Source organism: Flavobacterium soli DSM 19725, assembly GCF_000422705.1.
Lineage (GTDB): Bacteria > Bacteroidota > Bacteroidia > Flavobacteriales > Flavobacteriaceae > Flavobacterium > Flavobacterium soli.
On sequence record NZ_AUGO01000007.1, the window covers coordinates 230,687 to 288,357 of the forward strand.

63 protein-coding genes (2 of these 63 running past the window's edge) are annotated in these 57,671 nt (G+C 34.8%); 38 read left to right on the top strand and 25 right to left on the bottom strand.

What is annotated here, in order from left to right; genetic code table 11:
- Positions 1-274: 274 nt before the first annotated feature.
- Positions 275-505: a hypothetical protein gene (locus G508_RS20110; RefSeq protein ID WP_157485957.1), complete on the bottom strand. Its 231-nt coding sequence runs from the start codon at positions 503-505 to the stop codon at positions 275-277.
- A 352-nt stretch (positions 506-857) separates the two neighbouring features.
- On the opposite strand from G508_RS20110, the gene G508_RS20300 reads away from it, so the two are divergent.
- From G508_RS20300 to G508_RS0110320, 21 genes are all read left to right on the top strand, one after another.
- Complete coding sequence (locus tag G508_RS20300; protein WP_211223387.1) at positions 858-1,772, top strand: tyrosine-type recombinase/integrase; 915 nt, start codon at positions 858-860, stop codon at positions 1,770-1,772.
- Between the two features lie 238 nt (positions 1,773-2,010).
- Positions 2,011-2,553, top strand: a complete 543-nt coding sequence (locus tag G508_RS0110220; protein WP_026705226.1) for a hypothetical protein — start codon at positions 2,011-2,013, stop codon at positions 2,551-2,553.
- Positions 2,554-2,718: 165 nt separating this feature from the next.
- Positions 2,719-3,501 (top strand): abortive infection family protein, encoded by a 783-nt coding sequence (locus tag G508_RS0110225; protein WP_026705227.1) that lies wholly within the window; start codon positions 2,719-2,721, stop codon positions 3,499-3,501.
- 184 nt (positions 3,502-3,685) lie between these two features.
- Positions 3,686-4,147, top strand: coding sequence for a GNAT family N-acetyltransferase (locus G508_RS0110230; protein ID WP_026705228.1), 462 nt, complete (start codon positions 3,686-3,688; stop codon positions 4,145-4,147).
- Between the two features lie 239 nt (positions 4,148-4,386).
- Positions 4,387-5,232, top strand: a complete 846-nt coding sequence (locus G508_RS0110235; RefSeq protein ID WP_026705229.1) for a hypothetical protein — start codon at positions 4,387-4,389, stop codon at positions 5,230-5,232.
- Positions 5,233-5,397: 165 nt separating this feature from the next.
- Positions 5,398-6,075 carry a hypothetical protein gene (locus G508_RS0110240; protein ID WP_026705230.1) on the top strand — a complete coding sequence of 226 codons (678 nt, stop codon included), beginning with the start codon at positions 5,398-5,400 and terminating at the stop codon, positions 6,073-6,075.
- 147 nt (positions 6,076-6,222) lie between these two features.
- Positions 6,223-6,663 (top strand): DUF4844 domain-containing protein, encoded by a 441-nt coding sequence (locus G508_RS0110245; protein ID WP_051197546.1) that lies wholly within the window; start codon positions 6,223-6,225, stop codon positions 6,661-6,663.
- A 3-nt stretch (positions 6,664-6,666) separates the two neighbouring features.
- Positions 6,667-7,131: a hypothetical protein gene (locus tag G508_RS0110250; RefSeq protein ID WP_026705232.1), complete on the top strand. Its 465-nt coding sequence runs from the start codon at positions 6,667-6,669 to the stop codon at positions 7,129-7,131.
- Positions 7,124-7,303 carry a hypothetical protein gene (locus G508_RS0110255; protein WP_026705233.1) on the top strand — a complete coding sequence of 60 codons (180 nt, stop codon included), beginning with the start codon at positions 7,124-7,126 and terminating at the stop codon, positions 7,301-7,303. The genes G508_RS0110250 and G508_RS0110255 overlap by 8 nt, the downstream gene beginning before the upstream one ends.
- A 15-nt stretch (positions 7,304-7,318) precedes the next feature.
- The gene (locus G508_RS0110260) at positions 7,319-8,701 is read left to right on the top strand and encodes a T9SS type A sorting domain-containing protein (RefSeq protein WP_026705234.1); all 1,383 of its coding nucleotides are present in this window, start codon (positions 7,319-7,321) and stop codon (positions 8,699-8,701) included.
- Positions 8,702-8,890: 189 nt separating this feature from the next.
- Positions 8,891-9,616, top strand: coding sequence for a helix-turn-helix transcriptional regulator (locus G508_RS0110265; RefSeq protein WP_026705235.1), 726 nt, complete (start codon positions 8,891-8,893; stop codon positions 9,614-9,616).
- Positions 9,617-9,667: 51 nt separating this feature from the next.
- Positions 9,668-10,126 carry a GyrI-like domain-containing protein gene (locus tag G508_RS0110270; RefSeq protein ID WP_026705236.1) on the top strand — a complete coding sequence of 153 codons (459 nt, stop codon included), beginning with the start codon at positions 9,668-9,670 and terminating at the stop codon, positions 10,124-10,126.
- A gap of 8 nt (positions 10,127-10,134) precedes the next feature.
- On the top strand, positions 10,135-10,503 hold the full coding sequence (locus tag G508_RS0110275) for a DUF1801 domain-containing protein (RefSeq protein WP_026705237.1): 369 nt from the start codon (positions 10,135-10,137) through the stop codon (positions 10,501-10,503).
- An 8-nt stretch (positions 10,504-10,511) separates the two neighbouring features.
- Positions 10,512-10,988 carry a GNAT family N-acetyltransferase gene (locus tag G508_RS0110280; protein WP_051197562.1) on the top strand — a complete coding sequence of 159 codons (477 nt, stop codon included), beginning with the start codon at positions 10,512-10,514 and terminating at the stop codon, positions 10,986-10,988.
- A 167-nt stretch (positions 10,989-11,155) separates the two neighbouring features.
- A complete protein-coding gene (locus G508_RS0110290; protein WP_026705239.1) occupies positions 11,156-11,695 on the top strand; it encodes a hypothetical protein in 540 nt (179 codons plus the stop codon).
- Positions 11,696-11,863: 168 nt separating this feature from the next.
- Complete coding sequence (locus G508_RS0110295; protein ID WP_026705240.1) at positions 11,864-12,520, top strand: hypothetical protein; 657 nt, start codon at positions 11,864-11,866, stop codon at positions 12,518-12,520.
- 171 nt (positions 12,521-12,691) lie between these two features.
- Positions 12,692-13,210, top strand: a complete 519-nt coding sequence (locus tag G508_RS0110300; RefSeq protein WP_084625960.1) for a toxin-antitoxin system YwqK family antitoxin — start codon at positions 12,692-12,694, stop codon at positions 13,208-13,210.
- 227 nt (positions 13,211-13,437) lie between these two features.
- On the top strand, positions 13,438-13,830 hold the full coding sequence (locus tag G508_RS18845; protein ID WP_051197547.1) for a hypothetical protein: 393 nt from the start codon (positions 13,438-13,440) through the stop codon (positions 13,828-13,830).
- Between the two features lie 167 nt (positions 13,831-13,997).
- Positions 13,998-14,606 carry a DUF4240 domain-containing protein gene (locus tag G508_RS0110310; protein WP_026705242.1) on the top strand — a complete coding sequence of 203 codons (609 nt, stop codon included), beginning with the start codon at positions 13,998-14,000 and terminating at the stop codon, positions 14,604-14,606.
- Between the two features lie 189 nt (positions 14,607-14,795).
- Complete coding sequence (locus G508_RS0110315) at positions 14,796-15,908, top strand: pyridoxal phosphate-dependent aminotransferase (RefSeq protein ID WP_026705243.1); 1,113 nt, start codon at positions 14,796-14,798, stop codon at positions 15,906-15,908.
- A 411-nt stretch (positions 15,909-16,319) separates the two neighbouring features.
- Complete coding sequence (locus G508_RS0110320) at positions 16,320-16,697, top strand: nuclear transport factor 2 family protein (protein ID WP_026705244.1); 378 nt, start codon at positions 16,320-16,322, stop codon at positions 16,695-16,697.
- 289 nt (positions 16,698-16,986) lie between these two features.
- Here the strand turns inward: G508_RS0110320 and G508_RS0110325 are convergent, their stop codons facing one another.
- The 3 genes from G508_RS0110325 to G508_RS0110335 all read right to left on the bottom strand — a co-directional run bounded on the left by G508_RS0110325 (position 16,987) and on the right by G508_RS0110335 (position 19,505).
- Positions 16,987-17,178, bottom strand: a complete 192-nt coding sequence (locus tag G508_RS0110325; RefSeq protein ID WP_026705245.1) for a hypothetical protein — start codon at positions 17,176-17,178, stop codon at positions 16,987-16,989.
- 255 nt (positions 17,179-17,433) lie between these two features.
- Positions 17,434-18,564, bottom strand: a complete 1,131-nt coding sequence (locus tag G508_RS0110330) for a DegT/DnrJ/EryC1/StrS family aminotransferase (protein WP_026705246.1) — start codon at positions 18,562-18,564, stop codon at positions 17,434-17,436.
- Positions 18,561-19,505: a GNAT family N-acetyltransferase gene (locus G508_RS0110335; RefSeq protein ID WP_026705247.1), complete on the bottom strand. Its 945-nt coding sequence runs from the start codon at positions 19,503-19,505 to the stop codon at positions 18,561-18,563. The genes G508_RS0110330 and G508_RS0110335 overlap by 4 nt, the downstream gene beginning before the upstream one ends.
- Before the next feature lie 149 nt (positions 19,506-19,654).
- On the opposite strand from G508_RS0110335, the gene G508_RS0110340 reads away from it, so the two are divergent.
- Entirely contained in the window at positions 19,655-21,466 is a 1,812-nt protein-coding gene (locus G508_RS0110340) for a gliding motility-associated C-terminal domain-containing protein (RefSeq protein WP_026705248.1), read from the top strand.
- A 1-nt stretch (position 21,467) separates the two neighbouring features.
- Here the strand turns inward: G508_RS0110340 and G508_RS0110345 are convergent, their stop codons facing one another.
- Positions 21,468-22,070: a trimeric intracellular cation channel family protein gene (locus G508_RS0110345; protein WP_026705249.1), complete on the bottom strand. Its 603-nt coding sequence runs from the start codon at positions 22,068-22,070 to the stop codon at positions 21,468-21,470.
- Between the two features lie 64 nt (positions 22,071-22,134).
- A complete protein-coding gene (locus G508_RS0110350) occupies positions 22,135-22,875 on the bottom strand; it encodes an RDD family protein (protein WP_026705250.1) in 741 nt (246 codons plus the stop codon).
- A gap of 20 nt (positions 22,876-22,895) precedes the next feature.
- On the opposite strand from G508_RS0110350, the gene G508_RS0110355 reads away from it, so the two are divergent.
- The 7 genes from G508_RS0110355 (at position 22,896) to G508_RS0110385 (ending at position 30,013) form a co-directional block, all read left to right on the top strand.
- Positions 22,896-23,882 carry a stage II sporulation protein M gene (locus tag G508_RS0110355; protein WP_026705251.1) on the top strand — a complete coding sequence of 329 codons (987 nt, stop codon included), beginning with the start codon at positions 22,896-22,898 and terminating at the stop codon, positions 23,880-23,882.
- Positions 23,875-24,630, top strand: coding sequence for a hypothetical protein (locus G508_RS0110360; protein WP_026705252.1), 756 nt, complete (start codon positions 23,875-23,877; stop codon positions 24,628-24,630). Before G508_RS0110355 ends, G508_RS0110360 begins: the two co-directional genes overlap by 8 nt.
- Entirely contained in the window at positions 24,630-25,829 is a 1,200-nt protein-coding gene (locus G508_RS0110365) for a DUF4350 domain-containing protein (protein WP_026705253.1), read from the top strand. Before G508_RS0110360 ends, G508_RS0110365 begins: the two co-directional genes overlap by 1 nt.
- Positions 25,829-26,839 carry an AAA family ATPase gene (locus G508_RS0110370; protein ID WP_026705254.1) on the top strand — a complete coding sequence of 337 codons (1,011 nt, stop codon included), beginning with the start codon at positions 25,829-25,831 and terminating at the stop codon, positions 26,837-26,839. The genes G508_RS0110365 and G508_RS0110370 overlap by 1 nt, the downstream gene beginning before the upstream one ends.
- A 12-nt stretch (positions 26,840-26,851) precedes the next feature.
- Entirely contained in the window at positions 26,852-28,183 is a 1,332-nt protein-coding gene (locus G508_RS0110375; RefSeq protein WP_035694515.1) for a DUF58 domain-containing protein, read from the top strand.
- A 26-nt stretch (positions 28,184-28,209) separates the two neighbouring features.
- Positions 28,210-29,145 carry a DUF2167 domain-containing protein gene (locus tag G508_RS18850; RefSeq protein WP_051197551.1) on the top strand — a complete coding sequence of 312 codons (936 nt, stop codon included), beginning with the start codon at positions 28,210-28,212 and terminating at the stop codon, positions 29,143-29,145.
- 79 nt (positions 29,146-29,224) lie between these two features.
- Positions 29,225-30,013, top strand: a complete 789-nt coding sequence (locus G508_RS0110385) for a TrmH family RNA methyltransferase (RefSeq protein ID WP_026705256.1) — start codon at positions 29,225-29,227, stop codon at positions 30,011-30,013.
- Here G508_RS0110385 and mazG read toward each other — a convergent pair whose 3' ends face one another.
- Positions 30,014-30,787: a nucleoside triphosphate pyrophosphohydrolase gene (mazG, locus tag G508_RS0110390; protein WP_026705257.1), complete on the bottom strand. Its 774-nt coding sequence runs from the start codon at positions 30,785-30,787 to the stop codon at positions 30,014-30,016.
- Between the two features lie 268 nt (positions 30,788-31,055).
- Between mazG and G508_RS0110395 the strand changes: the two genes are divergently transcribed.
- Positions 31,056-33,791 carry a fibronectin type III domain-containing protein gene (locus G508_RS0110395; RefSeq protein WP_026705258.1) on the top strand — a complete coding sequence of 912 codons (2,736 nt, stop codon included), beginning with the start codon at positions 31,056-31,058 and terminating at the stop codon, positions 33,789-33,791.
- Between the two features lie 68 nt (positions 33,792-33,859).
- On the opposite strand, the gene G508_RS0110400 is transcribed toward G508_RS0110395, so the two are convergent.
- Both G508_RS0110400 and def read right to left on the bottom strand, forming a co-directional pair.
- On the bottom strand, positions 33,860-34,300 hold the full coding sequence (locus tag G508_RS0110400) for a DUF5606 family protein (protein ID WP_026705259.1): 441 nt from the start codon (positions 34,298-34,300) through the stop codon (positions 33,860-33,862).
- Between the two features lie 95 nt (positions 34,301-34,395).
- Positions 34,396-34,986: a peptide deformylase gene (def, locus tag G508_RS0110405; protein WP_026705260.1), complete on the bottom strand. Its 591-nt coding sequence runs from the start codon at positions 34,984-34,986 to the stop codon at positions 34,396-34,398.
- Positions 34,987-35,166: 180 nt separating this feature from the next.
- Between def and G508_RS18855 the strand changes: the two genes are divergently transcribed.
- Positions 35,167-37,221 (top strand): FUSC family protein, encoded by a 2,055-nt coding sequence (locus G508_RS18855; RefSeq protein WP_342662960.1) that lies wholly within the window; start codon positions 35,167-35,169, stop codon positions 37,219-37,221.
- A gap of 157 nt (positions 37,222-37,378) precedes the next feature.
- Here G508_RS18855 and ruvX read toward each other — a convergent pair whose 3' ends face one another.
- On the bottom strand, positions 37,379-37,792 hold the full coding sequence (gene ruvX / locus G508_RS0110415) for a Holliday junction resolvase RuvX (RefSeq protein ID WP_026705261.1): 414 nt from the start codon (positions 37,790-37,792) through the stop codon (positions 37,379-37,381).
- A gap of 173 nt (positions 37,793-37,965) precedes the next feature.
- Here ruvX and G508_RS0110420 point away from each other — a divergent pair, with 173 nt between their 5' ends.
- Complete coding sequence (locus G508_RS0110420; RefSeq protein WP_026705262.1) at positions 37,966-38,175, top strand: hypothetical protein; 210 nt, start codon at positions 37,966-37,968, stop codon at positions 38,173-38,175.
- Positions 38,176-38,257: 82 nt separating this feature from the next.
- Here the strand turns inward: G508_RS0110420 and G508_RS0110425 are convergent, their stop codons facing one another.
- From G508_RS0110425 to G508_RS0110450, 6 genes are all read right to left on the bottom strand, one after another.
- Positions 38,258-38,665, bottom strand: coding sequence for a VOC family protein (locus tag G508_RS0110425; protein WP_026705263.1), 408 nt, complete (start codon positions 38,663-38,665; stop codon positions 38,258-38,260).
- A gap of 35 nt (positions 38,666-38,700) precedes the next feature.
- Positions 38,701-39,150: an SRPBCC family protein gene (locus G508_RS0110430; protein ID WP_026705264.1), complete on the bottom strand. Its 450-nt coding sequence runs from the start codon at positions 39,148-39,150 to the stop codon at positions 38,701-38,703.
- Positions 39,151-39,180: 30 nt separating this feature from the next.
- Positions 39,181-39,546, bottom strand: coding sequence for a VOC family protein (locus G508_RS0110435; RefSeq protein WP_026705265.1), 366 nt, complete (start codon positions 39,544-39,546; stop codon positions 39,181-39,183).
- 159 nt (positions 39,547-39,705) lie between these two features.
- Positions 39,706-40,095 (bottom strand): DUF1398 domain-containing protein, encoded by a 390-nt coding sequence (locus G508_RS0110440; RefSeq protein WP_026705266.1) that lies wholly within the window; start codon positions 40,093-40,095, stop codon positions 39,706-39,708.
- A 182-nt stretch (positions 40,096-40,277) separates the two neighbouring features.
- On the bottom strand, positions 40,278-41,042 hold the full coding sequence (locus G508_RS0110445; RefSeq protein WP_026705267.1) for a helix-turn-helix domain-containing protein: 765 nt from the start codon (positions 41,040-41,042) through the stop codon (positions 40,278-40,280).
- 42 nt (positions 41,043-41,084) lie between these two features.
- Positions 41,085-41,588 (bottom strand): hypothetical protein, encoded by a 504-nt coding sequence (locus G508_RS0110450; protein ID WP_157485959.1) that lies wholly within the window; start codon positions 41,586-41,588, stop codon positions 41,085-41,087.
- A gap of 908 nt (positions 41,589-42,496) precedes the next feature.
- On the opposite strand from G508_RS0110450, the gene G508_RS0110460 reads away from it, so the two are divergent.
- Both G508_RS0110460 and G508_RS0110465 read left to right on the top strand, forming a co-directional pair.
- The gene (locus G508_RS0110460; protein ID WP_026705270.1) at positions 42,497-43,906 is read left to right on the top strand and encodes a DUF1800 domain-containing protein; all 1,410 of its coding nucleotides are present in this window, start codon (positions 42,497-42,499) and stop codon (positions 43,904-43,906) included.
- Positions 43,907-43,919: 13 nt separating this feature from the next.
- Positions 43,920-45,089, top strand: coding sequence for a DUF1501 domain-containing protein (locus G508_RS0110465; RefSeq protein WP_026705271.1), 1,170 nt, complete (start codon positions 43,920-43,922; stop codon positions 45,087-45,089).
- 287 nt (positions 45,090-45,376) lie between these two features.
- Here G508_RS0110465 and G508_RS19555 read toward each other — a convergent pair whose 3' ends face one another.
- The 5 genes from G508_RS19555 to G508_RS0110490 all read right to left on the bottom strand — a co-directional run bounded on the left by G508_RS19555 (position 45,377) and on the right by G508_RS0110490 (position 49,116).
- A complete protein-coding gene (locus tag G508_RS19555) occupies positions 45,377-46,417 on the bottom strand; it encodes a methyltransferase domain-containing protein (RefSeq protein WP_051197553.1) in 1,041 nt (346 codons plus the stop codon).
- 253 nt (positions 46,418-46,670) lie between these two features.
- On the bottom strand, positions 46,671-47,096 hold the full coding sequence (locus tag G508_RS0110475) for a DUF1801 domain-containing protein (RefSeq protein WP_026705272.1): 426 nt from the start codon (positions 47,094-47,096) through the stop codon (positions 46,671-46,673).
- Between the two features lie 286 nt (positions 47,097-47,382).
- Complete coding sequence (locus G508_RS0110480) at positions 47,383-47,934, bottom strand: DNA-3-methyladenine glycosylase I (protein WP_026705273.1); 552 nt, start codon at positions 47,932-47,934, stop codon at positions 47,383-47,385.
- Positions 47,935-47,987: 53 nt separating this feature from the next.
- Positions 47,988-48,311 (bottom strand): nuclear transport factor 2 family protein, encoded by a 324-nt coding sequence (locus tag G508_RS0110485; RefSeq protein ID WP_026705274.1) that lies wholly within the window; start codon positions 48,309-48,311, stop codon positions 47,988-47,990.
- Between the two features lie 22 nt (positions 48,312-48,333).
- On the bottom strand, positions 48,334-49,116 hold the full coding sequence (locus G508_RS0110490) for an SDR family oxidoreductase (RefSeq protein WP_026705275.1): 783 nt from the start codon (positions 49,114-49,116) through the stop codon (positions 48,334-48,336).
- A 135-nt stretch (positions 49,117-49,251) separates the two neighbouring features.
- Between G508_RS0110490 and G508_RS0110495 the strand changes: the two genes are divergently transcribed.
- Positions 49,252-49,611, top strand: coding sequence for a winged helix-turn-helix transcriptional regulator (locus G508_RS0110495; protein WP_026705276.1), 360 nt, complete (start codon positions 49,252-49,254; stop codon positions 49,609-49,611).
- Between the two features lie 338 nt (positions 49,612-49,949).
- On the opposite strand, the gene G508_RS0110500 is transcribed toward G508_RS0110495, so the two are convergent.
- The 3 genes from G508_RS0110500 to G508_RS0110510 all read right to left on the bottom strand — a co-directional run bounded on the left by G508_RS0110500 (position 49,950) and on the right by G508_RS0110510 (position 52,677).
- Complete coding sequence (locus G508_RS0110500; protein WP_026705277.1) at positions 49,950-50,423, bottom strand: GIY-YIG nuclease family protein; 474 nt, start codon at positions 50,421-50,423, stop codon at positions 49,950-49,952.
- Positions 50,424-50,544: 121 nt separating this feature from the next.
- Positions 50,545-51,564, bottom strand: coding sequence for a hypothetical protein (locus G508_RS0110505; protein ID WP_026705278.1), 1,020 nt, complete (start codon positions 51,562-51,564; stop codon positions 50,545-50,547).
- Between the two features lie 171 nt (positions 51,565-51,735).
- Positions 51,736-52,677 (bottom strand): hypothetical protein, encoded by a 942-nt coding sequence (locus G508_RS0110510; protein ID WP_026705279.1) that lies wholly within the window; start codon positions 52,675-52,677, stop codon positions 51,736-51,738.
- A gap of 883 nt (positions 52,678-53,560) precedes the next feature.
- Between G508_RS0110510 and G508_RS0110515 the strand changes: the two genes are divergently transcribed.
- The gene (locus G508_RS0110515; RefSeq protein ID WP_035694524.1) at positions 53,561-55,270 is read left to right on the top strand and encodes a hypothetical protein; all 1,710 of its coding nucleotides are present in this window, start codon (positions 53,561-53,563) and stop codon (positions 55,268-55,270) included.
- 1,211 nt (positions 55,271-56,481) lie between these two features.
- On the opposite strand, the gene G508_RS0110525 is transcribed toward G508_RS0110515, so the two are convergent.
- Positions 56,482-56,892 (bottom strand): helix-turn-helix domain-containing protein, encoded by a 411-nt coding sequence (locus G508_RS0110525; protein WP_035694528.1) that lies wholly within the window; start codon positions 56,890-56,892, stop codon positions 56,482-56,484.
- 166 nt (positions 56,893-57,058) lie between these two features.
- On the opposite strand from G508_RS0110525, the gene G508_RS20115 reads away from it, so the two are divergent.
- On the top strand, positions 57,059-57,671 hold the 5' portion of the coding sequence (locus tag G508_RS20115; RefSeq protein ID WP_157485961.1) for a hypothetical protein. Its footprint extends 23 nt past the window's final position; only the first 613 of its 636 coding nucleotides appear in the window; the start codon lies at positions 57,059-57,061; its stop codon lies beyond the right edge, outside the window.
- Positions 57,652-57,671, top strand: the 5' end (the start) of a protein-coding gene (locus tag G508_RS0110535) for a hypothetical protein (protein ID WP_026705284.1). 253 nt of this gene lie beyond the right edge of the window; 20 of the gene's 273 nt are visible here — the first part of the coding sequence; it begins with the start codon at positions 57,652-57,654; its stop codon lies beyond the right edge, outside the window. The genes G508_RS20115 and G508_RS0110535 overlap by 43 nt, the downstream gene beginning before the upstream one ends.

A 57,671-nucleotide genomic window follows, 5' to 3' on the forward strand; every position in this document is an offset into this window, starting at 1 on the left:
TGACGTTTTAGTGGTTGCTTTTGAGATTTTCGGGATGGGTAAAGCGATATGCTGCATGTTGTTTTTGAAAATAGAATAAAACAAGGATCATTAAGGTTGATGGGGGCGAAAAAGCTAGTGCGATTTCGTCTAAATATATCGAGAGGATGCTGTGGTTGATGGTATTTTATTTTTGATTAATGAAGCCGTAAGCCTTATGAATAAAGCGATTTACTTATAGAAGCGGGTGGAAAATAGTGTGTATTGAATTGCTGGTTTTTACATCGAGATACCCCTATTTCAGTTTTTGGTACCCATTTTTAAAGTGCGAGTGTTTGTTAAAAGTATACGAGGTCATGGCATAATGATACGAGGTCATGGAATAATGATACGAGGTTATGGGATAATGATACGAGGTCATAGGATAATGATACGAGGTCATGGCATAATGATACGATATCATGGGATAATGATGCGAGGTCATGGCATAATGATGCGAGGTCATGAGATAATGATACGAGATCATGGGATAATGATGCGAGGTGATGGGTTAATGGTTCAAGGTGTTGGAATAATGATGCGATACTTTTGAAGAATGGCAGGGGTTACTATATTTTTTATGCGAGGTTGGCTTTATTGTTTTTGGTTTTAGAAGGTTGATAGTGATGCTTATAGTTGTAGGGGTTGATTTTCTTGGGGGTTGTAAAGAATGGGGCTTCTATTTGGTTGTTTCCTTACTCCTTTCTCCCTTAGTGGCTTTTTTGCAATTGCTAGTTTTGAATTATTTTTATGGAAAAGCCTATTATCGCAAAAACAATTATAAGTAGATTTATTATAATTTATATAAAATTAGAAAAATGAAATAGGAAGCAGAGCTGATGCGATATGGTAATGAAAATAGAGTTGCTGTGTTTTTTGAAAAGAGCGACGATCTGATTGCGCGAATAAAAAAAATTGATGGTGCGAGATGGAGCCAAACCTTAAAAGTATGGCACTTGCCTGATACCGAAGAACATCGGGTTCGGTTTAAGATTGCACCACAATTATCAAACCTTCCATCGACAGAAGGGATTGAAAATATTGAAAAATTCAAACAATGGATGCGTTCCAAACGCTATAGTGATCGCACTGTTACTACTTATAGCGAGGCTTTGAAATATTTTCTGGTTTTTTACCGAGAGAAACCTTTGACGGGAATTACCAACGAAGATGTAATCATGTACAACAACGAATATATTTTAAAAAACAAGCTTTCGGCTTCTTATCAAAACCAAATCGTAAATGCCATCAAGTTATTCTTTCAGACTATTAGAGACACAAAGATCTTAGTGGATAAAATTCATCGTCCTAAACGAGGAAAAGTTTTGCCTAACGTTTTGAGCAAAGAAGAGATAAAACTAATTCTAAATGCCCACAGTAACCTCAAACATAGCATGATGCTTTCCTTGATTTATAGTTGCGGATTGCGTTGTGGCGAGTTGCTGGCTCTGGAACCCGTGCATATCGATTCTAAAAGAAACATCGTACTTCTCAAAAACGCCAAAGGCAAAAAAGATAGAATTGCACCTTTGAGCCCAAAAATTTTGGAAATGTTGCGAAATTATTACGCCGTTTTTAAACCCGAAAAATATTTGTTTGAAGGACAAATCAAAGGACAGCCTTATGATGCCAGAAGCTTGCAACTCCTACTGAAACAAGCTTTACAAAAAGCAGGAATTGCAAAACCAGTTACGCTACATTGGCTTCGGCACAGCTATGCCACTCATCTATTAGAAAGCGTGACTGACTTGTGATACATACAAGAATTATTAGGACACAATAGCAGTAAAACCACCGAAATTTACACGCACGTCAGTACGAAAAGCATTCAACAAATAAAAAGTCCTTTTGATGATTTGTAATCTTTTTTAATTACTTTTGAGAAACAATAAAGCGAAACAAACCTTCGCCAATCCGCCCAAATTTGGGTGTATATGCGAAGGTTTGTTTCGTATATATACAAGTTATGTGTAATGCCTCGAAAAACTACAAATGAGAAACATAAAGCCAATTTTCACTATTATCTTAATTCTAACTTTTGCTAATATTTATGCAAATAAGGATAGAATTGAAAAGCCCGAATCTTTCAAATTCGTATTCGAAAATAACGAAGTTGTAAACTTGAATTCTGGCGATTCAAAATTAAAAACGGTGTGTGATGAAATAGTAAGCCAAAAAAGAAAGCTAATTGAAGCGCAGTTGACTTATAAAACTGGAGAAATAATGACGGCAAAATATGACGGTAAAAATTGGAGTTCAATAAAAATATCATACAACGGTGAAGAAATAAGTGTTCCAAAAAAGAAATTGAAAAAAATTACTGAAATTCATTTTTCAACTTTAAATCTAATCTGGTCGTCGGATAATGAAGTTGCTTTTAATTCATCTTATTTCTTTCTTGATTTTGAAATTGGAACCGTAAAGTATTATAATAAATTACCAAGCTTGAGTATAATTTTTGAAGAAAAGAAGTTTTCAAATTGCGTCATAGAAAAGCAAGTAGAAGAAAACGTTACCAAATCATATGATTTTTAAAATACTGAACGGCACTACACATAACAGCGGTTACCCGCAATAGCTCGTTTATCTTTCTTGGAAAATACTCTGAACTTCACAATTTCTTATTACATTTATTCTTAACTTGCCGCTACTGCGGGTAGCCGCGGAACGTTAGCAGAAACCCAATTGAAAATCTGAACTATGAACGAACTCATTTCGCCAAGATATCAAATGCAGCTTGTCCAACAAGTTCATGACAAAATCTGGGAACAATTTAAAAGTTATAAAGACGTACTTTTCTACATTAGAAAGTGGCACGAGTCCGACGACGCTTATAATTATAATAATCGATGGGAGAATTTTGCAATAAGCCTTGATGTAAATGGCAATATTGATTTGAAATCTACACTTCATAATATGAAAGGCTATACGATTCTGAAAATTGCTATAGATTTAGGAATCGACACGCCTGACTTCGTACCTTCTATTCCTACTTTTAAAAATGCAATAAAAGAACAGTACGAAAATGTTTATGACACTTTTATCAAAGCTGTTAAAAACATTGAATCAGATCCGAGTTTGTCTATCGGTTTGGCGAATTCAGCGTTTGAAAGTTTAATTAAAGAAATCCTTAAGGATGAAAGGTTTTCAAACAAATTAAAAGGTGGAGAAACTCTATATAAACTAATGCAAAGTATTATCAATGAGTTTAAATTAAACGAGCCACATTTTCCACCAGAGGCAAAAACCCTTTGTTCATCGCTACTTTCGATAAGTCAGTCTATTGAAAAATTACGGAGTGAAAAAACAATCTTTCACGGAAAAACAAAAGAAGATCTTCTTATAGATGACTCAATCTATGTTTATTTGACAATTAATGCTTTTACGACCGTGGGATTATTTTTAAACTCATATTACAATAGAAAATATCCCCAACCAAAAGTAGAAATTAATGACAACGAAGTCGATGATTTACCGTTCTAGCTGGGCTTCTGCTAACAGCCGTTAGTCGTCAGTGCGGGATTTTTCAGGGTTGAACTTTCGTCTTCACGAAGAATGTTCTATCTTGGCAGAGAGAACTCGGTCCGCTTTCATCCGCAACTGCGTGAAGCGGCCTCACGTTGGCAGACAGTTGACCTGAAAAACGTAAAAAATAAACTAATTTAAAATGAATACAACAATAAGAAAATATATCAAAACTGATAAAGATGTATGCATAGAATCTTTCAAAAGTAATGTGCCGAAATATTTTGCAGAAGAAGAAATAAAAGATTTTGAGAATTTTCTAATGAGAATTGAAAAAGATGATAATAAAACACATTTTTATGTTATAGTTTATGACGAAAAAATTATTGGTTGTGGTGGATTTGGAGATAAAGATAGCAATCAAATAATTTCATTGGCTTGGGGATTAATTCACAAAGATTATCATAAAAAAGGATTTGGTAAAAAACTATTATTACACAGAATTGAAGAAATTAAAAGGCTCAAACCTGGAGTTCCAATAATTATTGATACAACTCAATATTCTTGTGGATTTTTTGAAAAGTATGGATTTTTCACAACTAAAATAACTAACGATTACTATACAATTGGAATGCATCGATACGATATGACATATAGAATTTAAACAATAAATAGTTGAGTCAAGAAACGGAAAATATAAAACCTAATTCCGAAAAAAAAAGTTTTAATTAAAAAAACAACTGATCTGCCAACAGCCGTTTTGCGCTATTGCGAGAAAAGTGCAAAATTGACGTTTATCTTTCGCAAGAAATATTATCTTAGTAGAAAATACGCAGTTCAGAAGCTCGCAACAGACGCAAAGCGGCGAAACGTTAGCATTCATTATAAAAAACTACGGAGAATATGACAGATTCAGAATCAATTTATGAAATAACAGAATGTATCTGTTCTTGGTATGATTTATTGGGCTATGGAAAGCCATTAATGGATGCAAATTGGAATTTAAAAGATAAAAGATGCGAAAGCCAACTCAAGAGAATTAAGTCCCTTGACCTAACTCACGTAAATAAATTTTCGTCTATACACCGTACCACAAGTTTTACTTTGAATGATGGAATTGTTCTAAACTTTGATATCAATTCTAAAGTTAAATATTTTAAAAACCAATTAGTTATGGTTTTGGATGACTTATTAATGGAGTATGAGGGTTTAAATTATAACGACGTTGGAAATGGTTATCCAGGAGTAAGAGGAATAATTACTTATGGACATCGATATGATTATATGTATGCAGAATCTACTGTTTCTGTTGCCGATAGTTTTACATCTTCATTCCATCCTAGAGTATTTCAAATGAATACAGCATTCTCAAAAGCTTATTTAATGGAATCCTCTGGTTCAAGAGCTGGAATTTCAGGAAACTTTTTATATATAGATAAATATCTAATTGATAAAATTGAACACTTAATTCTAGAACAAAATGAAGAAGATTTAAAATTTAGAGTTGAAAAGAACTTAAACAACGCTGATGAAGATTATTATTTTACTATTTTCCGTAACAATGAAATATTTTTGACATTAGAATTTGACAAAAAAATTGTAGAATATAATCAAAGTGGAATCGATACAAAGTTATTTAAATATTTACGTAGAATATCATTACAAGACCAACTTGCAAACGAATCTGCTTTTCGAGAAGGACAAAGATATTTACAAATGGAGATTGATGAATTTAAAGAAAACGAATAAATAACGAGTGCTAACAGCCGTTACACGAGATTTGGGCATTAGGATGAATTTAAAGATAGTTTTATACTTGGAAAATTTGGCAAATCCGAAAGATTACGCATTCTTAATCCCAAACCTCATGTAGCGCCAAGACGTTGTGCAACATTTTCAACAGCATCAAAATCAATGGAACGATTTACTCCTTTGTCAGAAAAAATAGAATGGCAGCTCTTTCAAAGTAACAGTGCAATTGTTGAGTATGCAGTTATCGAAGAAGAATTAAAACAGCTTTATAATTTCTGTTTGATTTTTCAAAATGCAGTTTTTGATAAAATAAAAAATCTCAAAAGAGGAAAAGAATATTTAGAAAAAAATCCATTCGAAGTTTGCTGCAATTATGATGGTCTAGAATTTCAAAATATTGACTTTTTACAAGGCTTAGAAGAATTTGAAATTCCAAATTGGTTAGACACTTATAAATTTATTGTTCCTATGAATCAGGTATTACTGGTTTCAATCTTTTTGGAAAAATCTTTGAAATCATTATGTTCAGAGTATTCTGTCGAAAATAAATCAAAGGTTTACGGAGGTTATAAGATTAAATTGAAAACGGAAATCGGAAAAAGCAAAATCGAAACTTATATAAATTATTTAAAAGAGAACTGTGCGCTTAAAATAGATGCGTCTACAGAAGTTTCGTTTTTTAATAATAAAATAAGAAGAGTACGAAATTGTTTTGTTCACGGAGATTGGGATGAAATTGAAGAAATGTTTTTAGATTATAATTCAAATGATCTTTTCATTATTGTTTCAAAACTATTAGAAGAAATTGAAAAAGCTTATATCAATAAAAACGTTGCTTAACCCTCGTTTCAAGCGATTACGGGGTTTTTAGTTGCTGGAAATTGCGGTTTCACGAAGAAACATTATCTTCGGCAGAGAGAACTCAGTCCGCTTTTCCGGCAACGTCGCGAAGCGGCATAACGTTATAGGGTATTTTAAAAGACGACCGTGAAACAGACAATAAACATAATATTCGGACTGACTTTACTTCTTTTCACTGCTTGTGGACAAGTACAAATAAAAACACCTGAAAACGCAATGACTAAATTTGACGAATTTAAAAACAAAGAAAAATTTCTACAAGACGACAAACTATTTTATCCAGGAATTGGCGACCAGAGCCTAAAACCTGTTTTGACAAAAAAAATCAATCTTGCAGCAGACGACTTTAAAAAACTTGCTGACAAAGGAAATGCAACTGACAAAGAATATCAAAACACGATAAAAGTTGGACTTGACCGATTTTCCGACCTTTATTTACAGCTTGACACAGAAGACCGAGAAAGAGTTTGTAGTTACTTTGAAGAACTAATGGACATTGTTGGACTTGAAAGTTCAGGCGGACACTTGAACAACTTTATGTATGCTTTTGACCCAAATAAGAATTAAATTATGTTGACTATTGACAAAATAAAAAGGGATTTTTCATACGTAAAAAAGGCTTGGACTGGAAATTCAGAAGTATATCACGACTCACCGATTTTCCAAGGCTATGGTAATTTATGTGACTTGTATTTTAAATCAAAAGACAAACAAATAAAACAAGAACAAGTTGACAAATACAATGAATTTAAGGAGAACTTTAAAAGCTATCTACCTGACATTGAAAAGTATATTTTAAGCTCTTTGAAAAATTCAGAAATGAATTTAAAAGACATAAACAGACTAACAAAATTGACTTTGGACATAATCGAAATACCTTATGACAATTTTAAATACGACTTGGTTTTATTATGCGGTAAATCCTATAAGAAGTTCCTTTTTTTAACAAGAAATATAGACATAAGAGTTGAATTCAAAAACGGAACAATTAAAACAATCCAAAGAAAAAAAGATACAACTGAAGACAATGAATAACGAAAGAAAAACGCCCTATAACAGCACCTACCCAAAAGGCGGGGTTTCGTGTTCCAAAGAAAGTTTTGTGGTTAATGGAAGTTTAGTTTTTCAAATCAAGTTTAGCGCTAAAAATCCCGCCCTTCGGGTAGCCGTGGAACGTTGTGCGACAGCTTATAAAACTGAAGCGTAAAAAAAAAATGAAAAAATGAAAAAAATAAAAATCTTTTTTACACTATTATTTTTGATAAAGGTATTTTCAGCTTCTGCTCAGTTTACTAAAATTCATGATTTTGATGGTGGTGCTAATGGTGGTTATCCATTCAGTAATCTTTTTTATGACGGAACCTATCTATATGGAGTAACTGTTTATGGAGGTTTATTCAACAGTGGAATTATTTTTAAAGTAAAACCAGACGGCACGGAATATCTAAAAATTTTTGATTTTAACCCTACGGTTAGTGGCTATCATGCTTATGCAACTCTAATCTCTGACGGAATTTTTTTGTACGGTACAACTAAAGGGGATGATGGTGTAAACTCGCATGGAACGGTTTATAAAATAAAACCAGATGGAAGTGATTTTACAACACTTCTTACTTTTAATGGCGCAAACGGCAGTACTCCATGGAGTGGGCTTTTATTAATTGGTGATTCTCTTTATGGAATGACTAATTATGGTGGTACTGATGGTACAATATTTAAGATAAAAACTGACGGCTCAAATTTTGAAAATTTATTTAATTTTTCAGAAACAACCTCAGGACGTTTTCCATATGGAGAATTAATTTACGATGGAACATTTTTATATGGAACGACTGCGGGCGGAGGTATTCATTATAGTGGTACTGTATTCAAAATATTACCCGACGGTACAGGATATTCAAAACTAATTGATTTTAATAATGCTCCAAGTGGAAACTATCCTTATGGCTCCCTCATTTCAGACGGGACATTTTTGTACGGAACCACAGGAACCGGTGGTGTCAACGATTTTGGAAGTATATTTAAAGTCAAACCCGACGGCTCTGAATATCAACAATTACTTAGTTTTGATGGAAATAATGGTCAACAACCAATGGATAATCTTGTCATTTTAGGAGATTATATTTACGGAATGACAATGTTTGGAGGTGTTAATAGCATCGGTACTATTTTTAGAATAAAACCTGATGGCACTAGCTTTTCAAAACTCGTCGATTTTGATGGCACTTCTCACGGTAGCTATCCACGCAGGTCTTTGATTTCAGATGGAACATTTTTATACGGAATGACCTCAGGTGGTGGTATAAATGGAGATGGGGTTGTACTTAAATTTTTTCCAGAAAACCTAGAGAATTCAGAATTTGATATTCATTCAGATATTACAATTTATCCTAATCCTTCAAATGGTTTAATCAAAATAGAAACTCAATCACTAACCAAGTTACAAATTGAAGTATATAACATTCTTGGAGCACTAATCACGCAACAATCTTCATTAAATCAACAAACTGTAATAGATCTAACAAATTATTCTGCTGGGGTTTACATTGTAAAAGTACATTATAATGATAACAAAGTAATACACGAGAAAATAGTAATAAAATAGAAAGCCGATCGCACAACAGCGGTTTGCAATAATGGCTAGTTTGCTTTGTTACCTTGACGTTTTTTCTTCAAGAAAAATATTTATCTTTAACAGAAAATAATCAGTTCCCTGGCTTCGCTACTGCGTCAAGCTACGAAACTTTAGCGGTCAGGCTATGACGACCTTGTCCAAACCTGAACAGATAGAAAAATGGACGATAATAAAGATACTAAACGACTTTCACGACTAACTGCAATTTTGACAATTTTGCAAACGAAACGACTTTTGACAGCTTCAGCATTAGCGAATAAATTTTCAGTAAGTAACAGGACAATTTATAGAGATATAAAAGCACTAGAACAGGCAGGTGTTCCAATACTGACAGAAGACGGAAAAGGTTATTATTTAATGGAAGGTTATAGAATACCACCGGTAATGTTTACCGAAAGCGAAGCCAATGCGTTAATTACAGCCGAACAACTCATTTTAAAAAATAAAGACGCTTCATTTGTAAAAGAATATTCAGAAGCTATCAACAAAATAAAATCTGTTTTACGCAACAACACCAAAGACAAAGCAAACTTACTTTCCGACCGAATGGTATTTAGACAAAATGCAGACCACAACCGGACAAGCAATTATCTATCAACATTACAGCTAGCCTTGACAAATTTCAACCTTGTCAAAATAAAATACCATTCACCCGACACCAATCAAACAACGGAAAGAACAATTGAACCTTTTGCCATTTACAGCACACAAGAAAATTGGTTACTCATTGCTTTTTGCTTACTAAGGAAAGATTTCAGAGCATTTCGTTTGGACAGAATTCAAAACATAGCCACACTCAATAAACAGTTTGAACCACATAAAATAACCTTGCAGGAATATTTCGAAATTTGCAAGGAAAAATATTTTTCACAACCCTTGACATAGGGCTGTCGCAACACCATTTTAGTTTTGTGGCTTAACTAAAAATATTTCAAAATGAACAAAGTAAAAATTGAGCCTTTTAAAGTAATCGGCATTGCTGTAAGAACCACAAACGAAAACAATCAGGCTGCAAAAGATATTGCAGATTTATGGGGTAAGTTTATGAAAGACAGAATTTTGGAAGCAATTCCAAACAAAATTGACAACACAATATATTCCATATACACAGATTACGAAAGCGATCACACAAAACCATACACTACATTATTGGGTTGCAGAGTAGAAAATTTAAACGACATTCCCAACGGAATGATTGGCAAATCTTTTGACGGTGGAAACTATATAAAACTATCTGCCAAAGGGGATTTAATGAAAGGGCTGATAGTAAACAAATGGTTAGAAATTTGGGAAATGGATTTAGACAGAGTGTTTACAGCAGACTATGAAGTTTTTGGCGAAAAAGCGCAAAATCCGACAGACGCAGAAATTGACTTTTTAATTGCTGTAAAATAGATAAAATGATGGAGCAACTTCATAACTATTATCTAAATAAAGAAGAACCAAACAAGAGTTGCCTGCTTGCACTACGAAGTATTATTCTCGACCAAGACACAAATATTACTGAAACGCAGAAATGGGGAATGCCCTGCTTCTGCTATAAGAAAAAAATGTTTTGCTATTTATGGACAGATAAAAAAACGGAAGAACCGTATATTCTTATGGTAGAAGGGAAATACCTTGACTACCCCGAATTGGAAGAAGGCGAACGTTCCCGAATGAAGATTTTTAGAGTTAATCCAAACCAAGATTTGCCTATAAAGACAATTGAAAACATTTTGCAAAAAGCATTAGACTTATATAAAAACGGAACAATAAAAATAAAAGAATGACAGACAGGATGGACATACGTTTAACAACGACAAATCAAAATTTCAAAATAGAAAAATATACAGAGAATGACAGAGAACAAATTCTCAACGTTTGGGGAAAATCTGTATTAGCAACTCACGACTTTCTAAATCCGACCGACTTTAAAGAAATCAAACAACTAGTACAGACATTCAATTTTAATGATTTTGAAGTTTATTGTCTAAAACAAAATGACGAAGTAGCAGGATTTATTGGTCTCGCTGAACGAAAAATAGAAATGCTTTTCTTTTCGCCAGAATATATCGGAAAAGGTCTTGGAAGAAAGCTAGTTGACTTTGCTTTTTCAGAATTAAAAGCCGACAAAGTAGACGTAAACGAACAAAACACAAGTGCGGTTAAGTTTTACGAAAAACTCGGTTTCAAAACATACGAACGGACAGATAAAGATGACCAAGGAAAGGAATATCCTTTATTGAGAATGAAACTTGAAACAACGAAAAACTAACAACGAGAAAAAGCCCGAACCGCTAACAGCAGTTTGGCAAAATGGCGGGTTCAGTGTTAAATTCAAGTTCAGTTCTTCGATTAAGCTTTTGTGCAAAACTGAACATTTGTACTTCGATTTCCGCCACTTCGCCAAGCTGCAAAACGTTACCAGCAAGTTTATACAACATGAATACTAACTTTTCAATTTCTGAATTTCACAATGAACTGAAATCTTCACTTTCAGAGAGTACTATGGAAATTAGAAAAGAATGGATAGCTATAATTTTAGAAAACAATATTGAAATAAAATCTCTTTTTGATTTACTAAAATCTGAGCATAAAATTGCTATTCGGTTTCTTTGGCTTTTGAGTGAAATTGGGTTAACTAATCAAGAAAAACTACTTTCAGAGCTTCCTATTTTATTTAAAGAATATGAGAATCTAAATCCAAAATATAAAACTTCTTTCGCTTCATTTTGGTACTTAGTTGGAGTGCCCCAAGAAAATGAAGGAAAAGCTATAGATTTATTATTTCAATGGCTATTATCAAATCAAACAAATGTCACAACTAAGTCTAGATCCTTGAGTGTGCTGTTCAAACTAACACAAAAGTATCCTGAATTAAAAAATGAGTTGGTGCTTTCTCTAAAAGATCAAATGCACAAATGCACCAAAAGTTTTGAAAAAAAGGCAAATAAAATACTAATTGAAATATCCAAAAACTGAGGAATAATTAAACCTGTTGGTAACAGCAGTTTCTCGCAATTGCGAATTTTGTTGTAAGTTCACGTTTGCGTTTCGCAAGAATTTTTATCTTTAACAAAGAATAAAAAGTTAGCTGGCTTCGTTACTGCTTCAAGCCGCGGCACGTTATGCGGTAATACGAAAAAAACTATGACGAAACAATTTACGATTTTGAAACCTTTAATTCTTTTGATAATCTTTATCGGCTGTCAAAGAAATAACGATGTGAAAAATCCAAAAAGTACTAAAGAGAATATTTGGGAAATTAAAAGCAATGGTGAAAATATTACACAAATTAAATGGAAAGAATACGAAAACGATAGTCTAACATTAAAAGTTCCAATTGAATGGAATGAAACTCCGCAAAAAGATAGCTGGGTATATTTTCCACAGGACAAGAATAACACAAAATTATATTTCGGAATTATGAAATATAATACTTCTGTAATTAATATGAATCTTGAAGAATATCTTAAAGAAGGCTTTCATCAGGTTTCAAGTAAGATTAATGGATTTAGATATATACTTAAAAAATTAGACTTCAACAATTCAACACATTGTTATATTCTAACTATTTTTACTAAAGAAAAAGGTGAAAAATATATTACTTACTCTTTGGTTTATCAATCGAAAAATCAAATATATGATTTTGCTTATAAAACTTTTGATGACGAGAAAATCAGCGAAATCAATTATCGAAAATTTCTTCTCATAGTTTTCAGCTTCGAATTTAATAGAAAAAAAATATTTGAATCGCCTAATCTTTTTATAAATCGTGAGAAAGAACTTAAATTTGAAGATTTATAAAATTATTTCATGACATACTACCGCTAACAGCATATTTACGAAATCGCTGGCTTTGTCTTTCTAAGCCGGAAACTACTCAAAAGAAAAATTCTATATATTTACAATTAACTATAAAATGCTGTTACTTCGTGAAGTGGTGGAACATTATAGGCAATTTCAGAAAAAAACAGCATGAGAACACCAATTTACTTATTATCAATATTTTTTCTATTGAGTTGCAGTAGTTCAAAAACGAATTCTGAAGTAGTTAGAATAAACACCAAAGTTATTTATTATCCGAGTGGTAAAATAAAAAGTGTTGGCAATACTGACGATTTCACTAAAGAATTTAGAATTGGCTATTGGAATGAGTTTTATGAAAATGGTCAGTTGAAAGAATCTGGAAATTACAATTTAGAAACTTATGAAGAATGTTGTAGTGGTGGAATCTGTGATGGCTACTATAGTTATAAAATTGGCGAGTGGCTTTATTATTATGAAAATGGTAAACTGAAAGCAAAAGGGACTTATAGAATTGGTAAAAAAACAAAGAATACAAATTGTGGAACTAAAGCTGAAATCAATTTTGGTTATGTCACCGAATCTTGGCTTTTTTATGATAGAAACGGTAATGAAATCAAACCAAATTCTGACGATATAAACGAAATTGAAAAAAGTAGTTATATCAATCAATTCGATATGTTGAAATAAAAACTGCCTATAACAGTGTTTTCACACCATGGCTGGTTTTATCTTTCTAAGCCGAAAACTACTCAAAAGGAAAATTCTATATATTTACAACTAACTATAAAGTTGCTGTTACTGGGTAAAGTAGCGGAATGTTACCAGTAATTAAAAAAAAAAATGAACTTAATAAACAAACTATTTAATAAGCCTAAAGTGGATTGTCCTAGATGTTTAGGTAAAGGAAATGTAGATTGGGACGATATAAAAGACTTGGACAAGAATTAAAATGGCTTCCAGGCGAATGTGCATATTGCAATGCTACAGGAAAAGTTACTTCTGAAATGTTATCAAAAATTTCGATAGATAATATGTATTTAACCACAAATATTACTCAAGATGAAAGACAAAAACTAATTAATAATGACTCAGATGCTTTAAAAAGAGCCGCTTATTATGAGATGGAGGTTAATGACTTTATAAAACAAGTAGAATATCTTTACTTCACTGCCAATTTAAATGTGGACGCGATAGTAGAATTTTACTTAATTGCTAAAACCGAACCAGAAATATCCCCAAGCGAAAAAGAGAATTTTATTGATTACATAGAAAGAATTATTGAGCATAAAAAAGCAAATTACAATTAGAAAGACTGCTGATAACATCCGTTTCTTGCTATTGCGAAATTTGTACAAGCCGGACGTTTATCTTTCGCAGAAACCATATCTTAGTAGAAAAATAATTCGTTCCGAACTTCGCAACAGACCATAAGCGGCGGAACGTTAGCAGTAATTTTAAGAGCCTTTATCTAAACATGGAACAATCTATAATCAATTCTGATAAATTTTGGGAGACAATTGAAAAAGCTAATAAGCTATCACAAGGAAATCTTGACATGTTTACAAAGCTAATTGAGAAGGAATTATCATCTTGGTCATATTCTGAATTATATCACTTTCAAATTATATACGAAGAATACGAACTAGCAACTGTAAAATATGCTAACAATCTAATTTGGTCAGCCTTAATTTTAATCAACAAAGGATATTGTACAAATACTTATGGATTTGCTGGATGGTTAATCTCTCAAGGAAAAAACACTTATTTGGAAACGCTGAAAAACCCAGATTATTTAGCAAAAACTGATGCAAGTAAAGACAAATGCAATTATGAAGGTATTAGGTTCGTTGCTATTAACCTTGCCAAAGAAAAAATGAAAGGAAAAATAAAGCAAAAAACTGAGGAAATGAAACCGTTGTGGGAATCAGATATATTCAAGAGCGACCAAATAAAAATTAACTCCGAAATAGAATATGGCAATCTAAATAGAAATAGAGATTGGAAACTAAAAGAAATGGAACCTTTATTACCAGATTTATATAATAAACATGTCGCTAAAAAAAGATTTTGGGGATTATTCTAGAAAAAACTACTGCTAACAGCGGTCTCGCACAATTGCTGGTTTTTATTTTTACGCGTTAACAAAAAACATTAATCTTTAACAGAAAATAATCCGTTCGCTGACATCGCAATCCAACCGTTGTAGGTAAGTTTAAAAATCCGCGGTTGTAACAAACCATTTCCTTTAAAGACTAATTCACAAAAAGAAAATATGGAAACGAACAGAAGGCTTTGGCTGAAAAAAATTGGAATTGGAGTCGCTGGTATAGGATTTACAAACTTCAATTCATTTACTTCTCCTCTTGTAACTGAAAATTTAAATACTAGTTTTGAGAATGATGCTAGCTTAATTTTTTTACGCTCAAATGAAAACCCTTATGGTCCATCTCCATTAGCGAGAAAATCATTTATTGACAATGCAAATATTAGTAACCGATATAATTGGGATGTTGCGACACAACTGATTTCTGACCTTTCAAAAAAGAATAGTGTTAAAGACGAAAACATATTGTTGGGAGCTGGTTCAACTGAAATTTTAGATTTGGTTGCAAAATTTGTATCAATAGGCAAAGGAAATTATGTAATCGCTGACCCAAGCTATGATTATTGGACCTTTACATTAGATAATTTAGGCTTAACAAAAAATAAAGTACCTCTTACAACCGACAAGAAAATTAATTTGCAAGCTATGTTGGAAGCTGTAAACCAAGATACAAAGCTTGTTTATATATGTAATCCAAACAACCCAACAGGAACAATTTGTGAAAGAGAAGCATTGGTAGAATTTGTAGCCAAGATTCCACAAAATACAATTGTACTGATTGATGAAGCATATTTAGAATTTACCAAGCAGCAATCCCTTAGCAATATGGTAAATGATCAAAAAAATATTATTATTGCCAAAACATTTTCAAAAATATACGGTTTGGCTGGAGCCAGAGTTGGATATGCAATTGCGAACAAAGAAATAATTGATAATTTGTCAAATTTGCAATCCAATACAAATAATAGCGTTAGTGTAGTATCAAAACTTGCCGCTATAGCTTCGTTGAAAGATGATAAATTTGTTTCAAATTGTTACTCGCTAAATGAAGACGTAAGACAATATACCATCAGCGAACTCAAAAAATTAAATTGTGAGTGCATTTCTTCTACTACAAATTTTATCTATTTTTCACTTTCCAACTACAAGAAGGATTATTTCAAGCAATTAGAAGACAATACTATTCAGGGTGGAAGAATATATGAAGAGCAAGGAAAATGGACAAGGATTACAGTGGGCAAAATGGACGAAATGAAAAAATTCATTAAAGCTATACAATAAAAACTGCCACCAACATCGGTTACTATTACACAACTTCGTTTTTTGCCCCTATTTTCAAAACCCCTAAAACCCAACCTCGTTTAAGCACTTTTAAACGAGGTTATTTTTTTAGTGATAGCTCAAAGTTGTAAGATATTGAGGGGTTAAGAAGATGGTTTTTACAAAAGTAAAGTCCTTTAAATTTATAAAAAAATACGATTCCCCATGTTCGCTTTTTGTTATATTTGGAGAGTTTTACAACAAGCACCTCAAATAATAGCTGGTAAGCTCCATTGTTACTTCGTGCCAAAAGGAAACCGTTTTTCCTTAACTTTGTTTTGGTAGACTCCAGGCTCCGAGTTTTATTTCCGTAGCCTACTAGCGAAATGTAACAGTAAACTTATTAGAAATCCTGTAAAAAAAAACAACTATATGAATTCACTAATTATTAACGAGCAAAAAGTCTTGGAAATCGAAAAAAAACTTCTCGAAGCAATGAAGAAAAGCGATGTTGAAATTCTCGATCAATTGCTTCATGATGATTTGCTGTTTGTTCTTCCAACTGGCGAAGTCATCACCAAACAAATGGATTTAGAAACTCATAAATCTGGCAACTTGATTTTAGAGGAAATCACTTCTTCAATTGATTCGATAAAGCTAATCGAAGAAAACGCTGTGGTTACTTTGTCTTCAAAGCTTAAGGGAAAAATGTTGGAGCAGCACTTTGAAGGTAACTTTCGTTATATGCGAGTTTGGAAAATGTTTGACGGGCAATTAAAAGTTATTGCCGGAAGTTGTGTGTCAATTTAAAGCTAGCTGTTACCAGCTAGTAAACCCACTTGCAATTTTAAGTTAAAATCCTTAGTAGTTTTTCTTATCGTTTTTCAGATTCCGCACGGCTATTTTGAAGCATTTTCTTCGGACTATACAAAATTTGGATTCTTCTCCAGAATGGTATTGTTTTTTGGATTGTTTTTCCTTGAAGTCTATATCTTGTTCCTGATTATTTTCGGGATTATATCAGATTGGAAATTTGGGCAGATTACCTTATCGCCTTTCCGTTAATTTATTTTGGAAAAATTCTGCAGAAACATAAAAACTATATTTCAAAACTAACAAGTGCTTCTTCCAGTCGCTCAGGTGTCAAATATTTGCCCCAGATTTCTAAAAAATTCTTCTTCTTCACTTGCAGGATTTTGCGATAAGCTTCGAGTTGCTCTAAGTTTAATACGGCTTCGAGAGCATCGACTTTCATCGAGATCGTGGTTAATAGAATAGTTTGTTCTGTCATGCTTTTGGTTTTTTTACAAAAATAATGATGTTATCAAGACTTTCTGTTATGATTTAATTTTCAGATTTATAAAATTCGCATTATGAAGGGTTTAATTATGCCGATTTAACCTCAAAGCAAGTAGGAAATAACTCTCTTGGAGTATATCAATAAAATTAAGAAATAAAAAAAATCATCAAATGAACCCATGCCGATTTGCTCAAGAAAATAATCTTAAAAAAGTTGTGTTTTCAGTATTTCTTGATAAAATCAAGATTAGTATTGGTTTAAAACAGTGATGATTATTGTTATTTCTTCGGCTGTCAACACAGGACTTATAGGCAAACTCAATATTTCCTTATGTATTTTTTCGGTTATTGGAAACGACAGATGATGCAATTGAGGCAAAGCTTTCTGTTGATGTGGCGGTATCGGGTAATGTATCTGGGTTTGAATCCCGTTTTCTAACAAATACTGTTGTAACTCGTCTCTTTTTTCGGTTTGGATGACAAACAAATGGAAAATATGATTTTCAGAATAATCATAAAATGGAAGCTGAATCTTACTGTTTTTTATTTCCGACAAATAACGTTTTGCAATTTGTCTTCTGATCGCATTTTCTTGATCCAGATGTGGCAATTTCACACTCAGGAAAGCAGCCTGAATTTCATCCAACCTTGAATTAACACCCGCCAATTCATTGTGATATTTTACTTCCGAACCATAATTGCGAAGCGAGAACAACACTTTTGCAAGAGCATCATCATTGGTTGTGATGGCTCCTGCATCGCCCAAGGCTCCCAGATTTTTACCCGGATAAAAACTAAAACCTGCGGCATGGCCTAGATTTCCGGAGAAGGAAGATGGAAGTTCTGAGTCTGCAAACTGAAACTGAACACTCATAACCGCTCCTTGTGCTTGAGCAGCATCCTCAATTACCAATATATTATTTTTTTTTGCGATTGCATTTATAGTCTCCATATCAGCAAGTTGACCATACAGATGAACCGCGAGAATGGCTTTTGTTTTGGTCGTAATGGCCTTTTCAACTTCCTTCGGGTCGATGTTGAAGGTTTTTGCATTGGGTTCAACCAAAACTGGAACCAAATCAGCTTGAAGGATGGCCAATATTGAAGCGATATAAGTATTTGCAGCAACAATCACTTCATCCCCTTTTTGCAGTTTACCCAATTCAATATATCCTTTGAATATTAAAACCAAGGCATCGAGGCCATTCCCTACTCCAATGCAATAGTTAGTGCCACAATATTGAGCAAATTGCTTTTCAAAAGCTTGCACTTCTTCGCCTAAAATATACCAACCTTTATCCAAAAAAGACCGAAATTTTTCTTGAAAAGCCGATTCATATTGCAGGTTTATCTTATGTAGGTCTAGAAATTTTATCATAATGAAAGTGAATAAAAATCCTGATTGTAAACAGAACATCCCAGCTCTTCTTTTTGTTTTAGCAAGCCCGGATTATAACCTTTTTCGTTATTTTCTGTCACCGTTCCCATATCAAAAAAGGAAACTTTATCTTTAAAATGCTGAATTAAATTGATAAATAAAAAATCCAAAGCCCTTAATTTTTCACCTTGTGGAGTTGTCGCGCCATACTGTGATTTTACAACATTCCCAAAATGAAAAAGCGTGATTCCTGCAACGATTTCATCTTCAAAATAGGCATTGAATTGCAAAATATTCTTAGGAAAATTATCGGCTAATTGTTGTATTTCTTCCTTCGCATGAACTGGTTTTGTGTTGTGTTTTTCTTGCAAACGCGGAACTAGGACTTTATCCCAAAAAGAGGCTAACGAAGTTTCTTCTTTGATTTCTATATCCAGTTCTGAAACCCTTCTAAAATGCTTCAATTTGCTTTTGGAAATAGTCAGATCTGAAGCAAAATCTATCGCTAAGTTCAAATCCTTTCGGTACAAAGCGGCTTTCTTTTGCCATAAAATATAATCCATTTCGAGTGCCGATTTCTTGCTGTAGATTGATATTATAGGTTTATAAATCAAGGTTTCGATATCCTTTTGCTTTAGAAAAAAAAGCAATTGTTCGAAAACTACTGCTACTTCATCAGCATTTAATTTTTCTCCATATACCAAACCGCCATAGGTCAAGCCTTGATGCGAAAATACAGTTTCTCCCACTCGATTTGCAGGAAGAACAGCCACCCATTTTGCATCTTCTTCCACAATGAGTGAAAAGTCCTGAAAACGATCTTTATGGTATTCCATAAAATTTCGATTGAACAGGAAAGTAGCATTTTTTGCCTTACCGATAAAGGAATTCCAGGCTTCAAAATCGTTAGCTTCGTAAGGTCTGACAGTGTAGTTTTTCACATTCAAAATTTAAACATCGGAAAATTACGAATTAGGAATTAAAAATTAGGAATTAAAATTTAAAAATTGCTTTTAGAATTCTATTTCTTAGGAATCTTCTATTTATAAATAATTAGTATCTTTAAAATCTTAAAAATAAATCACTTTTAGTGAAACTGCATTTACAACATATTTATTGTCTCGTTTTCCTACTGATATCCTGCGAAATAATCGCCCAGGATGTTTCTTTATATCAGCAATTCAATGGTCAATATGATTTTACGGCTGTCGGAAATACGCTAAATCCTGCCGAGAACAATACTTCTTCGAATTGCAATATTCTCAATACTTCTTCAGAAACTTTAGTACTTTCTACAGGTGATGTTGTCGAGAAAGCGTTCCTTTATTGGGCAGGCTCTGGAACTGGAGATTTGCAAGTAAACCTTAACGGAACCACTATCAATTCGCAACGGACGTTTCCGCTTTTTAAGAACAATCTCAATTATTTTTGTGCTTTCGCAGATGTGACCACGCTTGTCCAAAACACGGGTGCTGGAAATTATACGCTTTCGGAATTTGATTTGGCCGCCCTTGTTGGAGCTGGTTCAGGTTATTGCAGCAACCGAACGAACTTTGGCGGATGGGCCATTGTTGTTGTTTTTAAAAATAATAATTTACCGATGAACCAGCTCAATGTGTATGACGGTTTGCAAGGTGTTTCGGCCGATGAAACCGATTTGACATTAACGCTAAACGACCTAAATGTTGTAGATAATGCTGGAGCAAAAATTGGATTTGTAGCCTGGGAAGGCGATAAGAGTTGGTCGAATAACGAAAATCTCACCTTTAACGGTTTTGATTTATTTGACGAGGAATTAAATCCTATTAACAGTATCTTCAATGGTACCAATAGCTACACCGGTTCGGAAGAAATGTTTAATATGGATTTGGATGTTTTTAGTATTGAAGAATTTATCGAAATTGGAAATCCTACTGCCACTATCGAACTCACTTCGCTTCAAGACTTTGTAATGATCAGTACCGTCATTACAAAACTCAACAACCAGCTTCCGGATGCCACAATCGAACTTCATAGTGCCAATAACGAATGCTTTTCCAGAACGGTTTTGGTGGATTATACCGTTAGTAATTTCAACAGTACTGATACACTTCCTGCTGGAATTCCGATTGCCATCTATGCCAATGACATTTACATTCAATATGATGAAACCACACTACCAATTCCTGTTGGCGAAAGCCAAAACAAAACCATATCCCTCACTATTCCGGAAACATTCCCTGATGATTTTACGTTAAAATTTATAGTAGATGCGTTTGAAAATGGGGATGGAATACAGAATGAGCTCAATGAGAATAACAATATATCCAACACGCTCGATGTTTCCCTATCAGGTGGACTAACATTTAACTTGCTTGAGGATATCACGATTTGCAATGCGGGTTTAGGAAAAACAGCTTTTGATTTTTGGGATTATATTGAAGCTGTAAAGACTACTCCTACTGATATAGTGAGTTTCTACACCTCTCTTCAAGATGCTCTGATACAAGTAAATGCAATTGAAGATCCTGCCAATCATATAGCCCAAACGAATCCCGAAGAAATTTTTGTAAGGATTGAAAATGATAAATGCTACCTGACCACTTCCTTCTTTTTGAACACAAAAAATTGTCCGCCAAAGGTTTATAACTATATTTCGGCTAACAATGATGGTAGCAATGACACTTTTTTTGTAGAAGGTTTGCGTGATGTTTTTGTGAACTTTGAACTGCAAATTTACAACCGCTGGGGTGCTTTGGTTTGGACCGGAAACAATACTACCGAAGATTGGTATGGCTTTGCCAATGAAGGAACCCGAGCTGCCGGCGATAAACTGATGGAAGGAACTTATTATTATATCCTAAACCTGAATGACCCAGAATATCCTGATGTTTTGACAGGATTTATTCACATGACGCGGTAAATTACTTCTTTTCCAAAGCCGGAAGAAACCACTTGAATTTTACCGCCATCAATCGGATTGCAATCATCACCAAAGATGTTATAAGATACAAAACATCTTGATTGAGGTTCAATTCGCGTAATCCAAAAAATAATATTCCACCGATGATACAAATCGTGGCATAAATTTCTCTTCTAAAAATCACGGGGATTTCGTTGCAGAGAATATCTCGGATAACACCTCCAAAACAAGCGGTCATGGTTCCCAAAGCAATGCAAATCACAGGATGCAATCCGATATTGATTCCTTTTTCAAGACCTATTAATGTAAAAACACCTAGCCCAATTGTATCAAACAGGAACAACGATGTTCTTAATCGGTCTAATTTTTTTCTAAAAATTACGGCTAAGAAAAAACCTAAAATTATCAGGTACACATAATTCAAGTCGAGCATCCAGCCTACGGGAGTTCGCCCAATCATGATATCACGAAGCGTTCCGCCACCAACAGCCGTGACAAATGCAATGATAAAAACGCCAAAAGGATCGAGTTTTTTGTTCATTGCCGTCAAAGCTCCCGACATTGCGAAAGCCATAGTACCGATAATGTCGAGAAGGTAGAACATTTTAGATTTTAGATTGAGGATTTGGGTATTGGAATTTGAGTATTGGAATTTGATATTTCCCTCCCTACATATTCTGAGTATAAAAATTATAATCTTTCAAAATTGTTTTGATAAAATCCACATCATTTCCTGATTGGTTTTTAATTCCTGTAACCGCTTCGATTTTAGTTCTCAGTTTTCTAATAATTTCGTGATCATGATGCTTATTGGCTCTCTGAAAATTATCTTTAATGATTCGGACATCATTATCAGAAAGTTTGATGACTAATGGATAGATTGGCACATAATTATCATTTATATTTTCTAAAATCGTACTATCGATGGTAACGTCACTTTTCAAACTGATGATGGCCGTTCCAGCCGTAATATCGCCCAAACGTTGTGATTTTTGATTTACAACAATCGAGATAAACCCCACAACACCAAAACTCATTACAATATCAACCAATCTAAAAAGCCATCTGATAAAATAATCGCCAAAACTCGCTTGGTAGCCATCAATTTTTACAACTTTAATTTTCAAGAGACGCTTTCCAAGACTTTGTCCTTCAAAAACACTTTCAAAAAAGAGGCTGTAAAATGTGATCGGACTGAAAATAATAATCATAATTGCCGCTACTGACCATCGGTCCATATTCCCCATGGCATCCCCCAAACCGGAGTAATTTAAGAACATTCCAATCACGATCATATAGGCAATCATAATCAACAAATCGGTTCCAAAAGCCAGTATTCGCTGGCCAATTGAAGCGGCTGTAAAATTTATGTTTACATTTTGTGTAGTATTTATCGATAATTCTGACATATTTTATATTTTAGCCATTAATGAGAGAAGTTGCCTTCATAAAACAAAATAAAGAAAAATGGCTTGAATTTGAGCAGGCTATTTTCGGTAAAGCTAAAAAAAATCCTGATGAAATGGCTGGTTTATACATACATTTAATCAACGATTTGTCGTATGCACAAACCTATTACCCTAAAAGTAAGACTGTTGTATATCTAAATTATTTGGCCTCGCAAATTTATCAGAGAATCTATAAAACCAAAAGACAGGAAACCAACAGGATTGTATATTTCTTTTCTACGGAGATTCCGTTACTCATCTATCAATATAGGAGATATGTTTTATATGCCTTTGTGCTGTTTTTTGTGTTTGTCGGGATGGGTGTCTTGTCGGCAAAATATGACGATGGCCTTGCCCGATTGATTATGGGCGACGAATATGTCAACCAAACTTTAGAAAATATCAAGGGTGGCGATCCAGTTGCGATCTATAAAAGTGGAAGCAATTGGGGAAGTTTTATTGGCATCACGATGAACAATCTTAAGGTTGGAGCCATGTGTTTTCTACTGGGAATTTTAGCCGGAGTTGGCACTTTTTATATCATGCTACAAAACTGCCTTATGTTGGGTTCTTTTCAATACTTTTTTTACCAGGAAGGTGTTTTTTGGGAAAGCGTTCAAGGCATCTGGATTCATGGATCGATGGAAATTTTTGCAATTGTCATTGAAGCTGCAGCCGGACTTTTATTGGGAGCCTCATTGCTTTTCCCAAAAACATATTCTAGATTAACATCCCTAAAAATGGGAATGAAAAACGGGCTCAAGATTTATTTGAGTACGATTCCGTTTACTATAGCAGCAGGTTTTCTCGAAGGGTTTGTAACCCGCTATTCGCTTGAAATGCCGAATTGGCTGAATGTGTTTATCATTCTTTCGACCTTGTCGCTAATTTCCTTTTATTATTTGATTTTCCCATCGATTGTAGCTAAAAAACTAAAATCGCAAAACAGTTTACCTTCTTTTGAATAAATATCTATACATAGTAGTTTTACTTTTTTGCTTTCAAGTTTATGGGCAAGATACTTTGGCTACAGCCAAAAAAGAAGTTACTACTTTCACCGAAAAAGACATCCAAATTGACAGTTCGAACATAGAACAACTGCGTTTTAAACCTTCCTTTAAAGAAGAATATGACTCGGATGATTTTGTTTATGAACAAAAAACAAAAGAAGAAAATTTTTGGGATCGTTTTAAAGAATGGCTAGCGCGTTTTTTTCAGCGGATTTTTAGTATCAGTAATAATGAAGCAGCGATGAATACTGTTGACTTTGTATTCAAAACAATTGCAGTTTTAGTCATTCTTTTTGTGGTTTATTTAATCGTGAAAGCCATTTTGAGTAAAGAAGGAAAATGGGTTTTCGGTAAGAATTCTGATAGAAAAATCATCAATTATGACGCCGTTGAACGAAACCTACATTCAGTTGATTTCGAAAAATTAATCAAACAAAGCATTCAAGCTGGCGAAAAAAGACTAAGCATCCGCTACTACTATTTGTGGCTGTTGAAAAAAATGTCGGAGAAACAAATCATCGAATGGGATGCAGAGAAAACCAATTCGGATTACCTCTATGAAATTAAAAGCGAAACATTCAAAAAAGAATTTGGCTACCTCTCTTATTTGTATAATTACATCTGGTATGGCGAATTTGAACTCGACGAAACTACTTTTGAAAAAGCCCGAAAAGCATTCGAGAAATCAATACAAACTATCTACTAATGGACAAATCGCTTCGAATTTATATCGGTTTTTTAGTTGCTTTTTTGGCATTGATCGTGATCATCGAAATGAATGTCCCAAAACCTATTGATTGGACACCAACCTATGGTTTGCGAGACAAAAAACCACTTGGGATGTATGTTTTTAATGAACAAGCAGCTTCCTTATTAAAGAATCGAAAAATAGAAAAAATCAACGTGACACCTTATGAATACTTGGAACCCTTGTATGATTATGATTCGTTGGTGAATACCTATACCGCAAAAGGTACTTTCCTGATTATCAATGAATTTTCTGTATTGGATTCAGAATCATTAACGGAACTTTTTTATTTTGCCGATCATGGAAATGACGTCTTCATTAGCATGAAATCCTTTCCTGAACAACTACTCGATAGCTTAGATATTGAGTTAGGAAATGATTTTGAATATAGTGATAAGTCAAAAGTATGGATGGCAAATCCGATATTGGGACAAGAAAAATATCCTTTAAAAGAAGGGGTTGGGAATACCTATTTTTCTAAAATAGACACTTTAAACACAACGGTTCTCGGGTATCAAGGTGCAAAAAAATCTTCTATTAATTTCATTAAAGTGCCTTACCAAAACGGAAATTTCTACCTGCATACACAACCTGCAGCATTTACGAATTTTCATCTCTTGAAAGACAATCACGCGCGATATGCCGAAAAAATAATGTCCTATATTCCGGAAGGAAATGTATATTGGTACACCAAAGACATCAATGGTAATAATAATTCTAATTCGCCTTTGAGGTTTTTCTTTAGCGAACCAGCCTTACGATCAGCTTGGTATTTATCACTTATAGGATTGTTGATTTTTATGATTTTTAATGCCAAAAGAAAACAGCGAATTGTCCCGATTATCAAACCATTGGAAAACACAACAATAGATTTTATCAAGACAATCGGAAATTTGTACTTTCAAGAAGGCGATCACGATACGATCATCAACAAGAAAATTATTTATTTCTTGGATAAAATCAGACAGGATTATTTAATGGAAACCACTGTATTGGATGATCAATTTATAAAAAAATTACACCTCAAATCAGGAAAAAAGTTCGAAGACATTCAAAAGGTTGTCTATCTCATCAACCAGCATAGAAAAGGGCATTTTGAAAGTGTGGAGAGCGATTTAATAGAACTTAATAGCATAATGGAAAAAATAACCAACTAATGGAAAATACAGAAATCAACAATACTCCGGAGAACGAAAATGTAAATTTCGAATCAAGATTAGACTTGAGCAAACTGCAAGAAAGCATTTTGGACATCAAGGCAGAATTAGGTTCTGTGATCGTTGGACAAGAAAAAATGATCGACCAGTTGCTGGTTGCCTTCTTGTCAAATGGACACGTTTTGCTTGAAGGTGTTCCTGGTGTGGCCAAGACTATCACGGCAAAACTATTGGCCAAGACGTTGCAAATTGGCTTCAGCCGAATTCAGTTTACACCCGATTTGATGCCGTCGGATATTTTAGGAACTTCGGTTTTTGATTTAAAAAAATCAGAGTTTGAATTCAAAAAAGGACCTATCTTCTCGAATCTGATTCTGATTGACGAGATCAACCGAGCTCCAGCCAAAACACAAGCAGCCTTGTTTGAAGTAATGGAAGAACGCCAAATCACGATTGACGGTTCTACCTATATTTTAGAAACACCATTCTTGGTAATTGCAACTCAAAATCCAATCGAACAAGAAGGAACCTATCGCTTGCCAGAAGCTCAATTGGACCGTTTCCTGTTCAAGATTTCAATTGATTATCCAAAATTATCCGAAGAAATCATGATCATCCAGAGGGAACATCTTTTGCAAGATCAAGGGAAATTACAAAACATCAAAACCTTGCTTTCTGCCGATGAAATCAAGCACTATCAATCGTTGGTAAAACAAATTCTAGTAGAGCAAAATTTATTAGAATATATTGCAAAAATCGTCATTAACACTAGAGAAAATGCCTTTTTATATCTTGGAGCTTCTCCTCGTGCATCGATTGCGATTTTGAATGCTGCCAAAGGTTTTGCAGCCATTCGTGGTCGTGATTTTGTAACCCCCGAAGACATCAAGGAAGCAGCAGTTCCGGTTTTGCAACACCGTGTTATTGTAACTCCTGAGCGTGAAATGGAAGGTATTACAAGTGTCGAAATCATCAAACAAATATTGGAAGCTGTCGAAATTCCGAGATAAAAAATCTGAACATTGAGCCTGATCAAAAAACTCTATATCAATAATTTCTTTTTCTATGTGCTTTCGGGCATCGTAGTCTTGTTTGCCATCTCATTTGTGTTTCCTGCATTATACGAGGCAACTTGGTATTTGGTGCTGATTGTGATCACTTTTTTAGTTTTGGATATCATGATTTTATTCTGGGCCAAAACCGGAATTGAAGGCACAAGAATCACTCCTGAAAAATTATCAAATGGAGATGAAAACCCGATCAATGTTAGCATTAGAAATTATTATTCGTTTCCAATTTCTGCCAAAATAATTGATGAAATTCCGTTTCAATTTCAGGTTCGTAATTTTCAGATTATACGAAATATAAAAGCTTCATCTCAAGACGAGATCAATTATTATCTTCGTCCGACAGAACGTGGAGAATACTCTTTTGGTAACCTGAACATCTATGTTTCTTCGCCTTTAAGGCTAATTTCTAGAAGATTTACTTTCAATAAGGACCAGATGGTTCCTACTTATCCTTCGTATATCCAACTTCGAAAATATGATTTGATGGCCTTTTCTAACACTCTTTTTCAATATGGTGTGAAGAAAATTCGACGAATTGGGCATACGATGGAATTTGAGCAAATCAAGGAATATGTTCAAGGAGATGACATCCGAACCTTGAACTGGAAAGCTACTGCCAAGAAAAACAGCTTGATGGTGAACCAGTTTCAAGACGAAAAATCACAGTCGGTTTATATGGCAATCGATAAAGGAAGGTTAATGAAAATGCCTTTCAACAAGTTGAGTTTGCTGGATTATGCCATCAATGCGACATTGGTTTTATCGAATATAATTTTAAAAAAGCAAGACAAGGCGGGAATGTTTGCCTTCTCAAAAAAGGTAGAAAATCGTGTTGTAGCCGAAAAACGTTCTTCTCAAATGCAGAAGATTCTCGAAAGTCTTTATAACATCAAAACTGATTTTTTTGAAAGCGATTTCTCTAGATTGTATGCCGATATTAAGAAAAATATCAACCAAAGAAGTTTGATTATTTTATATACGAATTTTGAAACATTGGACAGCTTGCACCGCCAATTACCTTATTTAAAAGGAATTGCAAAAAATCACCTTCTAGTTGTGGTGTTTTTTAATAATACCGAACTGAACGACCTCATCAACAAAAAAGCGGAGAACATACAAGAAGTTTACGATAAGGTAATCGCCGAAAAATTTGCTTTCGAGAAGCGATTGATTGTGAGCGAACTCAAAAAATATGGTATCTATTCGGTACTGACACAACCTGAAAATCTTACTTTAGATACTATAAATAAATATTTGGAAATCAAGGCGAGAGGAATTTTATAAATCAAAAACACCAAAAACCAACAATTATGAAAAAAATGTTACTCTCTTTCTTGCTTTTTATTGGATGCATTACTCTAAATTTTGCCCAGAGCGAAGATTCTACACTGGTAAATATTGCTACGATTGAGAAATCACTGACGTATCAAACAGGGAAAATTGAATTTCCAAATCAGAATGCAGTACTAAATGTTCCCAAAGGTTTCAAATTTCTCAATGCTGAACAAGCCCAATATGTGATGAAAGATTTATGGGGAAATCCAGCCGACCCAACACTTCTTGGAGCTCTGGTTCCGGAAACTAAAGGCGTTCTTGGCGACGATAGTTGGTTATTTACAATCAATTATGATGGAATGGGTTTTGTCAAGGATGATGATGCTAAAGATATGGATTATGATGATCTTTTGAAAGATATTCAAGAAGATATCAAGATTCAAAATGAAGATAGAGTTAAACAAGGATATGCAAGTGCTGAACTTGTAGGCTGGGCCTCGAAACCTTTTTATGATGAAAATAAAAAAGTATTGCATTGGGCAAAAGAGTTTAAGTTTTCTGATAGCGAAATCAATACTTTAAACTATGACCTTAGAGTACTAGGAAGAAAAGGTGTGTTTATTTTATCAGCAGTAGCACCAATCGAACAATTGCAAGAAGTAAAGGCGAACATGAACAATGTAATTTCTAGTATTCAATTCAATGAAGGTAATACCTATTTTGATTTTGATTCCAGTACTGACTCGGTTGCAGCTTGGACAATTGGAGGTTTAGTTGCTGGAAAAGTTTTAGCAAAAGTTGGTTTCTTTGCCATATTAGCTAAATTCGGGAAATTTATTGTTATTGGACTAATTGCAGCCTTTGCTGGCCTCAAAAAATTTGTCTTTGGCAAAAAAGACCAAGAAGTAACAAGACCACAATTGGAAGAAACAACTTTAGGTGAAGAAAACGAAACACCAGATCGTTTCTAAAACATCAAAGTGCTTTAATGAAAATTAAGGCACTTTTTATTTTTATACCTAAATTTGCACCAACTAAATTCAGATTCCTTTGAAACAAATCACGTCAACACAAAATCCGTTTATAAAATCGCTAGTGCTATTGCAAGAAAAAGCAAAGGCCCGAAAACAATCGGGTACTTTTTTGATTGAAGGGAAACGCGAAATAGAATTGGCGCTAAAAGGAGGTTATGAACTTGAAACCGTTTTGTTTTTACCCGAATTGATCGACTTTAATCAAATAAGCAAATTAACCAATCAACCGATAGATTTCATAGAAATCAACAAGGAAGTCTATCAAAAACTGGCCTATCGTGATACAACCGAAGGTATTTTGGCTGTAGCCAAATCAAAGTCGTTATCTTTAAAAGAATTGAAATTAGGCAAAAATCCGCTGATTTTGATTGCCGAAGCTCCCGAAAAACCAGGAAATATTGGTGCAATCCTAAGAACTGCCGATGCTGCAAAATTGGATGCTGTTATCATTGCCGATCCAAAGGGCGATTTGTTCAATCCAAATATCGTTCGTTCTAGTGTTGGCTGTTTGTTTACCAACCAAATTGCTACAGGAACAACGGAAGAGGTGATTGCTTTTTTGAAGGAAAATAAAATTAATTTCTATTGTGCAACATTGCAAAATTCTACTTCCTATCATACTCAGGATTACACCACTCCAACCGCTTTGGTTGTAGGTACTGAAGCAACAGGACTTTCGCAAAAATGGCGTGATGAAGCTACTCAAAACATCATTATCCCGATGCAAGGCGAAATTGATTCTATGAATGTTTCGGTTGCCGCTGCGATTTTGATTTTTGAGGCAAAACGTCAACGAGGGTTTTAATTATAGCTTTTTGGCTTCGTTCCAAAATACATCCATTTCGGCTAATGTCATGTCCGCCAAAGGTTTTCCAAGTTCAGATGCCTTACTTTCGAGGTATTGAAAACGTTTGATAAACTTTTTATTGGTTCGTTCCAAAGCATCTTCGGGATTCACATTCAAAAAACGAGCATAATTAATCATCGAGAACAAGACATCACCAAATTCAGACTCAATCCTGTCTTGGTTTCCAGCTTCTACCTCAACTTTTAGCTCCTCTATTTCCTCCTGAACTTTGTCCCAAACTTGGTGTGGTTCTTCCCAATCAAAACCTACTCCTTTTACTTTATCCTGAATTCGCGAAGCTTTTACTAAAGCCGGTAAACTTTTAGGAACACCTTCCAAAACCGATTTTTTACCTTCTTTCAGCTTTAATTTTTCCCAGTTTTGCTTTACTTCTTCTTCATCTTTTACCTGCACATCGCCATAAATATGAGGATGACGGTGGATCAGTTTTTCGCAGATTTCGTTGCAAACATCAGCCATATCGAAGTCGTTTGTTTCACTTCCTATTTTGGCATAAAAAACAATATGCAGCAGTAAATCTCCCAGTTCCTTTTTTACCTCTTGCAAATCATTATCCAAAATCGCATCGCCCAATTCGTAAGTTTCTTCAATCGTTAGATGGCGAAGCGTTTGCAAGGTCTGCTTTTTATCCCACGGACATTTTTCACGTAAATCGTCCATAATATCTAATAATCTGCCGAAAGCTTGAAGCTGGTGTTCTCTGGAATTCATAGTAAAAAGATTTCGGTAAAAATAAGAAATCCTTTCAGGAAAAAGGTCTTCATAGAATTATATTATGATATGTTTTTTAGATTTGGCATTCGCCAAAAAATAAAATAGTATTTCTAAAACATACTGCTTCCGTTTCATCCCCAGATAAACATTCCTTAATCTTAGCACCTTAAAAACCTCTTATTTCTTTACACTAAGTTGATTTTTATCTAATTCGTTATCTATTTTCATCCTTTACTTTTGGTGCCATAAAAACCCCTCCGTTATCATGAAAAAAATTTACCTTTTAGTATTGTTTTTTGCAGGGTATGTGGTTCAAGCCCAAACCTTGCATCCTTATTTACAAGCTCCAACTTCCAATTCTATCTATGTGAACTGGAAAACCGAGAGTAATCCTGAGTCTATTGTAGAATTTGGAACTTCTAGTACAACTTTAAATACTACCGTAACGGGTACTAATCAGATTTTTACAGATACTGGATATGCTGCGAATTATTTTTATCACACGGTTAAAGTAACAGGTTTGGCACCCAATACAAAATATTATTATCGCATTAAAACGGGTACGGAAACATCTGATATAATGTCATTTAAGACCTTACCACTTCCAGGACAGGCTGCTACAGCTGATGGGCATTTGCGATTTTTGGTCCTTGGTGACAATCAAATGAGGAATCTTCCACGTTTTGATACTTTGGTCGCTGCTGCAAAAAGAAAAATTGCTGAAAAATGGGGCATTGATGCCGATCCATCAGATAATATTGCTTTAACAGTAATGGTTGGTGACCAAGTAGATGTTGGTACACTTGATCATTATGAACATGTGCATTTCAAGAAGAACAAGGCACTTTCGGGCTATTTGCCAATTCAAACCTTGGTTGGAAATCATGAAACCTATGGTACTTTGGCTATGCAAGCCTACTATGATCATTATATCTTAGATGAAATGTCCTATCAAAATATTACATCTGGAACCGAAAATTATTATGCAAATCAAGTGGGTAATACCTTATTTGTAGCATTGGATACTGAACACACGAGCGTTCAACAGCTCAATTGGCTTGCACAAGTTGTGGAAGCTGCCGACAATGATCCGACTGTAGACTGGGTTGTTTCGCTTGGGCATAGACCTTATCAAGCAGAACAATATGTAGGCGACATTTCTCCTTGGATTCGTAATTCAGCAATGCCAATTTTAGTGACTACTGAAAAGCATATCTTGCATATTGGAGCACATCATCACTTATACCATAGAGGACAACTGAAAAACACTCCAACGTATCAGATTATTTCTGGAGGTATTGCCTGGGATCAATATTGGGGAATGGCTGCTGAACAAGATTATGATGATGTTCAAAAAACAATCTCCAACTGGATGTATCAGATTATCGATATTGATGTTGTGAATGCTACTTTTGATGTAGAATCGTATTCTATTGGAAGTGCCTACAATTGGAAAGACAATGAGCTGATGGATGAATTTCATCATTATAAAGGATTATCAGCTCCAACACAGCCTTCTATTACCAATGCATTTACTGGTAACGATGTAGAATTGCCTCTTGAGATTACAAGCTCGGCTTATGCAACTTCATCGGGTGAATTATTAAATTCAACTGAATTTTTGATTGGAAAAACAGCAGATTTCGAAATTATAGAAAAAGATATTTACCGGGATTACGAAAATTTGTATGGCCCATTGAACAACCAAGTAGATGTATCAAAGGATTTGAATGCAAATGTTGATATCACCAAGGTTGCCTTGGCAGAAAATGAAATTCCAAACGGACAATACTTTGTAAAAGTGCGTCATAGGGACAGAAATCTTAGCTGGTCAGAATGGAGCGAGACAAAATCCTTCAACATCATCAATAGTAGTTTTGCTAATACACAAATACAGCTGGATACGATTGCCTATGCTTTAAATACACCAATAAATGTATCATTTACAGATGGTCCGGGTAACGAAAATGACTGGATCGGGTTGTATAAAATTACCCAAACACCCTCAAGCAGTAGTCCTGCACAACTTTGGTCGTATGTTGGCGGAGATACAAGTGGCACCATAACGTTTAATGGTTTGACGACACCAGGAAGATATTATGCCACTTTCCTTGAAAATGATGGTTACAATGAACTTGCCGAAAGAAAAGAATTTTATGTTGGTCCTTTAGTATCATTATCCACTAACAATCAAGTGTATAATTCTGGAGAAGGCGTGATTGTGAGTTACGAAAACGGACCTCAACTAGCAAACGACTGGATCGGAATCTACAAAGTTGGTCAAACTCCAGGAAGTATCGGATCTACACTTTGGCAATATGTGAATGCTACTTCTGGAAGTATCACGTTCAATGGATTGGCTGATGGCTATTACTTCGCAGAATATTTCCTTCAGGACGGTTATTCAAGTATTGGAAACAAAGTATTCTTTCAGGTTGGAGAACAAATCACACAGTTGGCAATCAACAAAACCATTTATAATTTGAATGAGAATATCATTGCCACTTGGACGGATGCTCCCGGAATTGTGAAAGACTGGTTAGGAATTTATCATGAGGGTGATGACCCGAACGTGGATGAATTGGTAAGTTTCACTTATTTCGAAGGACTTCCGGAAGGAACAACAGTGATACCAGATGACAAACTTCCAACAGAAACGGGTGATTATTTTATTGTGATGTTTACGAATGATTCTTATAATGAAGTATCGAACAGAATTTCCTTCGTTGTGGAAGACGTTTTAGGTAATGACGAATTTTCGTCTCAAAACGGAGTTCAGGTATATCCTAATCCTGTAAAAGATGGAGAACGTACTTATATCAAATCAAAATATCCAATAGATCAGATTGATATGTTTGACATGACAGGAAATCTTTTTTATTCCTCCAAGAACATAAACGACTATAACTTCTCGATTATAAACCAGAGCCTTCCAACTGGAGTTTATTTATTGAAAATAAAATCCAATAAAGTATATACGGTTAAGGTAGTTGTGAAATAAAAATAGTTCTACCAATGAAAAAAGCCTCCAAATTGGAGGCTTTTTTTATATAATAAAAACTTTAAAGCTTATTCTTTAGTTGCTTCAGCTTCTTCTTTTACAGGAACCTCTTCCTTAACGGGAATTTCTTTCGAAACCATTCCTTTTGCTTGAAGCATATTGTACCAGTTCAAAACTTTCTTGATATCAGAAGGATATACCCTATCTTGATCATAATCTGGAAGGATTTCTGCAAAATAGGCCGCCAAAGTGGCGTTATCTTCCTTGTGTGAAGGTGCTGGACCATTGTCTTCCTTGATAGCGATGCTTCGCATTACCTCAACTAGTGGCTTCTCTGCACTTGTAGTATAAATTGAGATTTCTGACAATAAACTTACATTGCTTCTCAATCCAACCGTGATTTTTTTTCCATCAATTAAAGATTCTGCTACAAAACCTGAACGGGTTTGCACTTTTAAGGCATATAAACCTGGCTTTCCTGAAATTGCTAATATTTTATCTAAATTCATCTTTAGTAATTATTTATTTTTTTATTAGTATTATTTTTTCTTAATAACTGTAAACTTCAAACTGCGACTGAACACTGATCACTGAATACTGCAAACTATCTCCCTTTCTTCGGCGAAGCAAACTTCATCTTATAATCAGGACGTGTCTTGCCTTCCATGATATTCTGCAGTTTCTTTTTGATCAATTGTTTTTTCAAAGAAGATATCTTATCGGTAAACAAGATTCCTTCAATATGATCATATTCGTGTTGAATAACTCGTGCAATCAAACCATCATAAACATCGGTGTGCTTTTTGAAATCCTCATCATAATATTCAATCGTGATGCGTTCGTTTCTATATACATCCTCACGCACTTCTGGAATACTAAGGCAACCTTCGTTAAAACCCCATTCTTCGCCTTCTTCCTTCAACATTTTGGCATTGATAAACGTTTTCTTAAAGCCGTTCAATTGTTCTCGTTCTTCTTTTGACAAATCTTCATCATCGCTAAAAGGTGTTGTATCGACAATAAATAAACGAATCGCCATTCCAACTTGAGGTGCTGCCAAACCTACACCATATGCATTATACATCGTCTCATACATGTTGGCAACAGTTTCCTTTAGGTTAGGATAATCCTGCGGAATTTCTTCTGCTAATTTTCTTAAAACCGGATCGCCATATCCTACAATTGGTAAAATCATTTTAAAAATTTTAAAGTATTATGCATTATCAAAAAGAGTGCCTTCATCAAATACGGACGGCAAAAATAGTGAAAAAAAGATAACCGATAACCTTTTACTACTATAGAAACTTCTTAAATCTTTATTTTTCAAAGTTTAAATCTCCTGCATTCCTTACCTTTGTAGAGTACATCCTTTCAAATGATCAATTCAGTTAAAAATTTTACCGACCAGACCAATTTTACTAATGCACTAAAAGTTACAGTTGCATCTGTTTTGCCTGTCATTGTATTGGGTTATCTGGGTTTGTTTCAAGTGGGTTTTACCATTGCCATTGGGGCTATCCTTACCTATCCTAGCGATATTCCTAGTAATTTGAAACATAAGATCAATGGTCTTTTGGTAGCGATTTTAATCATTGTTGGTGCTGCTGCTTTAGTAAACATTACCTATCCTTATCCGTGGATTTTTTATCCTTTTCTAGCTATCATATTGTTTTTTCTTTCAATGATTTCCGTGTATGGCCATCGTGCTACCATGATTTCCTTTTCGGGATTACTATCGGTTTGCTTGGCTTTTGGACATCTGAATTCTGGATTGGATATCATTATTAATAGCGGATATATGCTGGCTGGCGGATTGTTTTATCTGCTGGTTTCCTTGACTTTTTATAAAATCAGACCGTATCGTTATGTAGAATTGCAAATTGCCGAATGCATCAAGCTCACTTCAAAATACCTCAAGCTTCGTGGCGATTTGTGGAACACCGATGCTTCTCGTACCAAAATCATCGAAAAACAACTGTATCTTCAAGTAGAATTGAATGCGATTCATGAAAATTTAAGGGAAATTTTAATTCGGAACCGTTCCAATTCGGGAAGTTCAAATCAAAACAGGAAGATGCTTATCGTGTTTGATTCCTTACTCGAAATCCTTGAACTTGCCCTTTCTACTTCTTTTGACCATACTAAGTTGAACGAAAAGTTTAGTGCACATCCAAAGGCGTTGGCAACCTATCAAAATCTTGCCTACAACCTTGCTGCTACCATGAAAAAGCTTTCCAAATCATTGGAAAACAAAACCAAATATGTGTCAAAACATCAGCTTTTCCAAGACTTAGAAGCTTTGGAAAAGGGCATTTTAGAGTATGAAAAGGAAGTTGGACCAGAAGCAGCTTCCGAAGGTGTCCTAATGCTTTCCAACATGAAGGATTATGCCGAAAGGCAAATTGAAAAAATAAAAGTCGTGGAACGGGCTTTCACATTGGCTACGAAACCCCAAGACTTGAAAGGAATCGAAAAAGACCTCGAAAAATTCCTCACGCCCTTGTATTATCCTTGGAGTACATTTAAAGAAAACTTGAGCTTCTCCTCCACTATTTTCAGGCATTCACTTCGATTGACAATCACAATACTTTTTGGCTTTATTGTCGGAAAAATTCTACCCTTCCAAAATGTCTATTGGATTCTATTGACAATTGTCGTGATCATGCGACCCGGATACGGACTCACAAAACAACGTTCCTATGAGCGGATTTTTGGGACCATCTTGGGTGGAATCATTGCTTTTGGGATCATTTCATTTGTTCATAATAGTTTTGCCATCAGTGCTTTTGCCATTATTGCCATGCTATTGGGCTTTACTTTTACCCAGACGAATTATAAGGTTGGGGCTACTTTCGTGACGATGTATGTCGTTTTTATTTATGGTATGCTTACGCCAAATGTCAACGAGGTCATTCAATATCGAATTCTCGACACCGTTGTTGGTGCAGCACTTGCCTTCGCGGCCAATTATTTCCTTTGGCCTTCATGGGAATTCCTGAACGTTCGTCTGTTTTTGGAGAAATCCATCAAAGCCAATCATGACTATATAAAAGAAATTTCAGTTTTTTACAATCAGAAAGGAGAAGTAACCACTGCTTATAAACTGGCAAGGAAACAAGCCTTTATCGAAATTGGTAACCTGATGACGTCGTTTCAACGGATGACACAGGAACCAAAATCCAAGCAAAAACACATGCCACAAGTCTATAAATTGGTAGAGCTGAATCATACTTTGGTTTCGTCATCAGCTTCGTTGGGAACCTATATTCAAACACATCAAACTAGCAAAGCTTCGGAAGCTTTTAATGTGGTTGTGGAAACGGTCCTCAAAAACCTCGACAACGCAATGGAAGTACTACATACGGATGACGAAAAATTATTACTTAACACGGTTCAAAAAGCCGACTTGGAAGTTCTTTTACCGAATTAAAAAACATCCGTGCCAAGGAATTGCGTGATAATGCAATTGATGAAAACGATTTTCAATTGAAGATGAAGGAAGCTCAGTTGGTCATCGAGCAGCTAATATGGCTCACGAACTTATCCGAAAGTATTCTCAAAGCTACGCGAAAGCTCAAAATCGTAATCTAAAATTTTCTCGACAAATAATCCTGAAGCATGATCGTTGCCGAAATCTCATCGATTAGGGCCTTGCTTTGCCGTTGCTTCTTTTTGAGTCCGCTGTCAATCATCGTTTGGAAGGCCATCTTCGACGTAAACCGTTCATCTACTCGTTCAAGTTTCATTTCTGGAAATGTATTTTGAAACAAGAGTACAAACTTTTCGATGATTTCGGCACTTTGAGAAGGTTCACCGTTCATTTGTTTGGGTTCGCCAATGAGCACTTTTTCTACCTTTTCCTTGCCAAAATACTCCTTCAAGAAAGCAATTGCAGTTTCTGAGGGAATGGTGGTGAGTCCCGAAGCGATGATTTGCATCTCGTCAGTAACGGCAATTCCGGTGCGTTTTAGTCCGTAGTCGATGGCTAGAATTCTTGGCATAAGGTAGTTTTGAGGCAAAGATAACGTTTTGTGTTAAGTGAATGAAAAATGTAATGGATCTGATAAGAATTTTATAACATCTGTAATTTATAGTATAACATTCACTTCATATTTCATTGCTAATTTGGCTATAAGAAAAAGAACAAAAAACTAACCTTATAAAACTACTTGCTATGGACTCCAACTACGTTGTAAACAGATTGAAATCGACTCGTTACCAATATCCAACGGTAACTTTTTTAAGAACAAGACTTCAAAATCTTGAAGAACAAAAACGAAAAGAAGTAATCTCTGGATTGAAAATCGAGCTGTGCAAAGCTAAAAATGTGGACATCCACGAACCGCTTACCGACTTATTGTATAGAATGCCAATTGCTTCATAAGGAAGTTTTGATAGGCTCCTTAAAAAAACAAACCTCTTTGTCTTGATTGATAAAGAGGTTTTGTTTATTATTGCTAACTTGTCTATTCTGTAGGCATTTTAGACATATCCATATAGAAAATTTCCCAAGTATGACCATCGAAATCTTCTATGTTTCGTTGTTGCATAAAGCCATAATCTTTCATTTCGCTTGGCTCAGTTCCGCCTGCTTTTAGTCCGTTGTTCATTGTTGTATTGAGTTCGTCAACGCTTTCCATAGACAATGCGAAAAGTGCAGCCACATTTGATTTTGTATCAGCAATAGGTTTTGTTATAAAGCTCGAAAACTTTTCGTGTGACAAAAGCATCACATAGATACTTTCGCTCCACACCATGCATTTTGCCGTGTCATCAGAAAATTGAGGATTGTTTGTGAATCCCAATGCCAAATAAAAGTCCATCGACTTTTGAAGGTTGCTTACTGCTAAATTGATAAAAACTTGTTTTGCCATTTTTTTTTATTTTAAATAGTTCTTCATTATTATTGTTATGCATCTGGAATATTGGGTTCTACCAAACGCTTCAGTTTATCAAGCGATTCCTGCCAACCCAAATAGCACATCTCTGCCGGAATTGCATCGGGTATTCCTTCCTGTAGTATCATCAGTTCCGTACCCACGCTAACTTCCCGTAATTCAACAGTTGTAATAATTGTTCCCGGAAAGTTGGGATCGTCAAATTGGTCGGAATATTTTAGTCGTTCATTAGGTATGATTTCCAGATACTCGCCTCCAAATGAATGGCTGTTGCCGGTTGTGAAATTTGTAAACGACATTTTGTACTTGCCACCCACTCTGAAATCCGAACTGTGCACCTTGCACACAAAACCATAAGGCGGAAACCAAGACGCCATAGCATCGGCATCTGAAAATGCCTTAAAAACTTTTTCTGGAGGTGCCGTTAAAACCCTCTGAAGGGTTACTTTGTTCTTTTCCATAGTTTTTTATTTATTTCTATTATTAATTATTTATTTCGCTTGAAGATTAAAAACTGTCCCGGCTGGATCTTGTATCCAATGCATATTTTCAGGAAGCTCTTCAATCTCATCACAGGTTTCCACACCATTCGATAGCAAATAATTAGTTGCTTCTTCTACGTTCGGAACGGTTAGCTGTAACCAAGTTTCAGAGTGCGTGTAATTGTCAACACAATCCAACCAGATCACATTATGACCAAATTTCACTTGATGGGTTCGAGAAATGGTAGGATTCTCAATAGGCTTTTCCTCTACTTCTAGCTTCAAAATATTTTTATAAAAAGCAACTGTTTTGTCATACTTGCTTTTCGGGATTTTTATTGCAATGTTAATTCCCGCTTCAAATCTTATGTCCATTTATTTATATTTTTGAGATAGTGTTGTTTTATTTTCTTATATCAAATTTAAAAATACCCCCCCTAATTATTCCTGTGTGAACAGGACAAACTAGAGGGGGATTTTGGGCAATTAAAATTTTGAGGTTTCCAAGTCCAAATGGTATCCAAACTGCAGGATTTATTGAGGAATTTGTTCCACTAAAATCTCATTTCCTGCTTTGTCATAATAGGTACAGGTCATCTTGTCCATACAAATTGCCCACTTTTCGACACCTACGGTTGCACACATTTTAATGAAGGTTAGGAAATCTGTTTTGCCTTGCTGATGAGCGATGAGTTCTTCCTTAAACACTTCTCCATTCGAGGTATCGGCAATTACTAACGGTTCATATTTTGCAGGCACCTTTGCCGTATAATCGTTTGCACCGTGATAGTCAATATGTCCATCCGTTACATACGCTTCATAATGCGTGACACCTAATTTTTTAATTTCCCTGATATAAGAAGGAAAATCTGCTCCCGATTTTACTTTGCTGTGTGCATCCTTGATTTGTTCTACTGTAAACATTTTTTCTTGATTTTAATGGTTAAACGATTTGTTGAATTACAGGCAACCATACTGGCAAAACTTGTCAAAATGGTTGCTCTTTTTAGAATTGTTTTTTTATTGTTCTTGCCTTAAGATTATCCCAATTATTCGGGACAAAAGTGCCACTATTGGAATTCCTGTAATTGTAAAAAATCGTTTTTCTACAAGAAACGTTTGAAGTTTTCGGGAGTGTCGACTGTAAATTGCTTGAAGTCCTTGATGAAATGAGCTTGATCGAAGAAATTATTTTCATAGCAGATTTCGGTCAGCGTTTTAGATTCGGTTAAATTGTCAATAACGGCATTAAAGCGAACGATCGAGGCAAACTTTTTGGCTGACGTTCCCACCACTTTTCTGAACCGCTTTTCAAACGGACTCTGACTGATAAACAGCTTTTCGTTCAGTTGATTGATGCGAATTGTACCTTTGCTTTGATAGATGAGCTTCACGGCTTCCACGATCAATTTGTCGGTTTGAATGTCTTTGAGTTGGGATAGCAGAAACCGTTCGACTATTTTTATCCTTTGGTTGTCAGTAGAAGCTAATGCCAATTTTTCTTCTACTTCTGCTACACTTTTTTTATCAAATACATCCTCCAGAGAAAGGCTCAGGTTAAATAATGCATTGGCGGGATGCGAAGCAAAATGGGTAAAGCCTATTTCGGTAAAGTAGATCAATATAGTTCCGATGTTTGCCGAATTTTTAAAAATCTTATAACCATCCGTGATTCCTGTAATTCCGGCTGTAGTGAGCTGGCTTTCGGTGTTGTCTTTTACGGTAGCAAGTTGTCCCTTATATTGAAAACCGATCACCAATCCCGATGAGGGAAAAACCTTGTACTCCATTTCCAACTCATTCTCCGACACTACAAAATACTTGATGTAGGGCTGTAATTGTAGGGTTGGGAAATGTTTTTCGAATTTCATTTGGTTATGGTGTTTATTGGTTACAGTTAGATCATCTAAAGATTAGTGCTGTTCTACCCATATTTTAATCTTCTTGTTATTTTCATCAAGAGCGATAACTAAAAAGTCAAAATCAATTCCAAATCCACTATATGCACCAACAGGATAAAGCATTAAATTCAGCTTTTCACTTGTTGAATCCACAACTCTTTGTTCAAACTCAAATGGTTTTCCGAGTAAATCTATTATTTGACTTTTATTTAGTTCAGAATTAAGATAGTTTTCTAGTAAGTCGGAAATCATATTCCATCTCGGACTTTTATGATTTATATCATTATTATGTTTTAACCATTCCTTTTGCTCAAACTTTATTTTAATTTCACGTCTCTCAAGGAATTCTCTATATAGTTTTTCTGCTTCTCCAGATTCCACAACATTACTTAGCCTCTTCATATCCAAAAGATTGGAAATAGAATCTTTTTTAAACTCGGTTTCTTTTTCAATTCTAGATTGTCCACTACTTACTAAATATACTGTCAAAAATAGAAATGTAATTGTCTTTTTCATCATAGAATTTTTCTCAAGTAATTTACTATAGCAATTAATCCATTAATTGAAAAATGAATCCATAAAAATAGGAATCCATAAAATAATACAGCTAAAGAATTTCCTCCTTTAAAATTTTCTTTATAAACAAATATAAATACCATCAATATTGCATAAAAAGCAAAAACAATTAGATTAACTGTATTAATTACTTTTTTTGTTTTTAGATATCCAATAAGAAAATACAGTAATGCAGATGCATATAAAATATATAATACAACAAACTCGGAATCTAATGGAAGCATATTTACTTTTATTTTATCGAGGTTTTCTCCATTATTTTGTCCTTCCGACGAAGGAGGAATCGCAATCGATTTACAATATTTTCTTTCTTTAGACTTCCTTCTGATGAGTTTCCTCCTTCGTCGGAAGGACAACTAAACCGATTAACTTAATGACATTGACTGCGAGCTTCTAGCTCATGGCCTCAAACAAAAATACAATTTATTTCTTTATACTCTTTGTGTTAACAAGCTAGAAGCTCTCACCATCACAAGTCGCTACTATAAACAAAAAACGCAAGTTGCTTTGCGGTTTCTGTTTGTAAGGCACAGTATGCAATTCTGATCAAAATAGTATGGATATCCGAGAGGCTCGGGGTTTATTCCTGTCTGTATTTACCATTTGTTTTTATTTTTGAATCAGCACGTTTTTGCTAATTATCTTTTGGACTGTGTTTGTTTGTTTCTTATTGGGATTGTAACTTTGGAAAATCAATATTTCAATTGATGCACTTCAATTGCATTTAAGTGATTTGAACGGAAAAAAAAAGAAATATCACAAATGCTTTTTTAGTAAAAATAAAAGAATATTGCAGCATATTAAACCCTTTTCTAAAATCGAAGTCCAACTTTGAAAGCATCTAACTTATGTACACTCCAACTCTTTGGTCATTGCGACTCGGATATTCGGCAAAACAAGCCAAAACCATTGAAAAAATAGGTTTGAAAAAGTTCTTGGATGAATCTTTTGCTACAAAAATTGATTCTAAAATTCCTGATTTTCTTAAAGACAGTCCCAAAACCCTTGCTGATTTCAAGGAAATTCGAAAAATGACAAAAGACAGTCCTGACAAAAAGAAAGAAATGCAAAAAGAAAAAATTCAAACTTCATTGGAAATGAAAATGTGGTGGATTAACAAAATGAGGGAAGACGAATTTCCGCTTCGCGAAAAAATGACTTGTTTCTGGCACAATCATTATGTTTCGACTTTCCAGAAAGTAAGGGTGAATTATTATATTTTTCAGCACAATCAAATTCTCAGAGAAAACGCATTTGGCAATTATAAAACCTTGACAAAAAAAATCATCCAAAGCAATGCGATGGTGCGATATTTGGACAATGTCGACAATCGAAAACACAAATTAAACGAAAACCTAAGTCGAGAATTACTCGAACTTTTCACCCTAGGTATTGGCAATTATACCGAACAAGATATTAAAAATGGAGCCAAAGGTCTAGCGGGATTGGGCATTGGCGAAGAAAATGCGGTTTACAGAAAAAAATTCGAGGATAATGAACCTTTTGTTTATCTCGGAAAAAAAGGGAATTTCAAAGTAGACGAAATGATTGACATCATTTTCGAACAGCCCAACATTCCGTATCTTATTACCCGAAAGATATTGAAATGGTTCATTTACGATCATCCAAAGGAAGAAATGGTTCAGTATTATGGCGATTATTTCAAGAAAATGAATTTTGAAATTAAGCCCCTATTGACCAAAATTTTCACCGAAGAATATACCAAAGACAATGCGGGGTCCAAAATAAAAAATCCATTGGAGTATGTGCTGCAAATGATGCACGAACTGAATGTACAAAACCCTGATGGTAAATTGATTGCCACATTCATCAAGGACCAAGGAATGAATTTGTTCAACCAACCCAATGTAAAAGGATGGGACGGCGGAAATTCCTGGCTCACTTCACAAGTTTTCTTGCAACGAAACAACATTGCCGATTTGATTTGCAATAGAAAAAACTTAGCCCTAGCCAAAAAAATAAACAATGACAGCTCGATGATGGAAGAGGAAGCAATGAAGAAGCAAAATCCAAACCAGCAACTGAAAGTAAAATTAGAATGGAACAAAGAAGGCGACAACAAGCAAATCATCGCCGAACTCAAAAATAGATTGTTGTTTCAAACGGATGAAACCGACCAACAAGATTTTGAAAAAATACTAAAATACGATTTCGATAGCAAAACCGAAGGTTCAGAAAATGCGGTATTACGATTGTTTAATTTTATGGTTAAAACACCTGAATTCCAACTCATTTAAAAAAATCAAGAAAATGAACAGAAGAAACTTTTTAACCCTAACAGGGACTTTCACAGGTGGTTCACTCCTATTACCTAATTTCCTATACTCTTTTGGCTCCCAAACCAATTTGGTTTTGGGCGAACAATGCATCGTTTTCGTTCAATTGAATGGAGGAAACGATGGGCTGAACACCTTCATCCCATTTGAAGATGCACTGTATTATGATGTTCGTCCAAAAATTGCCCTTTCTAAAACTGAAGTGCTGAATTCATCCAAAGGAATGGCGTTTCATCCCGCTTTGAAAGGATTTGCCAGCATCCAGCAAAGTGGCGACTTGTCAGTAATACAAAATGTAGGCTACCCGAATCCGGTTCGTTCCCATTTTAGAAGTCAGGAAATTTGGCAAACCGCACCCACCCATCAGGAATATCTAAGTGACGGCTGGCTGGGGCGTTATCTGGATTTGCAATGCAAAGAGCACCAACCGACGGCTGGAATAAACATTGACAGTATTGACAATTTAGCCCTAAAAGGTGAAGAACCCAACTCGATTACTGTAAAAGATCCAGACCGATTCAAAACCAAAAAAAAGGGTGAAAACGACAGTCAATTATCCAAAAACCCACAATTGGATTTTGTTCGAAAAATAGCCAATTCTGTTGTGGAAGGCTCGGATGAAATCCAAAAAGCTTTGGCAAAATCAGCTCCTGCGGATGTGGTTTATCCTAAAACGGCCTTGGCAAAAAATCTGGAATGGATTTCTAAATTGATAAAAGGAAAACTGAATTCAAAGGTGTATTATACTTCTCTTGGCGGTTTTGATACCCACGACAATCAACTCACCATTCACAAAAACAAATTGACGGATCTCAACGATGCCGTTTATAGTTTCTATCAAGATTTGAAAAAATCACAGCAATTGCAAAACGTGACAATTGTAGTTTTCTCAGAATTTGGTCGCCGAGTGAAAGACAATGGACGAGGCACCGATCATGGAACGGCTGCACCTATGTTTGTAATTGGAGGAAATAACCGAGGGAAAATTATGGGAAACAATCCCAATCTTGCCGACTTGGACAATGGCGATTTGAAACACGAAATTGATTTCAGAAGTGTGTATGCTTCTCTTTTGAAAAACAAATTGGATTTTGATTACACCAAAATTGGAATACAAAATAAAGCTTTGGAAGGTTTGTTTTAAAAGAGGAAATACAATACTACAGATGACTATAAAATATATAATACTACAAACTCAGAATCTGATGGAAGCATATTTACTTTTATTGTATCGAGGTTTTCTCCATTATTTTGTCCTTCCCTCGAAGGAAGAATCACAATCGTTACAATCTTGTCTTTCCTAAGATTTCCTTCTATGGGGTTTCCTCCTTAGTGGGAAGGACAACTAAACCAATTAACTGAATGACATTTTCGCGCAATAGCCAGGGATATCAAGTTTTACAGAACGCTTGCCTTATGAAAAAACAATCTCTAAAACCATTTATCGCTTTTTCTAATATTGGTCTCCAAATAAGAATGCATTACCCTTTTCAACATATTTCTAACAGAGACGCCCTTTCTCGAAACAATTGGAAATCTTTCACGAATCACTTCATGATCTATATAGGGTACAATGGGAATATCCTGCTTCATATAGGTTTCAGAAATAGAAACGTTTTCGGCAGAAGGCTTAAAAGCTAAAAGGTATTTATAACGCCACAGGCCTCTTCTATAAGCTTGATATTGGTATTTTCCACACTTGCTGTTTTCAACTTGTGCAGCTGTTCTTCTTCCGAAGGCATGAGAAATTCTGCTGATAAAAATTCCAGGATAATACGACCTATGCAACAACTTTATGGAAGGAAAAACATTTTCCGAAACATCATCAGACATAACATTTGCATAGCCGATTTTTTCCAAATCCTTTAGGTAGCTTCCCTCATAAATAAAACTATTGGCCGCCCACGTTTTGGCCCACTTTCTCACAATTTCAGTATCTTTTGGATCCTGATGGGCTTTTAGAAACCAATCCGCCACGATTAACCTTCCGCCGGGCTTCAATATCCGAAAAGCTTCTTTCAGGAAGCCATCCTTTGGTTCAGAATAGAGGGCACTTTCTATTGCAAATATGACATCAAAGGTATTGTCTTCAAAATTGGTATTGCAATAATTTTGAAGCGAAAAATCAGTAAGATTGTTCGAATCCAAATTTTGCTTATTCTTCTTGGCCTGTTCCACCTGAAAAGGCGACAAGGAAATACCGTGGACTTTGCAACCAATGTGGTTGGCTAGAAAGATAGAGGTGCCACCCACCCCACATCCGGCATCCAAAACAACATCTGATTTCTTGATCTGTGCATGCTTTGCCACTTGATAATTATTGTTCCAAAGAGCCTGCCTGTGTGTTAGGGTATTTTCATCCCAATAACCATAATGCAAGGCTAGTGCGTTTTTAAGCTGCAATACAATCTCATAATCCCTATTGCATTCTTCATAATAGGTTTGAATTTCTTTTTTGTAATCTTCTGTCATATAGTATTAGTTATGGAAAGAGGTAGTTCTAAATTGATGAATGCTTCTTAGATTGTATCATAGAAGCACATTACCGCAAATATAAAATAAAAATTAACAAAATAAATTACAAGAATAATACAAACACCGATTCTAAACTTAAAGAAGACACTTGTTTAAAAAAAGCTTTTCTGTTCTCTACATTTTTTAGCTACCTGCCTTAGCCCAAAAAACCCACCCTACTATTTAAAATCATTCCCTATCTTATGATCCTCTAAGAGGTTTGCTTCACACCGTCTCGAATTGCCGCTTCAAGTAGTTCAATATTGATGTCTTTAAGGGTTTTGAACTTAATACAATAGCCCGTTACACTTGCCTTACCTATTGTTTTTCCATAGGTTTCAGGTAAATACTTTTTGTCCTGAATACCCATAATATAAACCGATATTCCTTTCGTGTTTGCACTGATACCAATTTGGTAAAATTCTTTGGTTTTGCCGTCAGCATATTTTAGGGTCTGAAGTCCATAGCCTATATTGGGATTACTGACAATTTTCCCTTTGTCATCTTTACCGTCTAAAAACCATAGTCTACCTTTTGGAATTGCCAGAAGTATGCGTTTGTGCAAAGCTTCAATGTCTAAACGTTTTGTGTCAGGCTGTGAAGCAATGTAATCTCGGATTTGTTCTTGGATGTTCATTTGCATCTTTTTTAATGTACTGTCATACAATGACTGCTAACGTTTACAACTTTGACCTTTGCAAAGCATTAGATAATAAATAACATAATGGGTTTCAACTCGATTTTGATTGCACTTGTTTAATTGTGATTGATAAGCTAATATAAACAAAAAACCGCAAGTTGCTTTGCGGTTGTGTCTTATGTGCACAGAATGCAATTCTGCGCGAACTGTTGTGGATATCCAAGCGATCAGAACATCTATTGATAATAATTATCTAATGCCATTAAAGTAGCATCTCTCATTTTCACTTTTTCATCCACATAGGTTTTTCTCTAAGTATTTGCTTATAGACAGGACAATTTTCTGAATGTGCTCCAGGCAAATAACCAATACTCATTAAAAATTCATTTACAATCTCACCGCCTGTGAAACGAAAAGTCTTTTTAAACAATTTCACCCATTCTTCTTTTGTTTTGGGACGATGGTGTTCAAGCCATTTCTCGAAGGATCCAAATTCTGCCTGTAGCGTCAGGATTGTTTTTGCATTTTCGATGGCAGCATTTACCTTTAAGCGGTTACGTATGATTCCGGCATCGGCTAAAAGCCTTTCGCTGTCTTTTTCGGTGTAGTTCGCCACTTTTTTAATATCGAAGTTACTGTACGCTTTCCTGAAGGAGGCTTCTTTTTTCAGAATGGTTTCCCAGCTTAACCCGGCCTGATTGATTTCCAAGACCAAACGACAGAACAACTCATTGTCATCGTGGATGGCAAAGCCGTAATACTTGTCGTGGTAATTTTTATGCAATGCTTTCTTTTCTTCAGACAGCATAGTTTCGATGGCAACACAATAGCTCATAATTTGAATTTTTAAAATAGAGAGTGACCAAAGATAGTCACGCTCTGCTATATTTAATCGGTTACTTTTAAATGCTGAATTTGTCCCTCAACAATATCAAAGTGAAACTTTAGCGTGATAGGGCTTCCCGGAAATGTTCCTGAACATTCAGCCGTTACGATGCTTGTTGTTCCGTTTTCGGTATATTCCAGTGGTTGCATCACTGCTTGGTAGTTCTTGTTGGAGTGATCGATCCAACGCTCTATCTCAAGTCTTCCCTTGTGTGTTTTACCTTCGTCAAAGACTACGGCAGTTTCTGAAAACAAATTGGCATACGTCACGGCGTCAAATTCGTTCTGTGCTTTAATCAAGTCTGTTAGTACTTTTGGTAAGTTCATTGTTGTTATTTTTTAAAAATTATTAAATTGTTGGTACTGTACCGCCATCGATTACATATTCGGTTCCTGATAAATAACTGGCTCTCGGAGAAACAAGAAAACCAACCAATTCAGCTACTTCTTCCGGCTCAGCAGGTCTGCCGAAAGGTATTCCGCCCAATGCATCCATAACGCCTTGCTGTGCTTCTTCTACAGTGCTATTGGCGTTTCTTGCAATCTCAGCCAACCACGCTTTCGATGCTCCTGTATTGATCCATCCAGGAGAAACAGTTAGCACCCGGACACCTTTAGGCGAAACTTCATTTGATAGACTCTTACTATAGTTTCTCAATCCTGCTTTTGCAGCCGCATAAGGCAAAGTAGAATCGTACAATGGCAATATACCTTTGATAGAAGCGATGTGAATAATGACACCGCTTTTTCGATCTAGCATTTGCGGTAAAAATCCCCTGTCCAATCGTACTGGAGCAAGCAAATTAGCCTGTAGAGTCGATTCCCAATCTTCATCAGATAATGCAGTAAAGCCACCGGCAGGCGTTGTGGATGAACCAAGATTGTTCACCAAAATGTCAAGCCTTCCGTAAGCCGAAAGCACTTCGCTGATTACTTTTTGTGTTCCTTCTGCTTTGCTCAAGTCGGACGCAATGAAATGCAGTTTGCTGTTCTCTTTTTCTGGTGCGTTTCTCGCAGTGACAATAACCGTTGCTCCAGCTTGTAGCAACCTTTCTGCAATTGCGCTACCGGCTCCTTTTGTACCTCCTGTTACTAAGGCAATTTTGCCTGATAATTCGTTTTGATAATCCATCGTATAGTCGTTTTAAAATTGTTAGGTACAAATTTCTGAAGTATGTAAGTTTCTCACAAGTACGGAGTTACGATTCACATAGGGATAAATTTTTCCCCTATTGCAGGAATTGGCAGATAGGTTTACTTTTGTAGTATGTATGAGAGAAAAACACTACCGAACTTAAATTGCGGACTTGATCTTATAGGCGAAGTGCTCTATGGCAAATGGAAGATCCGTTTGCTTTGGTTTATTAATGAAGGGTTTCAAAGGCCGAGCGAATTGCAACGCACAATACCGGATGCTTCACGCAGGGTACTGAATATTCAGCTGAAGGAATTGGAAGATCACGAACTGGTTTCAAAAGTAATTTACCCTGTTGTGCCGCCAAAAGTGGAGTATAGCCTGACGGATTTTGGAAAAACGCTAATTCCTATAATTGCAGCCATCGGGGGTTGGGGTGATGAGCATGAAGAGCGTTTACGAAAGCTAATATTGAAAAGGTTAGAAGATTAGAATCTTTGCCAGAAAAAGTGGCTTCACTTTGTGTTTACGAGCTAGAAGCACGCGCCCAATGTTATTAAGTTAAGAATATAAAGATTCCGTTTTGTCATTCCGAAGAATGAGGAATCTCATAAAGTAGCTCTGCAAACTTGGATTTAGATGATGTGATTCCTCATTCTTCGGAATGACAAAAAAAAAACAGCTTAACTTAATGACATTGAGCACGCGCCAGCAAGGAAGCTACTATAAACAAAAAAACCGCAAGTTGCTTTGCGGTTGTGGTTTGTGGGCACAGAATGCAATTCTGCGTGAACTGTTGTGAAGATTCGAGAGATCGGGTCTAAGTTCCATCAATGATTTTCAAACGTGTTATTAATTGGATATGTTCCTAATTTGAGAGCAAGGTATGGTTCAAACATTGTCTGTAAAATATCATTCTGTATAGCAATAAATTTGAATTCAATATTTATTAATTTCAATTTATGCTTTGTGAAAATTTCTATAAACTCTTCAATTTGCATTAGTTCCTTTCTTTTCTTTGATATTTTGCCATTCTTCACATACTCTATTTTCGCAAGGTTAAAAGCAAAACTCGCACTTTCACTTCCTGAACTTTTTCTAGTATGCCATTGAATTCTTTTACGAATATTATTTGCACGCCCAACATAAATTGGTTTTCCTTTTTCGTAGAAAACATATATACCCCGATATGTAGGCAATTCATTCCTTTTTACTAAATCAGAGTTATTAAATTCGTCATATAATTCTTTAAACAAAGAATCCATTTCTGCTAAATAAGGTTTTACTTGTTCTAATTTTTCCATTTTACATTTTAGTCATTGAAAATCAAATATTTATTTAATTCATTTCTACCTCGTACCCCTTATAAATTAATTATTAATCTCTTCTAAGAATAACACCTCACGTCATTTAAGGAGCAGGCTGTTATGTAAAGTTTTTTTGTAAAATTCCTAAAACATCATTTATATTACTTAAAACATGGCAATTATATATGTCATTCAGTTTATGCTTATTAATTATTGAGCGTAATTCTCTTTCAGTAAAAAAAAAGTCAAAATATGGAAGAGATGCCGTTACATGTAAAAAATCAATAGTGTCGTTCCCATCTTTATATTTTCTTGTTTTATTCCATCTAATCTCGGCATTCATTAACGGAAATATTCTATATGATGGTAGTTCATTTTTAAACTTGTTATACTTTGAAAAATTATAAATCATATTACACCATCCTTTTGAATCTATATTCTTCTTTTCCTCTTCAGAAACAATTTTTCCTGTTTCTGAAAAATACATTTCCTCGTAATACTGATTAAAATCATTCTCAAATACTTCTAAATAACCTCCAAGTTCAGATAAATACATTTCATTAAAATTTTTATTTTGAGTACTATATTGTTCCTTAGCGTAATTCAATGCTTCAATGTTGTCTTTAAAATAAAAAGGTTTTAGATTTGAAGTTGATTCCAGGAAACTTATGATTTTTTCAAAAGTTAAGTTTTCTAGGAAATCTACAAATCTTTCATTTAGCATTTCCGGATTCTGTTTTACAAAGAAAGGATTTAATAGATTTAGTGATAATTTAGTCCATACAACTGTATTAATATCATAAAACTGATTACTTGTATGTCGTCTTACAAAATCTATGAATTCAAGTTTTTGTCTTTCTTTTTCATTTACTATTGAAATTCCCTTGGATAATCTATCAATAAGTTGAGCAGACTTTCGCAATGAATTCATATCTGTTTGCTTAAGAATTTCCCAAAATGTAATTTCACTAGTTGGCACAATTATTTTATCTTCTTTTACTAACTTTTCCAAAACACTGAGTAATGCTTTATCTTCAGGAGTTTTACAATCTGTTATTCTAATCCAATAATTTGTATCTAAGTATATTTTTTTTAGATGACTTATGGATTGACCAATTTTTATCTGTCTATTTAACAATTTTTATTTTTTTAAGAATTGAATTTCAAAATGTCAGGCAACTTCTAGCGGCTTTGCGAGGTTACGAAGTTTGAACACCTATATTTTCTACTAAGATAGAATTTTAGTAGAAAAAATGAAATTTCCAAATATTTTATAATCTCGTAAAATCGCTTATAGCTGTAGCTTTTTCTATTTCATTCGTTCTCGGGCTTCAATCTGTTCGTTATACCAAAATTTTTGAGTTGTAAAATCTAAAGGCCAATCTTGTTGTGCTTTTGCTTTTATAGAATTGTTTTCAATAGTGAGCATATATTCGTAAGCGTCAATTTGTTCGTTAACCCAAAACTCTTGTGTAGTAAAATCATTTGGCCAATCTCTATTTGCTTTCGCTTTCAATTTTTCAATAATTGATTCCTTTTCAATATCAGCTTTATCTTTTTCTACAGTAGCAACTGTTTCAATTTCTGTATCATTTGCTTGTTCGGTTTGAACTACAGTTTCTGTTGGTGTTGAAGTTTTATCTTTATCGCCTAAATTTGCGATTACGATCAAGCTAATAATCACGGTAACTCCAATTTTCCAACCTTTTGAAATTGAGGAGTTCTTCCAAAGGGCATAAAGTCCAACTGGAAAAAAGAGTATGCATAAAATTACGACTAACCAAGTTTTTTCATACCAAGCACTTGAATTCGAATTGTTGTTTTCCATAAAATTTAAATTTTGAGAAGTTGGATAATTATTTGTGGGTTGAATAGTATTGATTTGTTTTATTGCGGAAGTATTAGTTTCACTTTCAGAAGACAATATCCTAGAAGTGCTGGAAAGAATATTTTCAATATTTTTTCTATTTTTTCCCATATCAAATGCCCCGCCAAACATTATTCCTGTTTTTGGTGAAGAAGTTATTTGAACTTTGGTTCGGTTCTCCGAAATTTCTGATAACTGAATAGGAATATTTTCGCCCCAACTATGCAAACTAACTCCTGCTTTTACTACAAACCTACCCTGTAATCGATCTGCGCTTTCAATTTTCAATCCGTTAATTGTCGGAATTGCTTTTTTCATTGCCTCGAAAACTTTGTCTTTCGACATTGGAAACTCGCTTTCCCCATTGTGATCTAAAAATGCCATAGTCTATTATTTATTGATTAAGTTAATTTTGATTTCAAAACTACATAGGCAGAAATAGCATTCCTTACGGTTTTCCGTAAAAACCTAAAATAATTTAAAAAAAATATCCAACCTTTATAAAAACCATTACTAGCAAGGCTTCACAGTATCTCCTTTTTAGCAAAGAAACTACTCAAAGAGCTTAATTTCCTACTCTATCATTTCCAGAACGTATCGAGCGACACTAAAAACTCGCTCAGGAAGCTTTCCTCTGAAACGCCATCTCTGGCTCTTGTAAAAACAAGACTATTATCTCAACGCCCAAGTTATTTGGCTCAACTTACTGGAAAAGAACTTGCTTTTTCATTAAAAGAACTTGGAATTACAACTTTTTTACTCGTGGTGTGCGTTATGGGTATGCTCAACCACCCTATAGGCATACTCGAAACTACTTTTTAGATCATGACTGTATATCGAAATACTTATGGCATCAGGGGCATATGAGTATGCAAGATAGCAATTGCAGCTTCCTAATATTACTTTTTTTAGTGCGCTAATTCAAACATACCTACAATAAGTTGATGGAGTTTTCTATCTACTAAACATTTTTTAATTAGTAAAAAATGGTCCTATTAAAACTACTGCTAATTAAAGCTACATAGAACTTGTTGCTTAATAATATCGCTCGACTTTATTGTCTTTAAATCGCTGAGAATGCTCAGTTCAAAATCCTAAATAACTGATTATGCAGAGGAAAACGTAGTAAAAATCTAGTAAATGTTATCACTAAAGTGCAGGCGTTTTTAGGTTTCTTATTTGTAATTTTATACTTTCATTAAAAAGTATAAAATTTAAGCTTTACTAGATGAGTCCAAAGGATAACAATGAATAACACAATGACAATGTGAAAGAAGAAAGAAAAAATTACGATGGTACAAAAGCAAGAGAAATGAAGCACACATACGTATTTAAAGAATATAGTGACAAAATTAGACACTTTATTCCAATTTATAATAAAAACTCAGGTAAACAGTATCCAATTAGTAAAGCAAATGAAGTATTAGAAGTTTTTGAGTTGGAATTGTATCGTAGTCCTGAAAAACCACCGTATGATAATTTTATTCAGCAGACCAACAGGCAATTAGGCTTACTTATAGAATATTTTGGAGATGTTTTTCACGATCGATCTGCAGAGCATGGAGTAGTGCCTAGTCATACCTACTATAAGATAATATTACCAAAGAAAACCTACTATAAAATAATGGAAGTTATTAATGATAACGGTTTGCTTCAAATTCGGGATCTTATTTTTGAGATTATTGCCATTGCCCAGCAAAATTATACAGATGATATTGTCTTTTGGGAAATGGAATCCAGTAAAAAACTAATAACTACAGCACCAAAAGAAAGTGCTAAAGCAATTGAAATACTTACAAAAGCAAATCCTTTAAATTTACTTGACCCAGCAAATAAAGGCTCTAGGCTGGAAGGGATAAATTTTTTATTTAACGATGCAGTCATAAAGATTGAACACGAATGGCTTGCCGGTGAATTTATAGAACATTTTAAGGAACACTATAATAATTTACTTTTTAAAGATTGGAAGAAAGATTTGGAAAGGTACCCGCTTAGATTTCACGAAAATAAAGACAAATTAAATTATAGGTTCAAGCTGGCAATTTCTTTCTACAATCTATTTATAGAAACTGGTCTTTTTAAGATTGAGAAGGAAGTACGTACACCCAATGTTTTAATGACATGTATCGCAAAATTGATGGGGTTTTGCCTTATAAATGTGTTTAAAGATGGAGATTCAGATACTGAAAAGTCGAAAGTTGTTCGAAACTGGATTAGGAGATCGAATTTTCGGAGAGTTTTACCCTATCAAAATATTAAGGCTGATATGGTCAAGCTGGAAAAATATTTTCCAAGGAATTTTTTAGGATTAGGTGAAGATATCAAAAGAGCTGATGCTATTAGTGCTGCGATGTATTTTAGTAAGCGTTTTGGTCTTGAAAATATAGGACCGGATCTAGCACACTTATATCAATGCTTGGTGCAGGTTAATTTTTATATTGGTCATCAGGTTACAGGACAAGGAATGCGAAGTCCTTCTAATTTTCCAGAATTTGAAGCATTTAAAAGTTTGATGAGTGGCATTCAAAAAGGGCAAAAGATTGAAAGCATATTATTTAAAATGGAGGGTGTAGATGGCGAGCAGTCTATAAATTCCACTTTGCCATTGCAGCTAATTAGTGATGCAATAAAAAGGTATCAATATACAAACAGGGTCGAGATAGATACAGAACTTTATAAAGTTCATTTTGAAAAAGAACAAAATGGAGCAATACAGATTAAAAGTGAAAATAGGTTTTCAGAACCAGAGGAAAGATTTATAGTTGATTTTGTCGGAGGGTTTTATAATTATTTAAAGAATGAAACAAGAACACCACAAAAGGAATATGATCCGAAATTCAGATTTTACAATATTATCGCGATTTTTTTAAGTCATTCTCGTTTCTTTTATCGGGAGCAGGAATTGGAGGGCTATGCTATAGAGATGGTTAAAAAATGGCATTCCTTATATCTTATAAAAAACGGCCTTGATCTGTAAGCTGTTGATATACAACAGGAACAAGATGTATCAAAATTAGTGAAGCTTTGTTCCTTTTAGAATTCAGATAACGCACGAAATTTGGACTTATATAACTAAATCTATTTAAAAATGGAAAAATCTAAGTCAAGTGAATCGTTTAAACTCAACTTTTTTGGTTTGAAGTATGAATGTATTAATCCAGGATCCAAAACTATAATTCTCCTTTTAATGGTACTTTGTTTTTTAACTGTTATCATTATTTTATTTAAGGAGGTAGCTTTGCCGGCATTCCTATACGGTACGAAAAAAACAAGCTCATTACTGTTAAAAGGTAATTTATAATATCATTTATGATTTAAATTGTAGGCAAGAATTTTTAACGATGCAGTGTGTCAATTAATTTTTTAAAATTTAATTGCTTATTTTTTATCATTGAATTGATCAATGTATCTCTAAATCGTGAAGTAATAGTAGGGAATTTTAAGTCAATTAAAACTAAACCTTTTTCACATTTAGTTCAAAACTATGGATCATCGAGTTCCTTTGAGAGTAACAGTCCCATAATAATCTTGAATAGTAAGATCTTAAGACAGTATCATAAATTGTTTTGTTAACTTTTTTATTCAAAAATTTTATAAAAGTATGGTTTATCTTTTTTGAATATTCTATTAATAAACTTCGTTCTAAATTTCGGATTCTAAGAAACTCCTTATTGTCTATATTTAATTGCTCTGCCGATGCGTTTACAATTGCATTAATTATATAATCTTCGATAATTACTTTTTCTATTTGTTGGGAACTACTAGCAAGAACTGATGATATAATATTTATTAAATTGTTTATGTTATCTGAACAAATTTTTAGTAAGGTTTCGAAATAGTGCCAATAATCTTCGGGATTTCTTGAAGTTTGTGCCTTGATATATAAGTGTTCGTAATTTAAAAAGTACTCACGACAATCTTTATTAACGTCTGCAAGTAGCAGGAATGGGTTATAGCTGTACTTTCAATTTAGTATTACTTAATCACTATCCCTTTTAAAAAATTTAATAAATATTTATTTGATTTTATTAAATTACTTTTCTAATCCTACTTTTTAGTAGCACATTCACAAATATTTTTATTGATCATTATATCATAATCCAATAAACTCCCTTTTAAAAGTTATTATTTTAATAAAAAAGAGGCCTTAACGCCTCTTTTTAAAATTAATATGTCATTAATAAAAGCCTATCTCACTTTTAGTAGTTTTTCCAAATATTCAATTTTATCTTGCTCGGCTTTCAATAATCGTTCATAAAGTCTTTTATTCTCTTCTACCGATTCCATTAATTTATCCAAAGGATTAAAGTGACAAACATTGTGAGCACCTATTGGACCTTGATTAATACTGTTATCACTAAAATTATTAAAATAATTGATCACGCCTTCTTCACTAAAATTCTTAATAGCTTCAACACTAACCCCAAGTGCCTTCGCCACCTCAGCCAGTTTGTCCTCCTCAATCGTTTCGCTGTTCTCCATAATGGAAACCGCCTGCTGGCTGGTGCCCATGGCCTGGGCCAAGGCTTCCTGTTTCATATCCTTTAATTCGCGGATGCGGCTGATCTTGCGTCCGATGTGGTTTTTGGTTGGTGTCATGGTTCAAAGGTAGTATTTGATTGTGTAATAAAGCAAATGTAAAAAACAGAACGGAAAATGTACCATACAATGGAAAATGATTCGGTACATGGACCGCATGTGCGTACTTGCAGTACAGAACAAAAATACAAATTTTCATACAACTAATAACTAAAAAGCTAAAATTATGCAGGCAATTGAATTTTCACAGCAACAGCTGGTAAGCGAAGTGATTACCGGCCACATCAAAACGGCGGCCATTTACTGTTTTGGCACGCACTCTACAGCCTACAGTTCCAGCAGGATACTGGGTCCCGATAAGGGAGTGCAGAAAGAGCACGTCCATCTATACCTCTTGGTCTTTGTCAGGGAAACGATCGAAAATGCCAACAATGACATCAGTGACAAGATCAGGACAAGGACAGCCGGTCGCATGACCACTACACTGCTTATGCACCCGATAAGGGGGCTTAAGAAACTGTGCCATGACCAGCAGTTGTTCTTCTGGCAGGTCATGCGGGACGCTGAACTGTGGTTTGAGGACAAGGACAAGCCGCCCTACCTTAACAATGCGGGAATCCCGAAAAGGAATGTAAAGTCCACGGCAAGCTATGTGGCCAACAGGAGCTATGCGAGTGACACGATTTGGGATTGGGTCTACAACGATGATAACGCTTCCGGCTCGTATACGGTAAAGATGGCCAGCCTCCATCAGATCGTGGAGCAGACCTGCCTGTCGCTGATCCGAGTTTTCATGGGCTATACCCCAATCACTTTGCATTGGGCTACCTGTTTGGGCT

Bases quoted from the DNA above. Each gene is read 5' to 3' on its own strand.
- G508_RS0110355 (WP_026705251.1), top strand. From the start codon at position 22,896: ATGAGAGAAGTTGCCTTCATAAAACAAAATAAAGAAAAATGGCTTGAA.
- G508_RS0110425 (WP_026705263.1), bottom strand. From the start codon at position 38,665: ATGGCAAAACAAGTTTTTATCAATTTAGCAGTAAGCAACCTTCAAAAG.
- ruvX (WP_026705261.1), bottom strand. From the start codon at position 37,792: ATGCCAAGAATTCTAGCCATCGACTACGGACTAAAACGCACCGGAATT.
- G508_RS0110275 (WP_026705237.1), top strand. From the start codon at position 10,135: ATGGAGCAACTTCATAACTATTATCTAAATAAAGAAGAACCAAACAAG.
- G508_RS0110365 (WP_026705253.1), top strand. From the start codon at position 24,630: ATGGACAAATCGCTTCGAATTTATATCGGTTTTTTAGTTGCTTTTTTG.
- G508_RS0110525 (WP_035694528.1), bottom strand. From the start codon at position 56,892: ATGACACCAACCAAAAACCACATCGGACGCAAGATCAGCCGCATCCGC.
- G508_RS0110240 (WP_026705230.1), top strand. From the start codon at position 5,398: ATGGAACGATTTACTCCTTTGTCAGAAAAAATAGAATGGCAGCTCTTT.
- G508_RS0110460 (WP_026705270.1), top strand. From the start codon at position 42,497: ATGTACACTCCAACTCTTTGGTCATTGCGACTCGGATATTCGGCAAAA.
- G508_RS0110270 (WP_026705236.1), top strand. From the start codon at position 9,668: ATGAACAAAGTAAAAATTGAGCCTTTTAAAGTAATCGGCATTGCTGTA.
- G508_RS0110320 (WP_026705244.1), top strand. From the start codon at position 16,320: ATGAATTCACTAATTATTAACGAGCAAAAAGTCTTGGAAATCGAAAAA.
- G508_RS0110465 (WP_026705271.1), top strand. From the start codon at position 43,920: ATGAACAGAAGAAACTTTTTAACCCTAACAGGGACTTTCACAGGTGGT.
- G508_RS0110325 (WP_026705245.1), bottom strand. From the start codon at position 17,178: ATGACAGAACAAACTATTCTATTAACCACGATCTCGATGAAAGTCGAT.
- G508_RS20300 (WP_211223387.1), top strand. From the start codon at position 858: ATGCGATATGGTAATGAAAATAGAGTTGCTGTGTTTTTTGAAAAGAGC.
- G508_RS0110330 (WP_026705246.1), bottom strand. From the start codon at position 18,564: ATGATAAAATTTCTAGACCTACATAAGATAAACCTGCAATATGAATCG.
- G508_RS0110435 (WP_026705265.1), bottom strand. From the start codon at position 39,546: ATGGACATAAGATTTGAAGCGGGAATTAACATTGCAATAAAAATCCCG.
- G508_RS0110495 (WP_026705276.1), top strand. From the start codon at position 49,252: ATGTATGAGAGAAAAACACTACCGAACTTAAATTGCGGACTTGATCTT.
- G508_RS0110235 (WP_026705229.1), top strand. From the start codon at position 4,387: ATGACAGATTCAGAATCAATTTATGAAATAACAGAATGTATCTGTTCT.
- G508_RS0110475 (WP_026705272.1), bottom strand. From the start codon at position 47,096: ATGAACATCCAAGAACAAATCCGAGATTACATTGCTTCACAGCCTGAC.
- G508_RS0110260 (WP_026705234.1), top strand. From the start codon at position 7,319: ATGAAAAAAATAAAAATCTTTTTTACACTATTATTTTTGATAAAGGTA.
- G508_RS0110290 (WP_026705239.1), top strand. From the start codon at position 11,156: ATGAATACTAACTTTTCAATTTCTGAATTTCACAATGAACTGAAATCT.
- G508_RS0110265 (WP_026705235.1), top strand. From the start codon at position 8,891: ATGGACGATAATAAAGATACTAAACGACTTTCACGACTAACTGCAATT.
- G508_RS0110295 (WP_026705240.1), top strand. From the start codon at position 11,864: ATGACGAAACAATTTACGATTTTGAAACCTTTAATTCTTTTGATAATC.
- G508_RS20110 (WP_157485957.1), bottom strand. From the start codon at position 505: ATGATCTCGTATCATTATCTCATGACCTCGCATCATTATGCCATGACC.
- G508_RS0110280 (WP_051197562.1), top strand. From the start codon at position 10,512: ATGGACATACGTTTAACAACGACAAATCAAAATTTCAAAATAGAAAAA.
- G508_RS0110255 (WP_026705233.1), top strand. From the start codon at position 7,124: ATGAATAACGAAAGAAAAACGCCCTATAACAGCACCTACCCAAAAGGC.
- G508_RS0110220 (WP_026705226.1), top strand. From the start codon at position 2,011: ATGAGAAACATAAAGCCAATTTTCACTATTATCTTAATTCTAACTTTT.
- G508_RS0110370 (WP_026705254.1), top strand. From the start codon at position 25,829: ATGGAAAATACAGAAATCAACAATACTCCGGAGAACGAAAATGTAAAT.
- G508_RS0110480 (WP_026705273.1), bottom strand. From the start codon at position 47,934: ATGAGCTATTGTGTTGCCATCGAAACTATGCTGTCTGAAGAAAAGAAA.
- def (WP_026705260.1), bottom strand. From the start codon at position 34,986: ATGATTTTACCAATTGTAGGATATGGCGATCCGGTTTTAAGAAAATTA.
- G508_RS0110490 (WP_026705275.1), bottom strand. From the start codon at position 49,116: ATGGATTATCAAAACGAATTATCAGGCAAAATTGCCTTAGTAACAGGA.
- mazG (WP_026705257.1), bottom strand. From the start codon at position 30,787: ATGAATTCCAGAGAACACCAGCTTCAAGCTTTCGGCAGATTATTAGAT.
- G508_RS0110395 (WP_026705258.1), top strand. From the start codon at position 31,056: ATGAAAAAAATTTACCTTTTAGTATTGTTTTTTGCAGGGTATGTGGTT.
- G508_RS0110420 (WP_026705262.1), top strand. From the start codon at position 37,966: ATGGACTCCAACTACGTTGTAAACAGATTGAAATCGACTCGTTACCAA.
- G508_RS0110500 (WP_026705277.1), bottom strand. From the start codon at position 50,423: ATGGAAAAATTAGAACAAGTAAAACCTTATTTAGCAGAAATGGATTCT.
- G508_RS0110315 (WP_026705243.1), top strand. From the start codon at position 14,796: ATGGAAACGAACAGAAGGCTTTGGCTGAAAAAAATTGGAATTGGAGTC.
- G508_RS0110310 (WP_026705242.1), top strand. From the start codon at position 13,998: ATGGAACAATCTATAATCAATTCTGATAAATTTTGGGAGACAATTGAA.
- G508_RS0110440 (WP_026705266.1), bottom strand. From the start codon at position 40,095: ATGTTTACAGTAGAACAAATCAAGGATGCACACAGCAAAGTAAAATCG.
- G508_RS19555 (WP_051197553.1), bottom strand. From the start codon at position 46,417: ATGACAGAAGATTACAAAAAAGAAATTCAAACCTATTATGAAGAATGC.
- G508_RS0110300 (WP_084625960.1), top strand. From the start codon at position 12,692: ATGAGAACACCAATTTACTTATTATCAATATTTTTTCTATTGAGTTGC.
- G508_RS0110430 (WP_026705264.1), bottom strand. From the start codon at position 39,150: ATGGAAAAGAACAAAGTAACCCTTCAGAGGGTTTTAACGGCACCTCCA.
- G508_RS0110225 (WP_026705227.1), top strand. From the start codon at position 2,719: ATGAACGAACTCATTTCGCCAAGATATCAAATGCAGCTTGTCCAACAA.
- G508_RS0110400 (WP_026705259.1), bottom strand. From the start codon at position 34,300: ATGAATTTAGATAAAATATTAGCAATTTCAGGAAAGCCAGGTTTATAT.
- G508_RS0110350 (WP_026705250.1), bottom strand. From the start codon at position 22,875: ATGTCAGAATTATCGATAAATACTACACAAAATGTAAACATAAATTTT.
- G508_RS0110445 (WP_026705267.1), bottom strand. From the start codon at position 41,042: ATGAAATTCGAAAAACATTTCCCAACCCTACAATTACAGCCCTACATC.
- G508_RS0110230 (WP_026705228.1), top strand. From the start codon at position 3,686: ATGAATACAACAATAAGAAAATATATCAAAACTGATAAAGATGTATGC.
- G508_RS0110345 (WP_026705249.1), bottom strand. From the start codon at position 22,070: ATGTTCTACCTTCTCGACATTATCGGTACTATGGCTTTCGCAATGTCG.
- G508_RS0110250 (WP_026705232.1), top strand. From the start codon at position 6,667: ATGTTGACTATTGACAAAATAAAAAGGGATTTTTCATACGTAAAAAAG.
- G508_RS18850 (WP_051197551.1), top strand. From the start codon at position 28,210: ATGAAAAAAATGTTACTCTCTTTCTTGCTTTTTATTGGATGCATTACT.
- G508_RS18855 (WP_342662960.1), top strand. From the start codon at position 35,167: ATGATCAATTCAGTTAAAAATTTTACCGACCAGACCAATTTTACTAAT.
- G508_RS0110510 (WP_026705279.1), bottom strand. From the start codon at position 52,677: ATGGCATTTTTAGATCACAATGGGGAAAGCGAGTTTCCAATGTCGAAA.
- G508_RS0110485 (WP_026705274.1), bottom strand. From the start codon at position 48,311: ATGAACTTACCAAAAGTACTAACAGACTTGATTAAAGCACAGAACGAA.
- G508_RS0110450 (WP_157485959.1), bottom strand. From the start codon at position 41,588: ATGAAAAAGACAATTACATTTCTATTTTTGACAGTATATTTAGTAAGT.